The sequence below is a fragment of the Celeribacter arenosi genome (assembly GCF_039539485.1).
GTDB lineage: Bacteria > Pseudomonadota > Alphaproteobacteria > Rhodobacterales > Rhodobacteraceae > Celeribacter > Celeribacter arenosi.
This window is the reverse complement of sequence record NZ_BAABDF010000007.1, coordinates 1,126,996-1,182,347: the sequence shown is the minus strand read 5'-3', so window position 1 is coordinate 1,182,347 and position 55,352 is coordinate 1,126,996. Positions and strand designations below refer to the sequence as shown.

The window sequence follows — 55,352 nt, the reverse complement described above, 5'->3', positions numbered from 1 at the left end:
TGTCTTTGGACAGGCTGGTCTTTTGGCGGGTGCGACGATCAATGGCACAAAGTATTCGCGCATCATTCCCTAAATTGGTCGCAAGGATCACTGACATAACAACGCCGCCCTTTCGGGGCGGCGTTTGTGATTTAGGGAACGGTTTCTTCGAGAACACCGTCTGCGGTCATTTGCGCATAGAGCAACCCTTCGCGCAGACCGCGGTCCGCGACCGATAGCCGGTCGGTCGGCCAAATCCGCAAAAGCGCCTGCAGGATCGCCGCACCCGACATGATCAATTCATGGCGATCGCGGCCGATACGGGGATCACGCCTGCGCCCAACCGGCCCGAGGTCGAGATAGTCGCGAATGACGCGGTCGATCTGTTCAGAGGTCATGCGAAGCCCGTCGACTTTGTTGCGATCATAGCGCCGCAGTCCGAGGTGGGAGGCCGCGACCGTGGTAACGGTTCCCGACGTGCCGATGATCTGAAACCCCTCACGCGCATTTTCGTTGGCGTAGGGCGTGAAATCGGCCAACTTTTCCTCGAAAAACCACGACATCAACGCGAACCGCGCCGAGTCGTCATCCACGTCCGAAAACTGCTCCATCAATGTCGCAACGCCCAAGGGCACCGAAATCCAGTCGACGACCTTGGCGTGGGGAAAACGACTTTCGATGGGTTTGAAACCGGTGTGCAACCTCATGATCGCGCGTGGGCGGTCAATTTTGGGGACCGACGACAGATCGATCCACACCAGTTCGGTCGACCCGCCCCCGATATCAACGACGAGAAGCTGTTCGGTTTTGGTGGACACCAGTGGCGCGCAAGAAATAACTGCCAGCCGCGCCTCTTCTTCCGGTTTGATGATTTCGAGGCGCAATCCGGTTTCACGGCTCACGCGGCGCAAAAAGTCACGAGAATTGTCGGCGCGCCGACAGGCCTCGGTGGCAACCAACCGCATGTTCTTCACATGGTGTTTTTCGAGCTTTTTCTGACAGACTTTTAGCGCCTGCACCGCGCGGCCAACGGACGCGCGCGACAAACGCCCCGAAGCCTCCAATCCCGCGCCGAGTTGCACAGATTTGGAAAAACTGTCGATTACGTGAAACTGACTGCCCTTGGGTTGGGCGATCAGCATCCGACAACTATTGGTGCCGAGATCCAGCGCGGCATAGAGCGCGGCTGGATCGGCGGCGGTATGAGGCACGGCGGGCTCAACCGGTTTCGGGAACGCGCCCGCACCTGTGGGACGCTTGGGCGTCATTTGGAACGCCCTCCATTTCGAGTTGGTCTCACCATATGCCACTCCCGCGCGATCAAGCAAGAGCGCAGGTGCGCGCGACCAGACAATCGGTGGCCCATCGGCTCACAATGATATCGGTGGCCCATCGGCTCACAATGATCATGAGAATTTTTCGCGCTCACGGCCCTTTCGCGCAAGCCCCGTGCGGGGTATCTGTTTGCGCCAGACGAATGAGAGGCCCCGATGAGCGATCTGACGATAATTTTCTGGCGTGATATCCCTGCACAAGTGCGTGTTGGACGGGGCCGCAAAGCCGCGCGCGCGATCCTACCTGAGCGTTTCGAGCAGGCAATTGACCGCGTGGCGATGAAAGTCGGGGCCACCGAAGGGGATGCCTATATGGCAGAATGGCGCGATGTGTCAGAACCATGCCCTGAGGGTGACCCCCAGTCCGCCGCAGATGCCCGCGCGGCAACACTCGACGCAGACTACGACAAATCCCGCCTCTTGGCCCTAATCGCGAATGACGGCTTTGCGCCGCAGACACAGGACAGCTGACATGACCCGCACCGTGATCGAAAGCAAAACTAAAACCGTCATCATGGGGTTTGACGAGCCGTTCTGTGTGATCGGCGAACGCATCAATCCGACGGGGCGCAAAAAGCTCGCGGCGGAGTTGGAGTTGGGGGATTTTTCCACCGTCGAACGCGACGCTTTGGAACAGGTGGCCTGTGGTGCCAATATTTTGGACATCAACTCGGGCGCAGTTTTCTCTAACAAGATGGCCGAAGATCCGCGCTACGCCGACAACAACTTTGTCGAACCGCCGTTGATGCGTGAACTCATAGCGCGCGTTCAGGCGATTGTGGATGTGCCGCTGTGCATCGACAGCTCGGTGCCCGATGCTCTCGAGGCCGGTTTGGAAATGGCCGAAGGTCGCCCGCTGTTGAACTCGGTGACCGGTGAGGAAGAGCGGTTGGAACGCGTCCTGCCGTTGGTGAAGAAATACAACGTGCCCGTGGTGGCCATTGCCAATGACGACACCGGCATTTCCGAAGACCCTGACGTGCGTTTTGCGGTTGCCAAACGGATCGTCGAACGGGCGGCAGATTTTGGCATTCCGGCGCATGACATTGTGGTTGATCCTCTTGTCATGCCGATTGGTGCGATGGCGACGGCAGGTCAGCAGGTGTTCACTCTGGTGCGCCGTCTTCGTGAAGAACTGGGTGTGAACACGACCTGCGGGGCGTCCAACGTGTCCTTCGGTCTGCCCCTGCGCCATGGTATCAACGCAGCCTTCCTGCCGATGGCAATTGGGGCGGGAATGACCTCGGCCATCATGAACCCAGTGCGGGTGCAGGAAATGGAAGCCGTTCGTGCCGCGAACCTGTTGATGAACCACGACCCTGACGGAACAGCTTGGATCGCGTTTTCGCGTGTGGCTGCGGCCGTGGCGGAAGGGGCGAGTTTCGCCGAGGCGGCGACCGCTGCGGGCGCTGACCGGTCTGGTGGTCGACGCGGCCGCGAGGGTGGTCGTCGGCGTCGGGGATAATCCCGCCTGCCGTCGCGCAGAGCATAGGAAAGGGCGGGTGTGACGCGTCTCATTTGCTTGAACAAACCCTTCGATGTGCTGTCTCAGTTCACCGACAAGGGCACAGAAGGATCGCCACGGCGCACCCTTTCCGCGTTTGTGGACGTGCCCGGGGTCTATCCAGCGGGCCGGTTGGACCGCGATAGCGAAGGTTTGCTCCTGTTGACCGACGACGGGGCATTGCAGGCGCGCATTTCCGATCCGAAAAATAAAATGTCCAAGACCTATCTCGCGCAGGTTGAGGGCGAGATCACGCCCGAAGCGATCAAGAAACTCTGCGCCGGTGTCGTCCTGAAGGACGGTCCGACGCGTCCGTCGCGCGCGCGCGCGATTGGCGAACCCGATTGGCTCTGGCCGCGCACGCCTCCGGTGCGGTATCGCAAATCCGTACCCGACAGTTGGCTCGAACTCACAATTACCGAAGGACGCAACCGGCAGGTCCGTCGTATGACGGCCCATGTGGGGTTCCCTACTTTGCGCCTCGTGCGTGTGGCAGTGGGCCCGTGGAAATTGGACGGCTTGGAGAGCGGCGCATGGCGCGACGACGATCCGCGAAAGGCAATGACATGAGCGATACAGACCCACTGGTGATCTTTACCCCGTCGGGCAAACGCGGTCGCGTGGCGCGTGGAACGCCTGTGCTGCAGGCCGCGCGTCAGTTGGGCGTCGATCTGGATTCCGTATGCGGCGGGCGTGGCATCTGTTCGAAATGCCAAGTGCAGCCTTCGTTTGGTCAGCATTCAAAACACGGGATTACCGCGCGCGAAGATGCGCTGAGCGAATTCAATGCCGTCGAAGAGCGATATGACCGCATTCGGGGCCTGAAAATCGGTCGCCGTCTGGGGTGTCAGGCCTGTATCGAGGGCGATATCGTCCTCGACGTGCCGCCTGAAAGTCAGGTCCACAAACAGGTCGTGCGCAAAGCTGCCACCACCCGCGCAATCGATATGGATGCGGCAACGCGGCTCTACTACGTCGAAGTTGAACCGGCCGATATGCACGCTCCGACCGGCGATTGGGAACGGTGTTGCACAGCACTGGCCGCGCAATGGGGGTTGTCGTCCCCTACCCTCAGCACGGCCATGCTGTCACGGGTGCAAAGCGCGCTGATGTCCGGCGATTACAAAATCACGCTGGCCGTCAATGAAGCGCGCGAAGGGGCTCCGCGTATCGTCGGTGTCTGGGCGGGCTTTGCAGAGCCTGCGGTCATGGGGCTCGCGATTGATTTGGGGTCCACGACCATCGCCGCGCATCTCACCGATCTGGTGTCGGGAGAGGTAAAAGCATCCGGCGGTGTGATGAACCCGCAAATCCGGTTTGGTGAAGACCTGATGAGTCGCGTTTCCTACGCCATGATGAACGATGGCGGCGCGGCTGAAATGACGTCTGCGGTGCGTGAGGCGATCAACACATTGGCAGCCGAACTTGCCCTCGAAGCCGGTTTGGCAATCACGGACATCTTTGAAGCCGTCTTCGTGATGAACCCCGTGATGCATCACCTGTTGATGGGGTTTGATCCTGTGCCGCTCGGACAGGCACCCTTTGCTCTGGCGACGTCTTCGGCTCTCGACCTGCCGGCACGCGATATTGGTCTCACACTTGCGCCCGAAGCGCAGGTCTATGTTCTCCCTCTCATCGCGGGACATGTCGGGGCCGATGCCGCCGCTGTCGCGCTCTCCGAGGCGCCGCAGAAATCCGAACCGCTCACTTTGATTGTCGATGTTGGCACGAACGCAGAGATCCTTTTGGGCAATAAGTCGGGTGTTCTGGCCTGTTCGTCGCCGACGGGTCCTGCCTTTGAAGGGGCGCAAATATCTTCGGGACAACGCGCGGCACCGGGTGCCATCGAGCGGGTTGAAATCAATGCCGAAACGAAAGAGCCGCGGTTCAAGGTTATTGGCTGTGACCTCTGGTCGGATGATCCCGAATTCGCCGATCAGGTGCTGGCCACCGGCGTGACCGGCATCTGCGGGTCGGGCATTATCGAAGCGGTCGCGGAAATGCGCATGGCCGGCATTGTGGACGCCAAAGGCCTCGTGGGGTCACCCGATGCGGTGGGAACAACGCGGTGTCGCCCGACGGGGCGGACATTCGAATATCTTCTCTATGACGGGTCCGCAGAGGGCGGATCGGTCATTTCCGTCACCCAAGGCGACATTCGCGCCATTCAACTGGCCAAATCGGCGCTCTATGCCGGCGCGCGATTGCTCATGGATGAGCTCGACGTCGATCAGGTGGATCGCGTCGTTCTCGCCGGGGCGTTCGGGGCGCATATTTCGCCAAAGCACGCGATGGTTTTAGGAATGATCCCTGATTGTGCCTTGGAACATGTGACCTCTGCGGGTAATGCCGCCGGAACGGGCGCGCAAATCGCGCTGATCAATCGTGGCTCACGGCGCGAAGTCGAAGCACTGGTGTCGCAAATCACAAAGATCGAAACCGCACTTGCGCCGCGGTTTCAGGAGCATTTTGTCGCCGCAAATGGCATTCCACATGCGAGCGACCCTTTTGCGGGTCTGCGTGCCGTCGTACCCCTGCCCGATCCACATTTCACAAGTGGCGACAGCGCGTCGCGAGGCCGACGTGGTCGGCGCCGGTAACCCGGATTGATCAGGCCCGTGCCACGCGATCACGCTTGACGCTTTGACGGGCTTTGACTATCTCCATCGCGCATGCGGGTGTAGCTCAATGGTAGAGCAGCAGCTTCCCAAGCTGAATACGAGGGTTCGATTCCCTTCACCCGCTCCACCTCCTCACATGTCCATGGGTTGACTACCGCGGCTCGGACGCGACGTTTTGCTTTCGCTTGGCGTAGCGATGGCCTACCGACAGGTCAAATGAGGAGAGCGAAATGACATTTCTCGAAACAGCATGCGTCGCCCTGAACGAACGCCTCAAGGGTCATACTTTCGAAAAGACCGTGAGCCTGCGGATCAAGGAAGTCGGCAACATTTTCATCAGCGGCAGTGATGCGGTTGTGTCCGATGAGCGCGCCGATAGTGCCGTCATCTCCGATCAGGTAACGCTGCAGAAGATCCTCAATGGTGACCTGCACCCGATGAAGGCGATCCTGTTTGGCAAGATGAAGATCGCGGGCGATGCTAAGACCGCCGCGAAATTCGGATCCCTTTTCGGCTGATCAGCCTTTGAGGTAATCGACGAGGCGACGGGTTGATCCGTCTTTGTCGTCGGCGCTCTGGCTGCCTTCGAGAACGGGTTGCAGGGCGACGGCCAATTCTTTGCCGAGCTCGACACCCCACTGGTCGTAGGAATTGATCCCGAGCACGACGCCTTCCACAAACACGCGGTGTTCATAGAGCGCGATGATCTGGCCCAAAACGTAGGGCGTGAGTTTGTCATAGACCAAGGTTGTCGAAGGGCGGTTGCCGGGAAAGACGCGATGGCGCGCCTGGCGTTCGAGTTCGTCACCCGTCAAACCCTTTTTCGCCATGATCGCGCGGGCCTCATCGAGCGAGCGACCGCGCAACAAGGCCTCCGATTGCGCGAGGCAATTGGCGACCAGCAAAGTGTGCTGATGGGTCAGATCGGGTTCATGGCCGGATTTACCGACCATGAATTCACAGGGAACCACGCGGGTCCCTTGATGGATGAGCTGATAGAACGCGTGTTGCCCGTTGGTGCCCGGCTCGCCCCAAACCACAGGTCCGGACTCAAACGGTAGATCGCTGCCATCCATGGCCACGCGTTTCCCGTTGCTTTCCATTTCCAACTGCTGAAAATACGCAGGCAGTCGCAAAAGGCGTTGTTCATAGGGCAGGACAGCACGCGTGGCGTGGCCACAGACCTGATTGTGCCATAGGCCCACGAGGGCCAGCATGGCGGGCAAATTGTCGGCCCAGTCGCTTTGTTGAAAATGGGTATCCATCGCCTGTGCCCCGCGCAGGAATTCGGCAAAATGGCGCGGGCCGATCGCGAGCATTAGGGACAATCCAATCGGCCCCCAGATGGAATAACGCCCCCCAACCCAATCCTCGAACCCGAAGACGAGATCGGGATCAATGCCGAACGCAGCCGTTTTGTCGCGCGCGGTCGACAGCGCTGCAAAGTGTTTGGAGATGCCCTCTTCACCAACATGCTCCACCAACCAGTCCTTTGCCGTTTGGGCATTGGTCATGGTTTCGATGGTGGTGAAGGTTTTCGAGGCGACAATCAGCAACGTGGTTTGTGGATTAAGGCCATCAAGCACGTCTGCGATATGCGCGCCGTCGACATTGGACACAAAATGGCAACGCGGACCATCGGCGTATGGCGCCAGCGCCAGATAGGCCATGGCCGGACCAAGATCAGAGCCCCCGATCCCGATATTTACGATGTCGGTAAAAGGTGAGCCGGAATGGGAGGTAATGTCGCCGCGGCGAACCCGCGTCGCAAAATCGTCCATCCGTGCGAGGGTTTGTTTCACACCGGGCATCACGTCTTTGCCGTCCACCATCACCGGACCGCCATCGATGTTGCGCAGTGCGGTGTGAAGAACGGACCGTCCCTCTGTGTCGTTGATCTTTTCACCCGAGAACAAATCCGCGCGTTTCTTCGCAACCCCTGCCGTCTCCAACAATCCGATCAACGCATCACGTTCTTCGGTCCCGATGTTGGTTTTGGAGTAATCGAAAAGGAGCCCGTCGGCGGAAACCGAAAACGCTTCGGCACGGTTTTGATCCGAGGCAAACAGATCGAGGATATGGCGGTCGCGCGATTTGTCTTGCAGGGTCTTTAGCGCGGAAAAATCAACGGTCATGGGGCCTCCGATGGAACGTTATGGATTGATCAGGCCGCCCAGTGAACGGAGGCCTCGGGCAGAAACAGCGAGACAGGCGCATCTTGGGCACTCGCACCGCGTGCGGTTTCCAATGCGGCCCGTTTTTCGTCCCCTGTGATGAGGAGATGGGTCGCGATGGCGGACTTCAACGCCTGTGCGGACAATGTGATGCGTGCTTCGGGTGCACCAGGTGCGCGCATGGCCAGCAATTCGGGCGCTTCATCCGAAAGCGCGAGATCGAGCTGATCTGCACCGGGAAACAGACTCGCCGTGTGCATATCCGTGCCCATGCCCAAAAGCAGAACATCGATGGGCAGCGCGTCTTTCACCCCTTTGAGCAAGAGCGGCAGCCCCTCCTCGGGTGTTGGGCGATCGGTGTAGAGCGGGACCATCCGCGCGGCAGCGGCCTGATCTTTGAGCAAGGTTCGTTTGAGCAATGCGGTATTGGAGCGGGGCGATGTTTCATCCACCCAGCGTTCGTCATTGAGCATGACATCAACACGGCTCCAGTCGAGATGAACGGCCGAGAGCGTTTCGAAAACCGGTCCCGGTGTCGACCCGCCGGGCACGCAGAACGTCGCCCGGTCATTATGATTCAACGCGGCACGCAATTCTCCGGCAATCTTGTTGGCCAGACCGAGCATCAGCGCATCGCGATCTGCATATTCGATCAGGTTCATTCTTTTAACTCCCGCCACCGGCGCCCTTCGCGGTGAAGCATCATGGATGAATCCTCAGGACCGCTGGAATAGGCATCATAAGTTTTGGGTACGTCATGGCGCGCTTCCCATCCATGGATCAGCGGGTCGGTCCACGCCCATGCTGCCTCGACCTCATCGCCGCGCATGAACAATGTCTGGTTTCCACGAATGACATCCATAATCAGGCGTTCGTAGGCGTCCGGAATATCCTCGGCCTCTTCGCCGAGCGCCTCGGCAAAGGACATATCTAGAGGCACATCAATCAATCGCATGCCCCCCGGTCCAGGCTCTTTGATCGTCACCTGAAGGGTCATGCCTTCATTCGGCTGGAGGCGGATGACGAGAACATTGGCATGGCGACCGGCATCTTCGGGGAAAATCGAATGCGGGGCGTCTTTGAACACGACGGCGATTTCGGAAGTGCGTGCCTTGAGCTTTTTGCCGGTGCGCAGATAAAACGGTGTGCCCGCCCAACGCCAGTTCGAGATCAGGCAGCGCAGCGCGATATAGCTTTCTGTGCGCGATTTGGGATCGCCTGCATCTTCGCGATAGGAGGCTTCGGTCTTGGTCGCATCATATTGGCCCCGCACGATGTTGTGGTGATCAACGGGCTCTAGCGCGCGAATGACTTTGAGCTTTTCATCGCGCACTGAATCCGGCTCGAAACGGCTCGGCGGTTCCATGGCGATGAGGCACAAAAGCTGCATCAGGTGGTTTTGAACCATGTCGCGCATGGCACCGGATTTATCGTAATACTCGCCGCGCCCACCGACACCGACGGTTTCGGCCACCGTGATCTGGATGTGATCGACGTATTGTGAATTCCACAGAGGTTCGAACAGGATATTACCGAAACGCACGGCCATCAGGTTTTGAACGGTCTCTTTGCCCAGATAATGGTCAATGCGGTAAATCTGGGTTTCCTCAAAATGCTTGGCGAGGTCTGCGTTCAGTTTTTTGGCAGATGCGAGGTCCCGCCCAAACGGCTTTTCAACCACGATCCGCGCGTTTTCGTCCGCAATCCCATGGCTTTGCAGGCGCTCTGCAAGGTCACCAAAAAGGCTCGGCGCGACGGAAAAATAGTAGGCATTTACGACACCGGACCGTACCAACCCTTTGAGGTCGGACCACCCGCCCTCGCCGCGCGCGTCGATTGTCACGTAGTGGATGCGTTCGCAAAACTCGCCGATGCGATCGTCGTCACAGTCATTCTTTTTGGAGAATTCGTTGATCGCCGCCCGAACCACATCGCGGAACTCTGCATCGTCATGCTCTGAACGCGCGGCACCGATAATGCGCGCTGTTTCAGGCATTTGGCCGGAACAGAACCGGCGGTATAGTCCGGGGAGGATTTTGCGGCGCGCAAGGTCGCCGGTCGCTCCAAATATGACGAGGTCGAAATCGTCGACAGGAATGACGCGTGAAACCATAATTCTCTCCTATATCCGGTCTTTACACCGAGCAGACCGATTTGGGGCCGGCTATGTCGTTAGCGCTAACGAGCAAGGTTTACTCCGCGTTTGACAGCGAGTCTAGCACCCCTGTCACGACCCACAAGTGTTTCGCGGCACTGCCGGTGCTATCACGACCTCGTGGGTGACGCCGCGCGGGGCTTTCACCCACCCCACCAGTGCCTTAGCATCCCGACAAACAAACACTGATTGATGGTTTATGAAAGACAGCAGCATCGCCACCCCCGCAAAGTTCACTGATCCCTTCGTGACCGCAAAAGGCGAAACACGGGCGCGTGTCGCCCTGTCCGATCCCCAGACGATTTGGTTCAACACGGGCACGCTTTGCAACATCACCTGCGTGAACTGTTATATTGAAAGCTCACCGACAAACGACGCCCTCGCCTATCTGAGTGTAGAAGATGTCCTGTCCTATCTGGATGAAATGGCCAACCTCGACTGGGCTGTGCGCGAGATCGCATTCACCGGCGGCGAGCCGTTCATGAACCCGCAGATGATCGAAATGGCGCGTGTGTCGCTGGAACGCGGGTATGAAGTGTTGGTTCTGACAAATGCTATGGCACCGATGATGCGCCCCGCGGTTCAGGCCGGCCTTCTCCACCTGCGTGAAAAATTCGGCGATCGCCTCACCCTGCGCGTATCGCTCGATCACCATAGCGGCGAAAACCATGATGCGATGCGTGGCAAAGGCAGCTTTGTGCGCACGTTGCTTGGTATGGATTGGCTTCGGGACAATGGCTTCAACATGGCCGTTGCGGCGCGGTCTTTGTGGGATGAAACCGACGCCGATGCGCGCACCGGATTTGCCGCTCTATTTCAAGACCGGAACTATAAGATCGACGCCCAAGATCCTACAACCACAGTCATTTTTCCAGAAATGGATGAAACTGTTGACGTCCCGGAGATCACCACGGAATGCTGGGGCATCCTGCATAAATCGCCCCGCGATGTGATGTGTTCGTCGAGCCGAATGGTGGTGAAGCGCAAAGGTGAAGCGCCGTCCGTGGTTGCCTGCACCCTGCTTCCCTATGATCGTCAATTCGACCTAGGCCCGACTCTGGAAGGTGCCGCAGGGGAAGTCGCGCTAAATCATCCCCACTGCGCCAAATTCTGCGTATTAGGTGGCGCGTCCTGCTCCGCATAGATTGGATTAATTACAGCTCGTAACTCATTCACTACGCTCGACTATTACTCCCAAACTACGCCTCGAGAACACTGTCCCAATACAGGTAGTCCATCCAGCTTTCATGCAGGTGGTTGGGTGGAAATCTGCGGCCCAGATTGCGCAACTCTTCCGCGGCTGGTGGTCGCGGCGGTTTGCGTAGTGTCATCCCAACCTGCCGGAGTGATTTTGACCCCTTCTTGAGATTGCAGCGCGAGCAGGCCGCCACCACATTTTCCCAAGACGTGATGCCGCCACGCGCGCGCGGGATCACGTGATCAAAGGTCAAATCGCCCTTCGATCCGCAATACTGGCAACAGAATTCGTCCCGTAAAAACAAATTAAAGCGCGTGAAGGCCACGCGCTTTTGAGGTTTCACATAATCTTTCAGGACGACGACCGAGGGGATCCTGATCTTGCAACTCGGACTGTGCACGAAGTCGTCGTATTCAGCGACGATATCCACCCTATCGAGGAACACCGCCTTTATCGCCTCCTGCCAAGGCCACAGCGATAGCGGGTAGTAGGAAAGCGGTCGATAATCCGCATTCAGAACCAACGCCGGATTTGATTTTCCCGCATTCGGTTCACGTACAAAATGAGTTCTAAAATCGCCGTCCATCATCCGCGCGACGCTCCCGCCTTACATACCTCTCGGTCGAAGGACGGGCCAGCCCGCCCTCAGATAGTTCCACTATATATCGGGGCACCAATGTGGCAAGCCCCTGCATCTATGTGTTCTATAGGCAGAGAGTTACACGCGCTCCGTAACATCTCAGTGACGCATTTTTCGGCAAACGCGATACGGTTCAACCGAAATGCGCACAATTCACGAACCCATAGACGGGTCGCACGCTCAATGGAAACTCAGGGGAAATCGCAGCCGCGCTCGCACTGCCATGAATGAAAGCACTGCACAGGAGCAGCCTTAGAACCGGCGCTTGCGGTCCTCAACACGGACGCGGATTGCACGTGGCTGATGCGATAGGGAAAGGACATTTGCAACCACTGCGCCGACTGCAACAAATGCGATCACGGTCATCAAGATGGTGTTCATGAGCTATCTCCCTACTTACACTCTAAGGATGTATCAGTGAAAACGGCAGGGTCAAGGGGAGCCTCGCGGCAGAGCCGCAAAAACCCGCTTTTACGCTACATTCGGGGTAAAAAGCGGCGATTATTCGCCGTTCCGGGTATCGTAGCCCAGCTTTTCACGCAAAAACGCCAAGGCGACCGAGAGGCCATCGGGGGAAATACCGTGGCTGGTATCGCGCATCACATGGGCATAGGTTTCAAAACCGGCTGCTTGGAGCGCCTGCCCTGCTTCCTGTAGCGCTTGGGGCGGAACAACATCGTCGCTGTCACCGTGAACCAGGAGCACAGGCATTTTGACCCGCACTTCGTCTTCCAACATTTCAGGCTCCAAAAGACGTCCCGAAAAGCCCACGACACAGGACACAGGATCTTCGCGGCGCGGGGCAACCTGAAGCGCCATCATGGTGCCTTGGGAAAACCCAAAGAGCGCCAATTGGTCGGGTTCAATACCGTGATCGACCAAAAGTTCGTCGAGATAGTCGTTCAACTCGTCAACGGCGCGCAACATGCCCGCGCGTGATTCTTCCTCCGAGGATTCGTCGATCCAGGGAATCGGGAACCATTGGAACCCCATCGGATTGCCGATGCAGCGCTCTGGCGCATCGGGTGCGCAAAAGACGGTGTCAGGAAGGTGCTCGGCGAGCGGATCGGCCAGCCCCAGCAGGTCTTTGCCGTCCGCGCCGTAACCATGCAGGAAGACAACAATCGAACCGGTGCGTCCCGAAAGACTATCGCGTGTGTGGTTCACCAATTGGCCCATTACCTGATCCCTTCACGTTGTTTCTCGACATGGTAGTAGGCCCATAGCAACCGCGCCGCAACTGCCCGCCATGGCGACCACTCTTGGGACATTTCACGAAGGGCGCGATCCTTTGGTCGTTCCGGCAAATCGAACAGCATGCGTGCCGATTCCTGTAGTGCCAGATCACCCGGTGCAAAGACATCGGCGTGTCCGAGCGAAAACATGGCGTAGATTTCCGCCGTCCAAACCCCGATTCCGGGAACAACCGTCAGGGTGTCTATCACCTCTTGGGTTGATGCCTCGCGCAGAGCGGCAAAATCGATGCGCGCGTCCGCCAATGCCTTGGCGTAACGTATTTTCTGGCGCGACAGCCCGCAGGCGCGCAGGTCCTCTTCGCTGGCCCATTGGACTTTGCGCGGACCTGTCAGTTTGGCCGACTTTAGCCGGTTCCAGATTGCAGATCCGGCGGCCACAGAAACCTGTTGGCTGACAATGGCGGAGAGGAGCTGGTCGAACCCGTCCTTTTTGCGGCGCAGCGGCAAGGGGCCAGTCTGTGCCAGCGCATGCGCAAATCGCGGTTCGATATCCGCGAGGTACTGCGCACCCTCGGCCACACAATCGGGTGTTTCAATGATCCTCAAAGTGCCTCTGCCCATTCCAACGCGTCGAGCACCTGTTCACGACGTTCAATCCCGTCGAGCGGGGCCGGTCGTGCGATCATGGCGACCGATATCCCGAGCGCGCGCGCGGCATCCAGTTTGGCCCGCCCCGATGCGCCGCCGGCGTTTTTGACGACCAGCCAGTCGGGTTTCACCTCTTCGAACAACGCGCGCTCGCTGGCCTCTGTAAAGGGCGGACGTGCCACGATGTAGCCGCCTTGCGGATAGGGGAAGGGTTCAGACGGCGGATCGATCACGCGGCAGAAAAGAGTGCGATCACCCAACAGTGCATAGGCGTCCAAGGTCTGTTTTCCCGTCGCGACAAACGCACGTGCGCCCACTGGGATGATCGCGGCGAGATCCTCAATACTAGCAACTTCGTGCCATGCATCCCCGTGGCGCGACCGCCATTCGGGTCGTTCATAGCGCAGGTAGGGAATGGCGCGCTCGGCGCATAATCTGGCGGTCCGCTCGGTTATCTGCGTTGCGAAAGGGTGCGTGGCGTCAATGACTGCGCTAATTTTTTTCGCGGCTAGAAAGGAGAGAAACCCCTCCTCCCCACCGAACCCGCCCGAGCGGGTTTCGAGGGGGTATTCGTAGGGGGATTGGGTCACGCCCGCCAGAGAGGCGATGCAATCGATCCCCGCCTGAGCCAGATAACCGGCCAGATTTCGGGCTTCTTTCGTGCCCGCAAGCAAAAGGATCATCCCGCTCTCCCGATGACGGTTCCACTGCGGTCAATCACGACGATGTCATAGGCAATCCCGTGCCCACCAAAGCGCGCCTCAACCGTTTCCAGCGCTTTTTGTGCAACCAGAGTGGAAAAGTCAGCCCCCTTTTGTTCGTAGATTTCCAACGCCGTGTTGGATTGCGCAAGGTTCGGGTCCCCGAGTGCGTCTGCCCAGTATCCAAAATCAACCTGAGAGCGTTTGGAATGCAAATCGACTTCGCCTTGCGCGAGCTTTGCAATCTTGCCGATACCGCCCCCGATCGTGACGCGCTCGACGGGGTGTTTGGCGAGGTATTTCAACATCCCCCCCACGAAATCACCCATATCCAACATAGCGCCCTCAGGCAGGTCGTAGCGGGCGCGCACCGCCTTTTCTGACGTCGCGCCCGTGCATCCCGCGACATGGGTCAATCCCTCTGCGCGCGCCACGTCGATACCGCGGTGGATCGAGGCGATCCATGCTGCACAAGAGAACGGACGAACGATGCCAGTTGTGCCGAGGACGGATAGGCCGCCCTTGATCCCCAACCTCGGGTTCCATGTCTTTTGGGCGATCTCTGCGCCACCAGGAATGCTCACCGTGATTTCGATATCGCCAGATTGACCGAGGCGCGCGGCCATTTCTTCGACCTGTGCGATCATCATCTGTCGGGGAACCGGATTGATCGCCGGTTCGCCTACGGGGATCGGTAATCCAGCCTTAGTCACCGTGCCGACACCCTCGCCCGCCTTGAAGGTCACGCCTCCGTGCGAGGCACGCACGCGCACGCGGATTTCGGCGCCATGGGTCACGTCGGGGTCGTCGCCTGCATCCTTGATGATCCCCGCTTCGGCCCATCCTGCGCCCTCGGCGCGATGCGACAGAGAAAACACCGGACGTTCGCCTTTGGGCAGGGTGATGCGCACGGACTGTGGAAACCCCTCACCCCACAGGGCGTGAAGTGCCGCACGGGTCGCAGCGGTTGCGCAGGCGCCGGTTGTCCAGCCGCGTCTGAGTTTCGGGGTCTCTTCCATCGGCGCAACTATAGAAGGCGCGCGACGGAGCGCCACGGGGTTTTTCATCGCTCGTGCCTTCCCCCGCCGCGTTGCATTGGTCATAAATCCGGTATGAGCGAATCGAACCCTTTCTTTCCCGATCACGACTGGCCTTCGATGGAACCCGGATGGGTTTGGCTATGCGGAGCCGGGCCCGGTGATCCGGGCCTATTGACGTTGCATGGATTGAACGCGCTACGTCAGGCTGATGTGATCGTCTATGACGCCCTTGTGGGCGAGGGAATCCTCGACTGGGCACGCGCGGACGCCGAGAAAATCTATGCCGGCAAACGCGGGGGGAAACCCTCGGCCAAGCAGGCCGATATCTCGCTGCGTCTTGTTGATCTGGCCAAGCAGGGCAAACGCGTGTTGCGGCTCAAGGGCGGTGATCCGTTTGTTTTCGGGCGTGGCGGCGAAGAGGCACAGACCCTTATCCAGCACAATATACCGGTCCGCATCGTGCCGGGAATTTCGGCCGGTATCGGCGGCCTCGCCTATGCAGGCATCCCCGTCACCCATCGCGACGTCAACCAAGCCGTGACATTCGTGACCGGCCACGATCAAAAAGGCGAAACACCGACCACTCTGGATTGGGACGCTATTTCAAAGGCTTCGGGAGTGATCGTTATCTATATGGGGATGGCCCACGCCCCCCAGATCCGCGACGCCCTCATGGCAGCTGGCCGACCTGCAGGCGAACCGGTCGCCATCGTCAGCCAAGCCACATTGGCGACCCAAAAGGTCCTCGAAACCACGCTTGGGGAAATGCTTGATGATATTGCGCAGACAGAAATGGGGCCGCCCGCCATTATCTGTGTCGGGCGTGCGGTTCTCATGCGGCAGGTTCTCGATTGGCAGGCGCTGATGCGCGGCGAAGCCCCCCGCAATCTTGATCCCCTCGGCCGCGGTCGCCCTGATGAGGTCACTACGTGACGCGCGGGGTCATTCTTGCGGCGCCCCATTCCGGTTCGGGAAAAACGACGGTCACATTGGGACTTTTGCGCGCCCTGAGCGCAAGAGGCGTTAGGGTTCAGGGGGCCAAATCGGGTCCTGACTATATCGACCCGCGTTTCCATGCCCATTCCTGCGGTCAGCCTTGCGTTAATCTGGACGCATGGGCGATGGGACCTAAACGTCTTAGCGCGCTTTTGCATGGCGCGGATTTGGTCCTGATCGAAGGGGCTATGGGCCTGTTCGACGGTGCCCCGCCAACAGGGAAAGGTGCCGTTGCCGATCTCGCGCGGCTATACGGGATTCCCGTGATCCTCGTGGTGGACGTTAGCCGTATGGCCCAATCTGTGGCCGCGATCGTGGCCGGTTTTGCGCGCCATGACCCCGAGGTTCACATTGGTGGGATCATCCTCAACAAAGTTGGCAGCCCCCGTCACGAGGCGATGTTGCGCGCGGCCTTGGCACCGTTGGACATTCCTGTGCTCGGCGCGCTGCACCGCAATGGCGATCTCTCGCTCCCGTCGCGCCATCTGGGGTTGGTTCAGGCAGAAGAACGCGAAGATCTCGACGTGTTTCTGGATCGTGCGGGCAAAATCGTCGGAGAAACCGTTGATCTCGACGCGGTGGCCATACTGGCCAATGACATCACCACCCTGCCCGCCCATCCGCGCACAGCGCCGCCTGCACAGACGATCGCCGTTGCCGAAGATGCGGCTTTTGCCTTTAGCTACCCGCATCTCCTCGCCGACTGGCGCGCGCAGGGGGCCGAGGTGCGCCTGTTCAGCCCCTTGGCGGGTGACACGACGCCGGTGGCCGATCTGATCTATCTACCCGGTGGCTATCCCGAACTCCATGCGGGCCGGATCGCAAACAACCATCATTTTCTCCAGGCACTGCGCGAAGCGGCCGCGCGGCGGGCGGTCTATGGTGAGTGTGGTGGCTTTATGGTGCTCGGCGACGGGATGGTCGATGGCCAAGGCGTGCGCCACAAAATGGCGGGGCTGCTGCGGCTTGAAACCTCATTTGCCCAACGCAAACTCTCTCTCGGGTATCGCGATGCTCAGGTTGCCGGGGGGCCGTTCCACGGCCGATGGAAGGCGCATGAATTCCATTATGCGACCACCTTGAAATCCGAAGGCCAGCCCTTTGCCGCGTCCCAGGATGCCGAAGGAAGTGACCTGGGACCAACGGGCCTGCGTGCGGGGTCCGTGAGCGGGTCATTTCTCCATTTGATTGATCGCATCTGAGGACTGCGCCCATTTGTCGACTTTCCTCGCCCCATCCCTCACGTCACATGGTGAGCGAAACCTTTAGGAGTTGTCCATGACCGACATCGCTCGCCCCAGCACCACCGCGCGGCGCAACGTGTGGATTCTCGTGGCCGCACAGGCGTTTCTGGGCGCGCAGATGTCGATGATTTTCACCATCGCCGGATTGGCGGGACAATCGCTGGCCAGCAATATCTGCTTTGCGACCCTCCCGATTTCCGCGACGGTTTTGGGCTCGATGCTATCGGCGACTCCGCTTTCGGGCATCATGCAGCGCTATGGACGACGCGCGGGGTTCTTTGTCGGCGCTGGCGCCGGTGCCATTGGCGCCGCTATTGGTGCCATGGCGTTGATCCAACAAAACTTTTGGCTCTTCGTGCTCGGCGGTCTTTTCACGGGCGTTTATCAATCCTCGCAGGGCTTCTTCCGGTTTGCGGCCACGGACACGGCCGATGAGGCGTTTAAGCCCAAGGCGATCTCCTACGTTCTCGCAGGCGGTGTGGTGTCGGCAATCGTGGGCGCACAGCTGGTCAAGCTAACTGCAGATATGCTGGTTATCACCTTTCTCGGGACCTATTTGGCGGTGATCGCGATCAACGTCCTCGGGTCGCTCCTGTTCATCTTTCTCGATATCCCCAAACCACCGGTTGCCAAACCTGGCGAGAGCCTTGGCCGGTCCCGGATGGAGCTTCTCAAAACCCCGCGGATTGCGGTCGCGATCATTGTCGCGATGGTCTCCTATGCGCTGATGAACCTCGTGATGACCTCCACACCCTTGGCGGTTGTCGGGTGCGGTTTTGAGAAAAACACGGCCGCCGACGTGGTCTCTGCGCATGTGCTCGCGATGTTCGTGCCGTCGTTCTTCACCGGTTTCCTGATTTCCAAATTCGGCGTTGAACGGATCATGGGAATAGGTTTGGTCATTCTCGGACTGGCCGGTGTTGTGGGTCTCATGGGGGTTGAATTGGAGAACTTTTTCATCGCCCTCGTGTTGCTCGGGATCGGATGGAATTTTGGCTTCATCGGGGCGACGGCGATGCTGACGTCTGCGCATGAACCCTCCGAGCGGGGACGTGTTCAGGGGTTCAATGACCTGTTGGTGTTTGGTGGCGTGACGGTCGCGTCCTTGGCCTCTGGCGGGTTGATGAACTGCTCCGGCGGATCGGCACAGGAGGGATGGACGGCCGTGAATATCGCGATGATCCCCTTGCTGACGCTCGCGGGGGCGGCCCTCATCTGGCTTATGATGCAGCCAAAGAACCGCTAGGCGCGCAGGCGGTCGCGATGACGCGCCAGCCACAGCGCGGAGAGATAGAGCGGTCCGGTGTCGAGCTGTCCCGCATCGCACATCTCGATCAACGTGTCATAGGTGTAGAGGCTGGCCGCGATATCTTCGTGTTCATCGTCCAGACCACCGGAACCCGCACATCCATCGGGTAAATCACATATCGCGACGTAGCTGGTGATATGTTCGCTCGCGGCCCCCGGAGAGGGGTAGAATTCCGCGATTTGGTGGAGCGCACCGATGGTGAGCCCCGCCTCTTCGCGCGCTTCGCGGGCCGCTGTTTCATTCGGGGTTTCGCCCGGATCAATGCGACCTGCAATGGGTTCTAACATCCACGGGCTGGCTTCGCCGCGCACATAGGTGCCATAGCGGAACTGTTCGACCACCAGCACCCTGTCGCGCACCGGATCATAGGGCAGAACGGTGACCGCATCCGCCATGAGGAAACCCGCCCGATCCATTTCATCGGTGGTGCCCGCGTCGTAGCGGCGATGGGTTAGCGTGCTGTCCTCGACGGCAAAGAAATAGGAATAGGGAATGTCGCGTTTCTGGACAGTGATCTCATCGCGGCTGTGGCGATTGCGTGATCCATGCAGGGGGCGTTTGCGTCCTGCCCTCATGCGCGCCCATGCCCGCGTCAGGATCATCGCGCGGACGGCACGCACCTCATCGACACTCCGCTCGCCATGATAAAGCGCGACTTCCTGCGCGGCCAAGGCGATGAAATCTTCGGTTAAATAGGCCTCATCACCCGCCAATGCGGCGCGTATGAATTCGGCCACCTCACGTCCGTATCGATCCACAAGCGGGTCGGGCGTCTTCATGCCCAACGGTCAGCGGCTTTCTCGGTCAGCCATCCGCCAAACAACCCGCCGATGACCAGCGTGATAGCCACGTCGGGCCGCGCGACGACATAGAGGGCGTATTCCGCCATCGTGTCGATCATCCCCAAGAGTGCTTCGACCGCGCCATTGTAGCGTTTGTCGAGGGCGCGTTTCAGCATGGTCTCGAGAGCAAAATAGCCAATCGTCCAAAAGGACAGGAGCACAGATGAAGACAGGCCATAGGCATAAGCGGCCTGAATGGTGTCACCCGCGCGACGTCCCATAAACACCCATCCGACCAGACCGCCAAATCCGGCTGCAATCAGGGACATGTTTCTGACTTGGGTGCCGTCGGGCAGATAGGGTTTGACCAATTCGGCGGCGAACCACCCCAACAGGGCGAACCAAAGGGCGGCTACGAGTTTAGGGCCTGTTGGCATGTATTATCCGCTCGGTCTGGACATTGTGATCTGTGTTACGTCGCAATTTCCACTGTGAAACGTCGCAGCGCAAGAGGTGAGGTAAAAATTCCACATCCGCCGGAAGCGATCATCAAACCCGAGCGCTTCGACCTGATCCCATTTGCCGTTGAAAGTGTCATGCCATCGGCGCAGCGTTTGAGAGTAGCTTTCCCCGAATTCCTTTGAGCGAACAAAGGACAAATCCGCCTGCGCGATTTGATCCCTCAGAGCGCTGGCAGAGGGTAACATGCCACCCGGAAAGATGTATTTCTGGATGAAATCAACGCTCTTGCGGTAGGTTTCAAAGCGGCGTTCCTGCAGCGTGATAATCTGCAATGTCGCCTGCCTGCCGGGTTTGAGGCAATCGCGGATTTTGCCGAAATAGACCGGCCAGTATTTTTCGCCAACCGCTTCAAACATTTCGATCGAGGCGATGCCGTCATACTGACCGGCCTCATCGCGATAGTCCTGAAGCTTTAGATCAACGCGGTCCGAAAGCCCTGCGCGTTCAATGCGTTCACGGGCATACTTAAACTGCTCCTCGGAAATGGTCAGACCCGTGACACGCAGGCCACGTTCGCTGGCAGCATATTCCGCAAACCCGCCCCAACCGCATCCGATTTCGAGAACATGGTCGCCTTCTTTGACGCCCATTTCGTCAACCATGGACCGGTATTTGGCGATCTGCGCGGCCTCGAGGCTCTCCTGGCCACTCTCAAACAGCGCGGAGGAATAGGTCATCGTATCGTCGAGCCAGAGCCCGTAGAATTCGTTCCCCAAATCATAGTGATGGGAGATATTCTTTTTCGCCTGCCGCTTTGTATTGGAGTTGAGCCAGTGGCGCATGCGTTCATAGGCGCGCACAAAAACCATCCCCGGAAAACCATCATACAGGTCGTCGTTGCCTGCATGAATTAAATCCATGAATGCCTGCAAATCGGGCGTTGACCACCCCTGATCCAGAAAGTCCTCGCAAAATCCGAGGTCCCCTTCGCGGATCAGACGGGCAAAGACGTCATCCGAATGGATTTGAAGCTCCGCCACCGGCCCTGCGTTTTCACCCTCGGCGCGAAACCGACGCCCGTCGGGCAACACGAAGTCGAGCCGACCGGCATGCATGTTTTTGGCGACATCGAACACTTGCACAAAATAGCGCGGGAGATTTTCCTGTCCCCCCGTATCTGTCAGCACCGCCGGTGATTGTTTGTCACGATCTAGCATTTTCCCCGCACTCCCTCTTCGCAACCCACCAATTGCTACGGTTCGTCATTTGAATTTATTGTAACTAAAATTTTCGACAGGTCACCCTCTGAGCGTTTGATAGGCCGAAAGTGCGCGCTCGCGCCCCTGTTTGAGCAGGATAATCCGATCAGGATAGGGTGTCCGCGGCGAAAGATTCCACTGTTTCGGCACGGCGTCGAAAAACGACAGCGCACTCGCGGGCGGCTCGTCCTGCCCTTCGGCAATCCAAGCGTTGAGGTATTTGTGATCGGGATCGAATTTTCCGATTTGGGCCTCCGGATTGAAGATCCTGAAATAGGGCGCGGCGTCGGGCCCGCAACCGGCAACCCACTGCCATCCCAGTGCGTTAGAGGCAGGGTCCCAGTCGATCAGGCATTCTTCAAACCATGCCCGCCCGATACGCCAATCGGTCAAGAGGTGTTTGGTCAAATAGGAGGCCACGATCATGCGCGCGCGATTGTGCATCGTGCCGGTAACATACATTTCGCGCATCGCGGCATCGACAAACGGCTCGCCGGTGCGCCCCTGTTTCCACGCAACCACATCGGGCCGGTTGTCCTCCGTGTTCCACGGAAAATCATCCCACCCTTCTCTGTGGTTTTGCGTGGGCAGGTCGGGTTCGTGGAACAGGAGATGATAGGCAAATTCGCGCCACACGAGTTCTTTGAGGAAATGCTGGGCCCCTTGGGCGCCCTCTTCCATGGCGCGCTGACCTGCGTGCCATATTGTGCGCGGGGAAATCTCGCCGTAGGTGAGGTTTTCGGACAGGCCGGATGTCGCGGCAACTGAGGGGAAATCCCGCCGTTCCTTGTATGCGTTGACGCGCTCGTCGGTGAAACGGTCCAACCGCTCAAGTGCGGCCATTTCCCCAACATGTGCGTGGTTGGCCACCACTTGCGCGCCCCGCTCCATCGCCGCGCCGAGGCGCCATTCTGCGAGGTCCTCGCTCTGCGGCCATTGATCGGGTGCGTCGGCCTGCCATGTCACCTCCGCGCGTTTTTGGGGCGGGGCAACGGCAATCTCGCGCACGGCATTCCAGAACGGCGTGTAGACTTTATACATGCCGCCGGCTTTGGTTTTCACGCTCCAGGGTTCAAACAGCAGGTGCCCATTGTGCGAGGTCGGCGCAAGGCCGCGCGTGGTGAGGGCTTCCTTGATTGCGGTGTCACGCTCGATTGCTCCTCTGTCATAGAGCCTGTTCCAATGAACCTCGCGCGCGCCGGTTTCATCAGCCAAATCGATGAGCACGCTCAGAGCATCACCGCTACGATAGACGACCCTCCCGCCACGTTCAGCGAGCGTTTGGTCGAGCTTTTCAAGGCCCAGCCCCAACCGCCATTTCGGGGCCGCCCCCAAGGCATCGACCAGATCGTCACGGATAAAAACGGGAATGACATTGCCTGCACGCGCGGCCGCCACCAATGCCGGATTGTCCAAGAGCCGGAAATCACGCCGGATCCACCAAATTGCTGCCATGCCCAAAGCCCCTTTGTTTTTAGTTATACGGACACGCACTCCGTCGGGATCAAACAAAAGCGGCGCGTGGCCTTAGGCGGCTTCGCGGTCCTCAGCCTGTGCGGCCCACATCGCGGCGTAGGAGCCGTGCGCATTGAGCAGCTGTTCGTGTGTGCCGCGCTCGACGACCTTACCGGCCTCCAGCACCACGATCTCGTCGGCATCAGCTACCGTGGACAGGCGGTGGGCGATCGTAATGACGGTGCGCCCCTTTCCTGCTTCCTTCAAAGCATCCAAGATGTCACGCTCCGTGCGGGTGTCGAGCGCCGATGTTGCCTCGTCCAGCAACAGAATGGGCGGGTCCTTCAACAAGGTGCGCGCGATCCCGACGCGTTGTTTTTCACCACCCGAGAGCTTCAGCCCGCGTTCACCCACTTGGGTTTCATACCCATCCGGCAGGCTTTGCACGAAATCATGGATACGGGCCTGTTTTGCGGCGGCGACGATTTCTTCAAAACTCGCCCCCTCACGCCCATAGGCGATGTTGTAGCGGATGGTATCGTTGAACAGCACCGTGTCCTGTGGAACGACACCGATGGCACGGTGCAGGCTGTCTTGGGTGATGTCGCGAATGTCCTGACCGTCGATGCGCAGCGCGCCGCCCGTGACGTCGTAAAAACGAAAGAGAAGCCGCCCGATGGTGGATTTCCCCGATCCGGACGGCCCGACAATGGCGAGCGTTTTGCCAGCGGGCACTTCAATATCCAGCCCGTGAAGAATCGGGCGCTCGGGATCATAGGAGAATTGCAGCGCATCAAGCGTCACTGTCCCGCCCCCGACGGCCAAAGCGGACGCATCGGGGCGATCCAAGACCTCTGCCGGTTGGCGTAGGAGATCGAACATCTGCTCCATATCCACAAGGCTCTGACGGATTTCGCGATAAACTGTGCCAAGGAAATTCAAGGGCATGGTGATCTGGATCATGAAGGCATTCACCATCACGAAATCACCCACGGTCATGGTCCCGTTGCCCACACCCACGACCGCCATCACCATCACGGCCACCAACCCAGTCGTAATGATCAGCGACTGCCCGAAGTTCAGAAATGCCAATGAGTTGGCCGTGCGCACCGCAGCGCGTTCGTATTTCGCCATGGCCACATCATAGCGATCCGCCTCCAACCGCTCGGCGGCGAAGTATTTCACGGTCTCGAAATTGAGGAGGCTATCAATCGCCTTCTGGTTTGCATCCGTGTCCTGATCGTTCATCTCTTTGCGCAGCTGCACGCGCCATTCGGTGACCTTAAAGGTGAAGATCACATAGGCGACGATCACCGCGGCCACGACCACCAGAAATTGCGGGCCCACGGCAAAAGCGAGCGCCACAAGGATCATCGCGAGTTCCAGTGCGAGAGGCGCAATCGAGAAGACGAGGAAGCGCAACAGGAACGCGACGCCTTTGACCCCTCTTTCAATGATCCGGCTCAGCCCGCCGGTTTTACGCGTGAGGTGGTAGCGCATCGAAAGCGCGTGGATGTGGTTAAATGTCTCCAACGCCAACTGACGCAGCGCCGACTGTGCAACCGGCGCAAATAGCACATCGCGCAACTGCTGAAAGCCGTTCGACATCAATCGCGCCATGCCATAGGCGACGGTTAGGCCAATCGCCCCGAACCCCAACATCCACCCCGCCTCCACGCCCTCGCCGGCGAGTTGGTCGACCGCGGCCTTGTAGAGGAACGGGGTCATGGTGGTGATGAACTTGGCCAGAAACAGAAATCCCAAAGCCACGGCCACGCGGATTTTGACGTCGGGTTTACCCTTTGGCCAAAAATAAGGGACGACAGCACGGATCACCGCCCATCCGTCATTGGGGCCTTTGGTTGTAGTAAGCTTCTGGCGTCCCCGCATCGGGATCCTTTCGGTGCAATGTCGGCATATGTCACTGCGACTAAAAATGGGCGCGCCATGGTAAGGACGCAAGTCGACCTGCGCGCACAGGTCATTTCAACCGACGCACGGGTCTATTCGGCTGGAACCACGAAAACCTGACCGGGGTAGATCAAATCCGGGTCGCGAATTTGGTCCGCGTTGGCTTCAAACAGGCGGACATAGAGCAACCCGTTGCCATAGCGTCCCGAGGCGATGCCCCAGAGTGTGTTTCCGGGTTGAACGGTGACGGAGACCACGCGCTTGGTCGGCGTGTCATCGGCAACAGTAGGTGCCGCGCCCTGCCCGTTCGCCTCTGTGACAGACGCAGCAACCTCCGCTTCGGCCTCTGTTGCCGGTTCTTGCGTTTCAGGCTGCGTGGGCTCCTCCGGCGCGCCTGCGGTACCGGCGATGCGGGCCAGAACGGCCACATCTTCGCGTTTGAACGGCGTTTGCGCCCGTGCGCTGACTTTTCCGTCTGCGTCCATCTGGTCGGCGCGCAGGGAATAGATGCCCGCGGGCACGTTCTCCAACTCCGCGCGCCATTGGCCCGCAGCATCGATGACGGTCTCAACCAACGGATCATTGTCGAGATACAATCGCACCTCCATTCCGGGCTGCCCACGCCCCGAGGCGAATACAGCGCCCGAGGGGTCATAGGTCACGGCATCGATACGAATGTCGGCCGGAGCCCCGCTTGATTGCAGGACCCGTAATCCGTCGTCATCGGCCAATAGGACGGTGGGTTCTGACACGGGCTGCGACACTGGAGGCGTTTCATCGGCCTGCGCCACCCTAGCAGTTGGCGTTTGATCAGGTTCAATTCCAGGTTCTCGGGCGTCACTTGCGGGTGTTTCCAGAGCTGCGATTTCCGTGTCATTCGCACTTGTCTGGACTACACCCGTTGACACATCCGGTGCCGCAGTGACTTTTGGGGCGTTTTGGGACGCAGATTCCTCCGCCTTAACCATGGTGGTTTCCGGTTTGGTGTCGGAACCCGGCGACACCGGTTCGGCATCAACGGTTTCTGTCATTTCAGGCGCCGCTTCGTCTGCCACCGCCTGCGCCGGTTCTTCAGCGAGCCGTTCTTTGTCGACGGTCGCGGGAGCATCAGGTGTTGGTTGAGCAAGCGCGACGTCACGGGGCGCGGGGGCCACAATAATTGAACTGGACCCTGCAACAGTGATCTCACCATTCTGTCCGAGCAGGGTCATCTCGCGGGGCGCGTCACTCGGAGGAATTTCGAAGAGGGCGACGAAATTGCCCCGATCATCAGCGTCGACTTCGGCGACTTGCTCCCCGTCGATCCGGATTGACACTGTCGACCCGGGCGCGGCCTGCCCTGCTACCGTTGCAAATCCATCGCGCGGGACACGGACAAGATCGAAGCTTGGTGAGATCGGCGCAGGTGTGATTTCCGCCGTGACTGTCTCAGTCACAGCTTCCATCCCGGCCTCTGCCTCGGTTGTGGCTTCCTGCGCGGGCTCGACACTTTGGGTTGGTTCCTGATTTTCGGGCGCCGTTTCGACGTCGGTCACGACAGGGGCAGGTTCCTCGGTCACAGCGACCTGTGGCTCAACGGCTTGTGCGCCGGTCTCGACTGCCGCGGCTTCAGGAACGTCCGCGAGTTGTGTTACCGGAGCGCTTTCACGACCGTCGACGCCCTCTCGATCCGGATAGGCCACGTATAGAACGCCGCCGATCAGTGCGCTCACTACAACCGCTGCGCCACCCGCTAGTGGTGCCGAAAATCCCGTTTTGCCTGCCATATTTGTAGCCCGTCTTCCCCATCCCCGCCCCTTTGCCTTGAAAGGGTTGAGCAAAGCTATCAGCGGGTCTAACAAGGGTCAAAGTTTTCCTGCCATTGGAGTTTGACATGACCGCTGCCCTATCCATTTGCGTTTATTGTGGCTCTCGCGGTGGGGCGCGCCCGATTTACGAGACCTCTGCGACCCATTTGGGCGAACAGATTGCTGCAAAAGGCTGGCGGCTTGTCTACGGCGCGGGGGATGTCGGGCTGATGGGGGCTGTTGCGCGGGCCGCACAATCGGCGGGGGCGCAGACCTTTGGTGTGATCCCGATCCACCTGATGAAACAGGAATCCGGCAAACAGGACCTATCCACATTTGTGGTCACCGAGAACATGCACGAGCGCAAAAAGGTCATGTTCATGAACTCGGATGTTATCGTGGTTCTACCTGGCGGTGCCGGATCGCTCGACGAGTTTTTCGAGGTGTTGACGTGGAAACAGATCGGCCTGCATGACAAGCCGATCTATCTGCTGTCCCAAGACGGCTATTGGGCGCCTCTGGAAGCCCTCATCGATCACGTCGTCGACGAAGGTTTTGCCCCCGCTTCTACGGCAACGTCTTTCGTGACCGTGCCCACCGTCGACGCATTGATCCGCGAAATCGAAGCCACGGTCACGGGCGATAAGGCGCGCTAATCCCGTAGCCTACCGCGTGTGAGTTATAGTGCGTCGACCAACAACTTCTGGATCGCATCCACCGGATGGTTCGTGAAATCCTTGTCGATTTCGGCCACAATTTTGTCAGCGACATCGTTATTCAACTTGGTGCGCAATGCGCCCAAAGTTGACGGCGGCGCGACAATTACCAGCCGTTCGAACCTACCGTCGTGGGCGTAGCGATTTAGAATGGCGGCAGTTTCTTCGGCAAAGCGATCCTTGGACATTTCGTGCCAATCGGTTTGCTCCATGGCCGACATCTGACCCGATGCGCCATCCGGGCGGCGACCGGGCGGGCTTACGGATTGCTCACGATCCGGCGGATTGTCCTGCGTCTCGACGCGCACCACATTCAAATCAGGTGTGCGCACGTTGCCATCATTGCGCAAAAACAACGCCTTGGCGCCATCTGCGACGAGTATCCATGTTCCATGAGCTAAAACAAACATGACCTCTCCTTTCTCGAAAACTCGATCGGGTCCGTCAATCTGGTTCGCGGTTGGGATCCTGATGGGACCACGATCTCTGCACTGCATATTTTAACACAAACGCGACCGCCCCGCCTTTGATTTCGCCCATGTTCAGCGCAAATGATCAGCGTTACGTGCCCAAAAACAGGACGGCCCTAGGTCTCGCCGCAGATTGTAACGACAGTGATTTCGGGTGGCATACCGATACGCACCGGAATTTCGGAACATCCGATACCGCCCGACACAATGAGGACCCGCCCCTGCGCGTCGTAACGGCCATAGGAAAAGGTCTCGTTCTCGGAGGCCATAATCACAGGTGACCTGTTGCCGATGCGAATTTGCCCGCCGTGGGTATGACCCGACAGGGTCAGGATGCATTGTTCGGGCACGTTGGGAAACAAGTCCGGTTCATGCGCCAAAAGGATACAGGGTGCGTCATCAGTGACATCGGCAATCGCAAGATCGATATCATCGAACCCCTCACCGTCGGGTCCCTCGTCTAATGGGCGTTGATCGGCCAGACCGACCACCCAGAAATCACCACCCTCATGCTCGATCCGCGCGGCTTCGTTGTCGAGATGGGGAATCTCGAGTTCGGACAACGCTGTTTGTGCTTCGCACGGGCGGCGACCCTCGGCAGACCCTGGGTCCTGCCACCAGTCGTGGTTTCCCAGAACCGCAAAGGTGCCAAAGCGCCCTTCGAACGGCTTCAACCGCTCAAGGATCGCCCTTTTGGACATTTTCCCGATGGTCCAGCTATGCGCAGCCCCGTAGTCCCCCAGAAGAACCGCGATATCGGGGTTCAGACGGTTGGCCTTTCGCACGATCCGGCTCACCCGCGACAGCGGAATATGGGGAGCACCCGCGTGGAGGTCGGAAATAATGACAATCCGCACAGGCGCGCGATCGCCCCATGCCGGATGCTCGACACGGTAGCGTTTGACCCTGAGCCGCCACGCGGGCTCTACCCACAGGCCATAAAAAAGGGCCAGGAGCAGTGCCCCCAGCCCGATATAGAGGAACGTAGCCAAGGCCGTTACAGACGCGATGCCACGTTTTCCCAGTTCACCAGTTTGTCGAGGAAGTTCGACAGGTAAGCGGGACGTTTGTTGCGGAAATCGATGTAATAGGAGTGTTCCCAAACATCACAGCCCAGAAGCGCCGTTTGGCCAAAGCACAGCGGGTTCACGCCGTTTTCGGTCTTGGTTACTTTGAGGCCACCGTCGGTGTCTTTGACGAGCCATGCCCAACCGGAGCCGAACTGACCAGCACCTGCTGCGGAGAATTGGGATTTGAATTCATCGACGGAGCCAAAGCTGTCGATGATCGCTTTTTCCAACTCACCCGGCATCGTATTGCCGCCCGGCCCCATCATTTCCCAGAACTGGGTGTGGTTCCAATGCTGGGACGCGTTGTTGAAGATGCCGTTTTGAGCCACAGCACCGGCGTCGTAGGTGCCTTTGATGATCTCTTCGACGCTGCGGCTTTCCCACTCGGTGCCCGCGATCAGTTTATTGCCGTTATCCACATAGGCTTTGTGGTGAATATCGTGGTGATATTCAAAGGTTTCGGCCGACATGCCGAGATCGGCAAGGGCATCATGTGCATAGGGGAGATCGGGAAGGTCGAAAGACATCAAAGAGCCTCCTTGAAAAATGTGCGTTTCGTTTGGCCTATACCTGTTGCACGGACCCTCGCGGGTCAAGGGTGCATTGCATCGGAATGTGGAAAATACCTCAACCGCGCTTAAGGTTTGGTCGAATTGACGGCGGGTGATGTGGATCGCGTTTCAACGCTCTGGTGCCATCTCCAAACCAGTGTGGCAACCAGTGCCAGACTGACCCACATGATCAACCCCTCCGGGCGCGGCGCGAATATGAGGGGGGCGTTCACGTCCAGAACAGGATCACTTACGAGCGGTCGGGTTAGGATATTCGCCAGAGCATGGGCGATCACCGCGGGCCAAATGCTACGCGTTCGCTCGCGCAGGACGGCATAGATGACGGCCATGGCGAAAGTGCTCGTGATCATCAGCGGCCAGAAAACCAATTTTGGCAGTGTAGAAAACAAATCAGGATTGGCGTGAATGTAACCGATGTGCCAGAGCACCCACACCATGCCGACAATCCCCGCACGCCCCGGGAGCGAGACACCGAGGTCGGCCAGCTTCGGATCAAGGTACCCACGCCATCCAAATTCCTCACAAAATGCGAAAAGGATAATCGGCACGGCAGTCGCGGCTATCAGGCCAAGATAGGTCGACAAGCCATCGGACGTGACGCTCACCTGACCGCTCATCAGCCCGAAACCAACCGTCGCCGCCAACACGACAGGAAATAACAGGGCGGCAATGGTATATGACGTCTCCACCCGTCCCCGCCCGAGGTTGAGCCCGATTTCGCCCCACCCGTCACCGGCAAAACCGCGCAAGGCGAGTGCCATCACCACAGGCGACAAGATGAACACCAGCCCCCCTAGGCCGTCAGCTGCATGGAAATAGATCCCGGCGAGATTGCCGATGATCAGAACGCCGATGACAAAAATGAAGATGTTGCGCCATTTGCTATGTGAGGTCTGTGCCATGCCACGCTCCCAATCCGTTTAAAACTGTTTTGGCCCAATCAATCTCGGCCTGCCCGTGCGCAATTCCGTTGTCCAAGGTGGCAATCCGTAGGTGCATCGACAGGCTCGTCGGTGTTGATTGCTGTTGGCGGATTGCGCTCAATAGGCTGACCAACTGCGTGGCTTCGTCGATGCGAGCAGTCAGGAGGTGCTCTATGGCCTCGACCTTCAGGCGTCCGCCAAAAAACGTCCGCATGAGGAAGGGTTCGCGAACCGGCACGGGCTCGAGCGGGCTTGCCAGCCATGCGTCCAACGCGTCTTCCCCCGCCGGACAAATCCGGTGCACACGGCGGTTCGGGCGGGTTTCCTGTTCGACCACATCGACCGTCACCAGACCTTCGTCGACGAGACCGGACAGCGTTCGGTAAATCTGGGCCTGATCCGCAGTCCAGAAATGCCCAACGGAGGCTTCCATCGCTTTGCGAAGATCGTAACCCGTCATCGGCTGTTCGACGAGAAACCCGAGGAGTGCGAATTTTAGAGACATGCCATGCTCCCATAATATAGGACACATCCTATATTATATGTGATGTCCTATATCAACCCTCCCCCCATGCCATTCCGTCACAGGCACGTCATTGGGGGTTTCGCCGATGTCTTGCGACCGCTAAACATCCGCCCCAGACATTCCTATTGCCGGGCCCACCCATGACCTTCTGGATTATCGCCATTTTCATCGCAGCCCTAAGTGCCGCTCCTCTGGGCCTGTCACTATGGCGCGCGCGCGGCATCGGGAAACAGGATCAAGGTCAGGCCGATACGGCGTTGCGGGTCTATCGCGATCAGTTGGCCGAAGTGGATCGCGACTTGGCCCGTGGAGTTCTAGGCCAAGCTGACGCGGAACGCGCACGCACTGAAATTTCACGCCGCATTCTCGATGCGGACCGCCAAAAGGGCAAAAGCGACACCGCAATTGCGGCGTTTCCCGTTTGGGGCGCTGCGCTCCTCATGGCTGGCGTGATTGCTGGTGCGGTCGCACTTTACACCTCACTCGGCGTGCCCGGTTACCCCGATCTGCCGCTCACCGAACGTCTGCGCGTTGCAGAGGAATCCCGCAAATCACGCGCGCTACAATCGGAGGCCGAAGAAAGCGCCCCCGTCTTTCAAAACGAGATTGACCCCAACCACCTCGATCTCCTCGAACGGCTGCGCGCCGCGCTCGAAACCCGGACCGGCGATCTGCGGGGACATGAATTGCTGGCGCGCAATGAGGCAGCCGTTGGAAACTTTGTCGAAGCCTATCAGGCACAGAGTAAAATCATCGCCATCAAAGGCGCAGACGCAACATCGCAGGACTACGCCGAACTTGCAGACCTCATGATCCTTGCGGCCGGTGGTTATGTGTCGCCAGAGGCGGAAACGGCGTTGGTGCGCGCCCTCGAACGCGATCCCGACAATGGCACAGCGATTTACTATTCCGGCCTTATGTTCGCGCAAAATGGCCGTCCGGACCGGACTTTCACGCTCTGGCAGGGCCTTTTGAATTCATCGGAGCCAAACGATCTGTGGGTTCCCGCAATTCGTGATCAAATCGAAAGCGTCGCGCAGGCGGCGGGTGTGCGCTACACCCTACCACCCCAAACCGGACTGGCCGGACCCTCTGCCGATGACGTGGCCGCAGCTGCGGATATGAGCGATGACGACCGCCAGTCCATGATCCGTGGCATGGTCAATACTCTCTCTGCGCGCTTGGCCAATGAAGGCGGCACTCCACAGGAATGGGCCCGACTTGTGTCGTCGCTCGGCGTCCTTGGTGATACCGAACGCGCGCGTGCAATCTGGGGTGAAGCGCAGGTTGTTTTTGGCGCAGATCCCGAAGCTTTGGCTACCGTGCGGGCCGCAGCCGAACAGGCCGGGGTTGCGCAATGAGTGCCCTCATCACCGATGACATCGCAGAGTTTCGCGCAGCCCTGCCTGCAATGTCCGCTCTGGCGGGATTGGACTTTGGCGACAAAACCATCGGCATCGCGATTTCGGACCGTTTGTGGTCTGTGGCAACCCCCACCGCGACTATCCGGCGCAAAAAATTCGGCGTGGATGCCGCAGCCCTTTTGGAGGTCTTGGGGGGCCGTGAGGTTTCAGGGATCGTCCTCGGCCTGCCGCGCAATATGGATGGCTCTGAAGGGCCACGATGTCAGAAAACCCGTGCTTTCGCGCGAAATCTGGGGAACCTGACGGAACTGCCGATCACCTTTTGGGACGAACGTCTGTCGACCGTGTCCGCCGAACGCGCCATGTTGGAGGCGGATATGTCGCGCGCGAAACGCGCCGAAAAGATCGATCAGGTTGCGGCCTCGGTGATCCTGCAGGGCGCATTGGACCGGATGGGGAACCTATGAGCGACCCGATCTGGACCCGTGACGAAATCGACAGCCCCTGTACGCAGGTCTGTCAGATCCATCCCGACACCCGTCTTTGCCTCGGGTGCGCGCGCTCCATTGAGGAAATCGGGGACTGGTCCCGCATGACTCCCGAGCAGCGCAAAACCATTATGGCGGAGCTACCTTCCCGCTCCCCTGCTCCGACCACACGGCGCGGCGGTCGCGCAGGACGCCTGTCACGCAGCTAGGCCGCGCGCCAATCCGACCACTCGCTACGACCGCGCCATCGGACCTATGCCCCCATCGCTTTGCGCAGCATGTTGAGCGCGACAAGGATCAGAAACCCGCCGAAAACACGTTTGAGGGGTTTGGGGTCCATGGCATGTGCGATGCGCGCGCCGATGGGTGCTGTCAGCAGTGTCATGGCAATCACCACGAGGAAGGCCGCGATGTTGACCGCACCGATGGTGAAAGGTGGTGTGACCTCGGGTGGAATGGAGACGAACAGAAATCCGATAACAGAGGGGACTGCGATGATGGCCCCGAAACCGGCCGCCGTTGCAACAGCACGATGGATCGGAACGCCGTAGAGGGTCATGGTCGGAACCCCGAAAGAGCCGCCGCCAATGCCCATCAGAACCGACAGAAACCCGATCATCGGTGAGATAATCGCGCGGGCAATCCCTTTGGGCATTTTGTCGCCCAGACGCCACGCGCTATTGCCGAAGATCATGTAGAGACCGATCAGGATCGCCATGCCCCCGAATATCGCCTGCAGCGTCGAAGAGCGCAGCGCAGTAGCGACGAGGACACCGACGATGGCGCCGACCACAATCCCGGGTGCAAAGCTCTTGAGGATCGGCCATTCGACCGCCCCTTTTCGATGGTGGGACATGACCGAACGGGCGGAGGTCACGATGATCGTCGCCAGAGACGTGGCAAGACATATCTGCATCAAGTAGGGCGAGCCATATCCGAGCCCTGAAAAGGCGTAATAGAATGCCGGCACCAAAACGATCCCGCCCCCGACCCCGAGCAATCCCGCCAGCACACCCGCAAATGCGCCGATGACCGCGATCAAAAGGCCAAAAGGAAGAAGTGTCGCAAATTCAGGCATTTCGAACTCCGGTCAGGTCGCTTGCAATTTTCCACACCCTACTCTCCGCCGGTTGGTCTTGACCAGTGAGATCGCGCCGAGCATGGTTTGCGAAAAATTGGCAGCGCCAGTCGCTGCGCACCCACGCATATCTCATAGTAAACAGTCGCCACGGGTCTGCCCGTTCCGGTTGGGAAAGGCATTCGTCATGACACTTACCCCCCTGATGCGCTCGGCGTTGGTTCTGGGTCTCATGTCGGCGGTTGGACCGTTTGCAATCGACATGTTCCTGCCCGCCCTTCCCAACATCGCCGCAAGCCTAGATGCCACCGTGGCGGCGACCCAAGGGACGATCACCTTCTACTTCCTCGCCTTCGGCCTCGCGCAATTGATCTATGGCCCTTGGGCCGATCAGGCCGGTCGCAAACTGCCGATCTATGTCGGGCTGGTGCTGTTTCTTGCCGGGTCCATTGCCGCGTCGCTCGCGCCGACGATCACCATGCTGGTCTGGGCGCGGGTACTACAGGGCGCGGGTGCGGCAGCTCTGATGGTTGTGCCGCGCGCGATCATTCGAGACCAATACACCGGCTATGAGGCTACACGCCTTATGGCGCTCATTATGCTGGTGTTTTCTGTATCGCCAATGTTCGCACCTCTTGCGGGTGCGGGATTGATTGCCGTGACAGGGTGGCGCGCAATCTTTGGCTCCATGGCCATCGCGGCCATTGCGGCCATAGTCATCACCGCGACGCTGCAGCCAGAAACACTGCCCAAAGAGCACCGTGTGGCGATCAATTTACGCACCATCGGGCGCGGTATCGCAACGCTTTTGCGTGATCCTGTGTTTCTCGGGCTGACGTTCGTCGGCGGGTTCGGAATGGCGGCGTTTTTCGTCTTTATCGCCTCGGCCTCTTTTGTCTATGTCGAAACCTTTGGTCTCACCCCGACGCAGTTTTCACTGGCGTTCACGGTGAACGCGATGGGGTTCATCGGGGCCTCCCAAATGGCCGCGCCGCTTATGCAACGTCACGGCGCATTGAAGATTATTCTGGTGGGCGTAAGTGGCTTTTTCACCGCCATGGTCTTTCTGTTCGCTCTGGCCCTCATGGGGTTTGCGAGCCTCGGGGTCATCATCGCGGGATTGATCATCGGGTTCGCGGCCATGGGGCTCGTGATCCCCACGACCATGGTCAGCGCTCTGGACCCGCATGGAGACATTGCGGGGCTGGCATCGTCACTCGGAGGCACACTACAGATGGTGGCAGGTGGGGCCATGGTTGCCCTGACGGGGCCGTTTTTTGACAGCACGCCCACACCGATGATCGGTGCCATGGCTCTATGTGCCAGTATCACGATGGGGCTGTTGTTGTTTGTCCTGCCACGCGCCCGCCGGGTGATCGGCGCGCCGCAGGTCTAGTGGTGTCAGAGCCTCACGCGTTGACGTCGACGACGACCCTGCCTTTTACCTGGCCCTTCAAAATCGCGGCCCCGAGTTCGGGCAGGTCATTGAGGGTCGCGGTCTGAACCATGTCTTCGAGTTTGCCCATGGGCAGATCGGTCGCCAGACGGTTCCATGCGCGCACGCGGGCCTCATAGGGCATCGTCACGCTGTCGATCCCGAAGAGTTTCACGCCACGCAACAGGAACGGCACCACAGTGGACGAAAAGGCTGCGCCGCCGGCGAGGCCGACCAACGCCACTGAACTATTGACGTCCATCTGACCGAGCAAACGCCCCAACATGTCCCCACCAACGGCATCGATACATCCAGCCCACGTTGCCTTTTCCAGCGGACGCGCAACGGGTTGGTTGATGTCTTCGCGTGGAACGATGATGGAGGCCCCCAAAGCGCGCAGATAAGGCTCCTGCTCAACGCGCCCTGTAACAGCTGCGACCTCGTAGCCGAGATTGGCCAGCAGCGCGACAGCAACAGACCCCACGCCCCCCGTCGCGCCGGTTACCAGTACCGGTCCCTTATCAGGGGTCAGGCCCGCATCCTCCAGCGCCTGCAGGGCGAGCATAGCGGTAAACCCGGCGGTCCCGACAGCCATCGCTTGTCGAGTGCTGATGGCGTCCGGGAGTTTGACGAGCCAATCGGCCTTTACACGCGCCTTTTGCGCGTAACCGCCCCAATGGATTTCCCCGACACGCCAGCCGGTCAGAACGACGCGGTCACCGGGTGCATAACGGGGGTCATCGGACGCCTCCACGACGCCGGAAAAATCGATGCCCGGAACATGCGGATAGGTTTTAACGAGACCGCCCCCCTTAGGGGACAGGCACAATCCGTCTTTATAGTTCAATGTCGAGAATTCGACCCGTACGGTGACATCTCCCTCTGGCAAATGTCCCTCGTCGATGTCTTTGATTTCAGGTTTTGCGAGGCCGTCTGTGCCCTGCTCCATTACTAGTGCGCGCATCTCGATCCCTTTCATAGGTGTCACCGCGACACTTGGGCTGCGCGACGTAAATGTCAAACCGAACGCCTGCGCAATTTCGCGCCAAGTGATTGCCAAATAGCCAACATCTGGGTTGAGAGAGCTTGCACGTTCCAAAACCCGTGATAGCGTCTTTTCCCAGATTAACACGCACAGGGAGTTATGCGGAATGATCACCCTCAAAAGCCTACTCGGCGCAACAGCACTGACGGGACTGGCCGCTGCTGCCGGAGCACAGGACAGCGATCTGCTGGTCTTTGACTATTCCGGTTTCGAAGACCCGGCATTTCACACTAACTACAATGCCAAAAACGGTGCCGATCCCTCTTTCGCCTTTTTCGGCGAGGAAGATGAAGCGCTGCAAAAACTTCTGTCCGGTTTCAAAGCCGACGTGAGCCACGTATGCGCGGGTTCTGTGACCAAATGGGTGGAAAGCGGCATTCTGGAGGCGTGGGATACGTCGAAAATCCCCGACTTTGATAAACTCGACGGCAATCTGCTCGGCGAAGATGTGGCAGCTGACAATGCCTATTTCATTCCGACCGATTTCGGATCGACTGCAACCGCTTACAACACCGAAGAAGTGCCTGTGGAAGCTGTAAAAACGCTTCAGGTCTATACCGATCCTGCTTATGCGGGACGTATCACCCTGCCCGATAACGTCGATGACGCCTATGCGCTGGCCTATCTGGCGACCGGTGTTACGAACTGGCAAAATGCAACAGACGAGGAATTCATGGCGGCGTCCGATTGGCTGCGCGCGGTGCACCCGAACCTGCGCACCTATTGGACCGATACCGCGGAGTTGGCACAGCTCTTGGCGACGGGTGAAATCCTTGTCGCTTGGGCATGGAACGAAACCTACCCGACAATGGTCGACGAAGGATATCCGATCGGTTTCGAACGCGAAGCGACCGAGGGATCGTCGCTTTGGCTGTGTGGTTATGTGAACCTGAAAGATGGACCGGGCTCCGAAGACAAAGCCTACGATTACATCAACAGCTTCCTGAACGCATCCAATGCCGCAACGCTCATGGACGCAGGCTACGGCATTTCAAATACCGAAGGCCTGGCCACGCTGGGTGAGCAGGCTTTGATCGACGCCGGTCTGGAACCGATCGATGCGCCTGTTCTCGCGCAGTTGCCGATGTCTGTGGAACTTCGCGAAAAGCAGTCCGAGGAATTTGAAAAGATCAAAGCCGGATTCTGATAGAACAGACGGTTAAAACATGAAAAACGCCGCTCTTTCGAGCGGCGTTTTTTTGTTTGAGACAGGTCGAAACTACTGCTTCAGGGTCGCCTTGCGCACCACATATTCGACTGTTTCGGTAGAGGTGCTGGGTCCACCGGCGCTGGTGAGTTCCCAATGACTGTTCATCGGTCCCTCGTAGCCATTCGCACAGCCCCACACAGAGAAGTCACCACCGATGTTAAAGTTCTGTGTGCTCTCGAAATAGACGTGTGTCGCGGTCATGGAGCCACCCGGACGAATGGAGGGGGCCGCCACAACGACGCCGTCCATCGGGACCGGTGCGGCCCAACCACCCAGGCTCACGTAGTTCTTCGCGAACAGGTAGACGGAGTAGCGGTGATCGTCACAGGTGATGGAGGGATCGCCCCACTGCACGCTGCCTGCGAGGTTCACGTCCGTGCCGAAGAAGTACACGTCCTTGAAGTGGAGTGACCCGCCGCCGCCAACACCGAAGTAGCCGTTAACCATGAACATCACGTTCTGGGCGTCGATTCCGCCACTGAACTGGGCGCCGCCATTCACCACATAGATGGTGTAGGGCTGAACCTGGCTCGGTTGAATGGACCACCAGCCGTCGTACTGTACGATTTTGGCCGTTCCTGTTGCCGGATCCTTGATGAAGTCGGGGACGAGGTCGCCACCATAGTTTTGACCGTGTTTCCCGTAGAATGCATTCCAGCGTTCGCTGAACATCCAGTCGAGGTTGGGCACAATGGCCGCTTCCAGATAGCCTTCGGACGCGATTTCGGGAACCGTGGCCGAACCGCTTGCGACATGGGAGTCACGGATCGTGGCGATGTCATTGGCCATCAGGCGAACGGTATCGTCAAAGTAGTCGTTGCCACCGAATGCGACACTGCCTGCACCGTAGATACACACACCATCATGGAAATCGTTGCCACCACCGGCGCTTACCGAATGCGTGGAGATGAATGTCGCAGCGCTACAATGCGCTGAGGTGCCGCCACCGCTGATCTCAATTGTCTCGGTTCCGGTCTGAATGTCGGACCGTGCGATGGAATAGGCCGCGACTTCGAACGAATCGATCCCGATGAGGCGCATGAGATAGGTGCCCACCGAGTTGGAGCGCTCATTACTACGCTGCGTTTGAACGACAACTGCGTCATAAGCGTCTTCGGCCGATTCATCCTCTGCGAGCGCAAAGTCACCGCTTGCCGCGTCCCAGACACCAAAGGTGATGTCTTCGGATGTCAGCGCGTTGGTATCCCCGCCAAGGTTGCGCCGCACCACTTCCATGGCGATTTCGCGCGCCGCGGTCGGGTTATCGATATGCGCCGCCGCCGCGAGAGCCGCCGCATCGGCTGCAACCTGCAACTGGAAACGGGCCCGCCAGGCGTTGGCGCCATCGAGTGCGATCCCGCCGATGATTGCGATAAGTACCAAAAAGAACAGAGACGAAACCGTCCCGATACCGTCCTCTTGTTTGCGGTACTGTTGAACTTTCTTCAAGACGAGGTCGATCATGTCGTTTCCTCCGGATCAGTTTCATCGGAGCCAACGCCCTCGATCCACATAGTTACACCACCATTGAGTTTCGCGTTCCCCACGAAGGGACCGTTAAACAGAATAATATCTTCGAAAGGCACATCGATTGAGGCGACCACGTATTCTTCGTTGATCACCACATTCACTTCGTAACCCGCACCGCTACCCAGGCGGGTTTCGGTTGCGATTTTGGCTTCTTCTACCGTTTTTTGTCCGACGGAGACCATTCGTGCGGCGTCGCGGGACAATTCATACAGGTAGGTCTGTTCGTGCAGAAGCAGTGTAGCATCGGTCGACAACATCACGAGCCCGCCGAGGACCGGGATCCAAAGCACGTGCTCAATAGTTGCTGACCCGTCGTCGCCTTTGAAAAAGGTGCGCACTGTCCGCTTTAATTTGCCCAAACGATTAAACATCGTCGTACTCCATCGACACAACCGTCACCCAGACCGAATGTGCACCTACCCCGACCGTTGAAGTACCGCTCCGCATTTTTGGTCCCGAATTCTGGGATGCGCTTGGCGAGACTCCACAGGCCTTTGGAGATTTATGAACCCTTAACGTGGCCAAATGTGGCTGTGGTTGTGGCGCGATTGGGGCAAATTTCCATTGTTTTCAGCGTTCCCGGCAACAATCCCGCGTTTTGGGGAGAAATTGTTCACTGTTGTTTTGTGATGAATTGCCTGTGGGTCGCGCTTGAAACTCCACTCGGTCCGACATATCTTCTAAAGCGTCGGGGCAACCCGACTATGGGCATAAACGCGCATGTAATAAGCGGATCGGACCCGGGGGCGGTACCCGGCGTCTCCACCAAACATCCCTCATTTGGGGACCATGGGGACGAAATAGGATCGACGGACGTCTAAAGATGTAGCTTTGTTTCGGTGAGTTACCACCGTTATCGGTACACTAAAGCTAGTTGCAAATGACAACAAAGCTCCGATGGCTCTCGCAGCGTAAGCTGTGCGAAATATCGAAACATAAGTCCTTAGGTTTAGCGACTTAAGGCGGGGTTCGCAGGCACCTGGCAACAGAAGCCTGCACTTTTCCCCACTCTCTTCGCTCAATCTTCGTGCCGGTAAGACATTCTTGATTGTTTTGCCGTTTAGTGGCGTTTCCACGTGAAAGTCGAAGGGAACACGACATGACGGGCGTCGAATTGCTCGAAAAATGGTATCAACATGTATGGGTAGAGGGCGATCTCGAAGCCGTGCAACGATACTTCGATACAGAGGCGCTGGCCGGTGGTTTGCTGCCCGACCTCGCCGTCCAGATAGAAGACTTTCAGGCCATTGTTCCCGCGGTCTTACGCCTTGTCACGAAAGTGCAATGCGAAATCGTGGACTCGATGGAAGTAGATGATTGCGCATGGGCTCTGGTGCGCCTGAATGCCCTGAACCGTGAGAACCTGCGTCCCATTTCAATTACCGGTCAGGTGATGATCCGCCACAAGAATGGCAAAGTCGTGCATGCGCAAAACCATTTCGACTACGTCGGTTTTTTTGAGCAATTGGGCAACCTTCCCCGCGATACGATGGCCCTTTGCCTTGCGGGTGAGGTTTTGTCCTAACCTCACCGGCGACAGGGTTGACCGACTCTGGCCACTGGTGGACAAGGAGCGTGATTTCCGCGGAGATGCGCCCGATGACCCCGCCGCCCAGTGACAACCGTGCGCAGCCGGCGCTACCGGACTTCTTGCGCAGCTGCCTACGGGTGGGCCTATTGTCCTTCGGTGGGCCCGCCGCTCAGATTGCGGTGATGCATCGCGAGTTCGTTGAAGATCGCGCGTGGATGGAGGAGGAAGACTTTCTATCCGCCCTTTCCTTTTGCATGATGCTCCCCGGTCCGGAAGCAATGCAGCTCGCGACCTTCAGCGGATGGCGTCTACGCGGGACGTTTGGCGGCATCATCTCGGGGCTTTTTTTCGTGCTTCCCGGCGCGTTGGTCATGTTGGCACTGGCGGCAGTCTACGCCGCCTACGGCCACCTGCCCGCCACATCCGCCCTTTTCCTCGGCGTGAAAGCCACGGTTGTGCTCGTGGTATTGCAGGCGCTGGTTCGGTTGGGGCGCAAAGCATTGGGGACACGCGACCGCTGGTTCCTCGCCATCCTATCCTTCATCGCGATCTTCTTTATAGGCATCCCCTTCCCCGCAATAGTGATTTGCGCGGCGGTTTTCGGATGGCTCACATGGCGTGGCGTTCGGGGTCCCGAGGTCTCGGTGCCAAGCGCGGGTCACCTTCCGCGCACCATCGCCATTTGGGGTGGGTTGTGGGGGGCGCCGTTACTCTTCCTTGCGGGGACAGGTCAGTCGAGACTTTTGGAGATCGGCGTATTTTTCTCCAAACTGGCGGTCGTCACATTCGGCGGAGCCTACGCGGTGTTGGCATATATGAGCCAACAAGTGGTTCGCGACAAAGCGTGGCTTTCCGCCGACGCGATGCTCGATGGGTTGGGACTTGCCGAGACGACCCCCGGCCCCCTCATCCTAGTCACTGAATTCGTCGGCTACATGGCGGCGACGCCACTTGGACTTTGGGGCGGCGTTGCGGGCGCTGCGATCACGCTATGGGTGACCTTCGTGCCCTGCTTTTTGTGGATTTTCGCAGGCGCCCCCTACATCGACTGGATCGCCACCCAGCCGCGCCTGTCGGCGGCCCTGAAAGCGATCACAGCCAGTGTTGTCGGCGTCATTGCATCCCTTTCCCTATGGTTTGCAGTGCACGTCTTCTTTGCAACCGTCGACACCGCAAACTTCGGCCCTCTTCACTTCCTTTTCCCGACCTTTTCGAGTGTGGATTGGAACGCGGTCGCGTTGGCCGTAATCGCGGCCGCTCTCCTGTTCATTTTGCGTCAGGGATTAATCGTTACAATCGCCACTATGGCAATCGCAGGACTTGTGGTGGGATCCATTTTCTAGCCCCCCTTTCCAATCCCCAAGAATCCCTTATGCTGATTTGCATCGCTTCCTTGAAAGGTTCTCTGATGGCCAAATCCATCGACTACGGAAATCTGATGCATGACGCCATGCGCCGGCTGATCCGTAAAGTTCTGGCCGGAGTAAAGGCCGATGGTTTGCCCGGTGATCACCACTTTTTCATCACCTTCGACACGATGCATCCCGATGTCGAAATCGCGGATTGGTTGTCCGATCGTTACCCTGAAGAAATGACCATTGTTGTTCAACACTGGTTCGACAATCTCGAAGTCGGGCCTGAGGGATTTGCGATCACACTCAATTTCGGGGATAGCCCTGAGCCGTTGTTCATCCCCTATGACGCGATCCGCACCTTTGTGGACCCCTCTGTCGAATTCGGCCTGCGGTTCGAGACACAGGAAAGCGATGTCGAGGAACTGGATGAGGACGAGATTTCCCATGACCTCGCCGAATACGAAGCCCCGACCGAAGGCGATAGCAGCTCTCCAAAAGAGAATTCGGCGCATGAGGCGGAAATCGTCTCGCTCGACAAGTTTCGCAAATAATCAACGCTCGGCCGCTGCGATCCGTCTGTGAATTTTTGGTAAACTCGTCGACGCCCCTCTTGCTTCCTGTCTCGGTTCACTGGCTATTCTTTCGGGAACACTCCGGAAAGACAGGAAAATGGCGCGCGAATTTGCTACATTCTTAGGTGAAATGATCCGCAACCCCGGAGAGGTGCGCGCAATTGCCCCCTCTTCGCGCGCCTGTGCGCGGTTGATGACAAAAGGGGTGGAAAGCACCACGGGGCCGATCGTCGAAATCGGTCCCGGCACCGGTTCCTTCACACGCGCCCTACTCGACAGAGGCGTAGATCCCGAACGGCTCACCCTCCTCGAACTCAATCCGCGGTTTTGTGACGAATTGCGCCATCGATTTCCCGGTGTGCGGATCCTCAACCGTTCCGCCGAAGAGATCGTCGATATTGGCCTGCGCGATGTTGGGGCCGTTATTTCCGGGGTCCCGCTGCTCGCGAGACCGGATTTGCAGCGAAGGGTCGTTGGGCGGGCCTTTGAGGTCATCGCCCACGACGGGTTTTTCACACAGATATCCTACGCGAGCACCTCTCCCCTCAATGCGAAGATGCGCGCAGACCTCGGCATCACAGCCACCAAGCGCGGCAGGATCTGGGCCAATCTTCCCCCGGCATGGGTCTACGAATACCGGCGACATGCGACATAGATTCCATCTCGCATACCGTCGTATACATTGCGTCACGCGGTGTGACCGCGTATAGCCATTCGCGAGTCCCAAGCAAGCGAGAGAGCCCCGATGACGCAGACCCGCACAGAGACCGACAGCTTTGGCCCGCTGGAAGTACCCGCAGACAAATATTGGGGCGCACAAACGCAGCGCTCGATCCTGAATTTCCCCATCGGCTGGGAACGCCAACCCGTGCCGATCATCCGCGCGCTCGGCGTGATCAAAAAGGCCTGCGCACAGGCCAACAAAACGCTCGGCACAATGGACGCGACAGTGGCAGACGCCATTATTGCTGCCGCCGGCGAAGTCATTGACGGAAAATTCGACGACAACTTCCCTCTCGTCGTGTGGCAGACAGGTTCGGGCACACAGTCCAACATGAATGCCAACGAAGTGATCTCCAATCGCGCGATCGAAATGCTCGGCGGTGAAATGGGATCGAAAAAACCGGTCCATCCGAATGACCACTGCAACATGGGGCAATCGTCCAATGACACCTTCCCCACCGCGATGCATGTCGGCATTGCCATGCAGGCCCGCGACGTTTTGTTGCCGGGTTTGGAAAAACTTGCCGCCGCGTTGGAAGCGAAGGCAGAGGCCTTCAAAGACATCATCAAGATCGGGCGCACCCATACGCAGGACGCGACCCCGCTGACACTCGGTCAGGAATTTGGGGGCTACGCACATCAGGTGCGCAAAGGGATCGAACGTGTCGAGGCCTGTCTGGGCGACATCTACGAACTCGCGCAGGGCGGCACGGCTGTCGGCACAGGACTGAACACCCAAAAAGGCTGGGCCGAAATGGTCGCCGCCAATATGGCCGAAATCACCGACCTGCCCTTTGTCACCGCGCCGAATAAATTCGAAGCGCTCGCCGCCCATGACGCGATGGTCATGTTCTCGGGCGCCCTCAAAACGGTCGCCGGATCGCTGTTCAAGATTGCCAACGACATTCGTCTGCTCGGATCCGGTCCGCGTTGTGGTCTGGGCGAGTTGATCCTGCCGGAAAATGAACCGGGTTCTTCGATCATGCCGGGTAAGGTGAATCCGACACAGGCCGAAGCGCTCACCATGGTCTGCGCGCATGTGATGGGCAATGACGCCGCCGTCGGTTTCGCCGGCTCTCAGGGCCATTTCGAGTTGAACGTCTACAACCCGATGATGTCGTACAATGTGCTGCAATCCATGCAGTTGCTGGGCGACAGCGCCTCTGCGTTCACCGACAACATGGTCGCGGGGATCGAGGCCAACGAGCCACGTATCGAAAAGCTTTTGCATGAATCCCTCATGCTCGTGACCGCTCTGGCCCCGACGATCGGCTATGACAACGCGACTAAAGTGGCAAAGACGGCGCATAAAAACGGCACCACTTTGAAGCAGGAGGCCATTGCTTTGGGCTTTGTGGATGAGAAAACCTTTGACGAGGTTGTGCGTCCGGAAATGATGATCGGTCCCAAAGACTGAGCCAGCTAGGCACGTCGAAAGCGATACGGAAGGCGGCCCTTGGGTCGCCTTTTGTATGTCTGGAACCCGTCGACATTTGTCTTTCTAAGCGGTGAATGGCATTCTCGCCCAACCATCCACCTCTCCAACCACCTGGCGCGCGCGCGAGAGCGCTTTTCGGGCTCTTGAATAGAGAGTACAATCGCCCCATGAGCAACGTGACCAACCTAAACCAGTTCCGGAAGGCCAAAACGCGCAACCAGAAACGCGCGCAGGCAGATGCGAACGCTTCAGCCTTTGGACGCACGAAAGCCCAAAAAGAACTGGAAGCCGCCAAGAAGGAAAAAGTCAAAGCTCTGCTCGACGCGCACAAGAAAGACGAGCCATGAGCGCGCGCCCTATCAAACGATCGCTGACCCTCAAAGGGCATCGAACGTCCGTGTCTCTCGAAGATCCCTTTTGGCGGGCGTTTCGCGAAATTGCTCAAGCACAGGGAAAGGCCATCAACGAACTGGCCGCCGAAATTGACGCATCCCGTGGTGTCGAGAGTGGATTGGCCTCCGCCATTCGCCTCTACGTGCTCGACTTTTACCGCACGCGAGACCAGGACCGCGCCTGAGAGACACGCGCCAATCGCAGCGCCTGCCAAACCGGACCCTGACGCAAACGCCCATCGAGAACCGCATCGGGATTGCGTGCAGCCTGTCGCAGGATAGGCAAATGCATCATCGCATCCATGAGAGGCGCGCGGGCGATCTTGTCCAACTTGAGGTCCTGTGCCCCCAACCGCGCCTGCGCGTACACATCGGCGGCGAAGGTTCGAATGGAATCGGGACGGCCATCCACCAGAGGAATGCGACCTGCCGCCTCCAGCGCCGGCAGTGCCATCAGATACCGCGCGAGGGCGCCACCCAAAAGCACCCTGTTCAGTGACTTTGCCGACTCCGCGGGCGCCCCGAGGATACGGGCGGCCACATGGAGCGGAATCGCATAACTGGCATGAAGATAGCTGTGCAGCGCGGCCTGATCCTCATGCGGATCGCGGTAAATGTCCCATTGGCGCGCCGTAACCGCCCCATCGAGCGCTTCTGCCGCCGGACCGTCCAACACCGCATGCAAGGGCGCGGCCACTTCATGTGCGCGTGGCGGTTTACCGTCCGCCTTTTCCTGCAACACGTCACGCCAGAATTGCAGCCGCATTTCGGCAATCATCGCCTCCTGCGTGATCCAGGGTGCCTTTGCGACCTCTAGGCAAAAGGCATGGATCGGGAACAAAACCTCGCGCGCGGCGAGTGGCGCGACCATGGTGGTGCGAAATCGCAGCGGATCACCCGCCTCCACCAGCTCTGCACAGGCCTGAACGCTCATTGCGCCCCCAGCGCGTGCGCGCCATCACGGACAAGCTTCCACAGGATCGCATCCAGAAGCGCCTCAAAACTCGCGTCGATGATGTTGGACGATACGCCGACCGTTGACCAACGCCGACCCTGCCCGTCTTCGTGATCGATAATGACCCGTGTGCGCGCCTCTGTGCCGCCTTGGGTGATGCGGACTTTGTAGTCCACCAGTTCCATGTCCTCGATCAGCCCCTGATAGGGTCCGAGATCCTTGGCCAGTGCTTTGGAAAGCGCGTTCACCGGCCCCCCGTCAGCACCATCCTCCAACATGCCCTCGGAGACCGACAAGTGCCGCTCGCCACCGATGTTGACCACCACGGTTGCCTCGGACAGGTGGCTCATCCGGCCACGGCTATCGCGGCGGCGCTCCACAGTTGCGCGGTAGCGTTCGACATCAAAAAATGACGGCATCTGACCGACTTCACGGCGCGCTTCCAATTCAAAGGAGGCCTGCGCACTGTCATAGGAATAGCCTTCGGCCTCGCGCAGTTTAATCCGGTCGAGAACGCGCGAAAGTGCGGATGTATCCTCAACATCCATCCCCATATCCGAAAGACGCGAGCGCAGGTTCGAGGTGCCCGCCTGGTTCGACATCGGCACGATGCGCGCGTTGCCGACAATTTCGGGGACAATATGTTCGTAGGTCGTGGGATCTTTGAGAATTGCCGAGGCGTGCAGGCCGGCCTTATGCGCAAAAGCGGAAGCCCCGACATAGGGCGCTGCACGCTGCGGCACGCGGTTGAGGATGTCGTCGAGCATCCGGCTCACTTTGACCATCCCCTTCAACGCGTCTTGCGTCACGCCGGTGTCAAATTTGCTTGCGTAGGGTTCTTTGAGAAGGAACGTCGGGATCAAGGTGGTCAGGTTTGCGTTGCCACAGCGTTCGCCCAAACCGTTCAATGTCCCCTGCACCTGACGCGCACCCGCATTCACGGCGGCAAGCGAATTTGCCACCGCGTTGCCCGTATCGTCGTGGGTGTGGATGCCCAGATGGGAACCCGGAATGCCGCTCTCGATCACTTTCAACGTGATCTGATAGACCTCACCGGGCAGCGTTCCGCCATTCGTGTCACAAAGCACAATCCATCGCGCCCCTGCTGTGTAAGCCGCGTGGAGGCATTCGAGCGCGTAGTCCGGATTGGATTTATACCCGTCAAAGAAGTGCTCCGCATCGAACAGTGCCTCGCGGCCCTGCGCCACGATATGGGCAAAACTCTGCGCGATGTTGGTGACGTTTTCTTCGAGCGTCACACCCAATGCGGTCGTGACATGGAAGTCGTGCGTCTTGCCCACGAGGCAGACGGATTTTGTCCCTGCGTTCAGAACGGTCGCGAGGACATCATCGTTTTCTGCCGAACGACCCGACCGTTTGGTCATTCCAAAGGCGGTAAACGTGGCGCGGGTTTTGGGCGGTGCGTCGAAGAACTCACTGTCCGTCGGGTTCGCCCCGGGCCATCCGCCTTCGATATAATCGACCCCGAGATCATCCAGCGCCGCCGCAATGCGATGTTTTTCGGGCGCGGAGAATTGCACGCCCTGCGTTTGCTGGCCGTCACGTAGCGTTGTGTCAAAGAGGTAGAGGCGTTCGCGGCTCATTTGAGGCCCTCCAGTTTGGCGGGGTCAAAATTCGCCCCGGCCTCTAGTTCGACCCCCGCCTTGGACATGCGCACCTCAACCCCTGCTTCGAGAAGCGCAGTTTTCATCGCATCAACTGCCGAGAAGTCCTTGGTCTCCATGGCCGCGGCCCGCAAATCCGACAGGTGGTCGGCAAATGTTGAAAGATCGACACCTGTTTTGTCCCAACCAGAGAGTTCGGGCGTCAACAGACCCAAGAGCTGCGCGGAGGCGAGCATGGTGCCCATGGCCTCTTCGTCTGTCTCAGCCGGATTGGCCGTCAGATCCTTGGCCATACGGTGCAGTTCGGAAATGGCACCGGCCGTATTCAGATCATCGCATAGTTTGGATACCACCGTCGCATCGGGTTCACCGGCCTGCGCCGAACCGAGCAATCTGCGCCAAGATACCAGCGTCGCTTTCGCCTGTTCGGCCTTCTCGGCCGTCCAATCCATCGGCTTGCGATAATGCGTGCTCAGAAACACAAACCTGATCACTTCTCCGGGCACGCCCTGATCAAGCAGGTCGCGCACCGTAAAGAAATTGCCCAGAGATTTGGACATCTTCTTGCCTTCGACCTGCAACATCTCATTGTGCAGCCAGACATTGGCAAAACCCGCGCCTTCATGGGCGCAGCAGCTTTGCGCGATCTCGTTTTCATGGTGCGGGAACATCAAATCATTGCCGCCGCCGTGGATGTCAAAACTCTCGCCGAGCAATTCAAAAGACATCGCCGAGCATTCGATATGCCATCCCGGACGCCCACGCCCCCACGGGCTATCCCAGCCGGGCAGCTCGTCTGGAGACGGTTTCCAGAGCACAAAATCCATCGGATTACGTTTGTACGGGGCGACTTCGACACGCGCGCCGGCGATCATGTCGTCCACGGTCCGTCCCGAGAGAGCGCCGTATTCTGCGTAGCTTTCAACCGCGAAGAGGACGTGCCCCTCGGCCTCGTAGGCGTGGCCTTTCGCGATCAGGTCCGCGATCATCGTGATCATCTGGGCAATATATTGGGTCGCGCGCGGTTCGTAATCGGGGCGCAGGGCGCCGAGCGCGTCCATGTCATCGTGATACCATGCGATGGTCTCGTTCGAGCGTTCGTGGATCAACTCCTCCAAGGTACCCTTAGCACCCGCCGCTTTGCGTTTCTGGGCGGTCTCGTTGATGCGGTCATCCACGTCGGTGAAGTTGCGCACGTAGGTCACGTGGTCGTCGCCATATACATGACGCAGCAGCCGGTTGAGCACATCGAACACGACCACAGGGCGTGCGTTGCCCAGGTGCGCACGGTCATAAACTGTTGGCCCACAGACATACATCCGCACGTTTGTCGGATCGATGGGGACAAAGCCGTCCTTGTGGCGCGTCTTTGTATTCGTCAGCCGGATTTGCGTCATCTCAAAGCCTCTCCTCGGGCATTCCCCGCGGGCTTTAGCAGCTTCATCTTGTGGATAAAAGGTAACCGGCCCGCGCAACTGTCGTTAGCGGATAATGCAGCAAATAATCAGGGTGCCACGGTTACTCATGGCGCCCTGTGTAGCGGGCCTGTTTCCTCTTGCAAAGAGTTTTGTGGACCCTACCCTGCCCCCATGACCACAGATCCGATCCACGAGGTGCCCGAAGGCATCGAACAGCTTCTCGAAATCATGCGGCGACTGCGCGATCCGGTCGGTGGCTGCCCGTGGGACATCGAACAGGATTTTTCGACGATTTCTCCCTACACCATCGAAGAGGCCTATGAGGTCGACGATGCGATTGCGCGCGGCGACATGGCCGACCTGAAATCGGAACTGGGCGATCTGTTGTTCCAGTCGGTGTTTCAGGCGCAAATCGCCGCCGACAAAGGGCTGTTTAATTTCCAAGATGTGGCAAAGGCGATCTCCGAGAAGATGATCGACCGCCATCCCCATGTGTTCGCAGATGAATCAAACGAGAAATCCGCCGATCAACAGACTCGGGACTGGGAAAAAGTGAAGGCGGCCGAACGCGAAAGGCGCGGAGAAACCCGTGTGCTTGACGGCGTGGCTATGGGGTTGCCCGCGCTGATGCGGGCGCAAAAACTGCAAAAGCGGGCCGCACGAGTCGGGTTTGATTGGCCCGATGCCTCTCATGTCCTCGACAAAATCCGCGAAGAAGCCGCCGAATTGGAGGAAGCCCGTGACACGTTAAGCCAGGCGGAAGTCTTCGAAGAATTCGGTGATCTGTTGTTTGTGGTGGTCAATCTGGGGCGCCATTTGGGTGTCGACGCCGAGGAGGCTCTGCGCGCCTGCAATGCGAAATTTACACGCCGTTTCAATTCGGTAGAAGACGCACTGAAAGCACGAGGCAAAACACCGGACCAAAGCGATCTCGCGGAAATGGACGCGCTTTGGAATGAGGTGCGGGCCGCCGACAAGGTTGCAAAGTGACGGCACGACAATAACCTGATTTTTTCGGTCAGCTATTGACCCTACCAAAACAGTCAGATTAAAAGCAGCTCAAACAACGGAGCTGAAAATGACACTTACCCGATCCCTCTTTGTGACAACCACACTCGCCCTCGCCACCACAGCAGCCACCGCGGACGTGAACGTTTACTCGTACCGACAGCCTGAGCTCCTCGCACCTCTGACAGAGGCGTTCACCGCCGAGACCGGCATCGCCGTGAATGTTGCCTACCTCGAGAGCGGCATCACCGAGCGCCTCGTGGCCGAGGGTGATCGTTCCCCTGCCGACGTCATTTTGACCGTTGATATTGCACGCCTCGCAGAAGCGAAGGCAGCCGGTGTCACCCAGCCTGTCCATAGCGACGTCCTGAGCGCACAAGTGCCCGCAGACTTTCGCGATCCCGAAGGGGATTGGTGGGGCCTAACCACCCGTGCACGTGTTGTCTACGCCTCCAAAGAGCGCGTCGCAGAGGGCGAAATCCAGAATTACGAAGACCTCGCGGATCCCAAATGGGCCGGTCGCATCTGCACCCGCTCGGGCACCCACGACTACATGATCGGCCTGACATCCGCCTATCTCGAGCACCACGGTGCAGAAGCTACGAAAGAATGGCTGAGCGGCCTCAAATCCAACCTTGCGCGCAAACCACAGGGCAATGACCGCGCACAGGTCAAGGCCATCTGGGCCGGTGAATGCGATCTTTCAATCGGTAACACCTACTACATGGGCGCCATGCTCGCCGACGAAGAGCAGAGCGAATGGGCCAATAGCGTTCGCCTCGAGTTCCCCGTTTTTGAAGGTGGCGGAACGCACGTGAACATCTCCGGCGTTGCCTTGACGAAAGCGTCTAAAAACAAAGAAGAAGCTATCCAGTTCATCGAATTCCTGACATCGCCCAACGCACAGGAAATCTACGCAGAAGCCAACAACGAATACCCGATCGCACCGGGAACGGCTCCGTCCGACCTCGTCGCGAGCTGGGGCACATTTGAAGCAGACGCTGTGAACCTGATGGATATCGCGGGCCACCGTGCAGAGGCGCTGCGCCTGACAGAAGAAGTCGACTACGACGGCTAATCGGACCCACTCCGACACCGCCGAATATTGGCCCATCCTGTGTCTCGCAGGGTGGGCCTTTTCATATCCGTTTGTGATGCATTCAGAGACGGCGCAAAAATTCACGTTGACAGAATCTTTCGCGGCGGTCACCAATGGCGGCATGAAACAAGCAATCGCCATCAACTTCTTTTATTGGACCGATCCTTCATAGGCGCGGCCAAGTAGTGATGGAAAACGAAAGGCCGCCGCAGGGCGGCTTTTTTGATTTCATGTTGTCTCCTTGCGGTGGAAAACCCGGAGATAAACGAGATGAAACACGCAAAACTGACCGCCCCACCAGCCCTCACTATCCGCCCCGCGGAATGGAGGGATAAAGCCGTCCTGCTGGACATGATCCGAACCCTCGCGCGCCATCACGGCGACGCGGCAACGATCACGCTGCCCGTTCTCGTTGACCTGTTGAAATCCGATTTACCGTGGTTGCGCCTGATCGTGGCGGAACGTGATGGCATGGTTGTCGGTTACGCGGGTCTGACCGGCGGGATGCGTTTGCATTTCGGGGAACGTGTCATGACACTGGATCATCTGTTCATCGATGAAAACCACCGGGGTCAAGGCATCGGACGCGCGCTAATCGCGCACGCGCGCCAGACGGCTGTGGACCACGGATGCGCGCGCCTGACCGTGGGCACCCGTGAGAGCAATACCCACGCGCAGGCCGCCTACCTCGCCTGCGGCTTTTCAGAGGTCCCGCAAACCGGCAAACGGTTCGTGATGCAATTGGCATGAGCGCAATTGGAGGGGTCAGAGGGCGATAACGCCAACCTTCTGACCCTTCACCGCGAGGCCGACTTCGCCACGACACAGGCGCAACGCGTCGTCACCGAAGACTTCGGCACGCCAGCCTTTGAACATCGGCAAATCACGGTCTCCCGCCGCAATCCGGTCGAGATCAGATGCAGAAGCGATCATTTTCGCGGCCACATTGAAGGTATCCGACTTCGCCTTGAGCAGTACGCGCAGCATGTCCGCGAGGGCCGGATTGACCTGCAATTTGTCATTGTTGGTGTCAGGGCGCGGCATATCCGCAGGATCGTAGTTCGCGGCCTTTTCAATGGCGGCCAGAATACCGTCGGCGATATCGCCGCGCCGTGCTTCGCGCAGCAGGAGCCGTGAACGCGACAGATCCTGTGGTGTCTTGGGCTTGGTCGAGGCCAATTCCAACAGCGCATCGTCTTTGTAGACGCGGTTACGAGGGATGTCGCGTGACTGCGCATATGTCTCACGAAACGCTGCCAACTCTTTGACCGCCGCAAGGAATTTACCCGAGTTCGTCCGCGTTTTGACGCGCAACCACGCCTCGTCCGGGTGAACCACATAGGTATCGGGGGTCAGGAGGACTTCCATCTCCTCGGCAACCCATTTTTCACGCTCTTCCCGCTTGATCTCATCGCGCAGGAATTCATAAATCACGCGCAAATGGGTCACATCTGCCAGAGCATAGGTCTCCTGCGCCGTGGTCAGGGGACGGCGCGACCAATCGGTGAAACGCGACGTCTTATCGAGGCTTTCGCGCGCAATCTTGCGCACGAGGGTCTCATATCCGACCTGTTCACCAAAGCCGCAGACCATTGCCGCGACCTGTGTGTCGAACAAAGGTTCGGGGATCACCTTACCCTGAATGTAAAAAATCTCGAGATCCTGACGCGCGGCGTGAAAGACTTTTACAACGCTTTTGTCGCGGAAAAGATCGTAGAGCGGCGCGAGATCGATCCCGTTTGCGAGCGGATCGACAAGAACGGCATCTTCTTTGGCATCGCTCGGCAGCGCGAGCTGAACCAGACAAAGCTTTGAATAATACGTGCGTTCTCTGAGGAATTCGGTGTCGACCGTGACATAATCATGTGACTTGGCGCGGTCGCAGAAGGCTCTGAGGCCCTCGGTCGTGGTAAGTGTGATCATTTATCTCTTTTGTGCATTGGTGCGGGGTCATCCCGCAGGTTGGATCCAGTAGCCTCGTGTAAAATGTTTAAGACGTTTTGCCTGTGCAGGGAAGCCTTTAACCACGGGCCCAATTTTGCGCTCGTTCCGGGCGGTGCGGTTGGGATGCAATACGCACCTCACCCCCCATCAGTAAACGCGAAAACTCCGGTCGCCTTCCATGAAACGGCGAAGGGTTTCGGGGTAAATCAAATGCTCCTTGGGGAGCACTCGCGCGGCCAGTGTGTCGGCGGTGTCCGAGGGCAGGATCGGCACACGCGCCTGGGCGAGGATCGGACCGCCATCAAGTTCGGCCGTCACTTCATGCACCGAACACCCCGCCTCGGTGTCTGCGGCATCGATCGCACGTTGGTGGGTGTGCAGGCCTTTGTATTTGGGCAAAAGCGAAGGGTGGATATTGAGCATCCGACCCGCGTAATGGTCGATAAACTCAGGCGTCAAAATGCGCATGAACCCAGCGAGGCAGATGATGTCGGGGCGGGCATCGTCAATCGCGGCTATCAGAGCGGCGTCAAAGGCGGCACGGTCCCCTTTGAAGGGTTTGTGATCAACGACAGCGGTCGGGATCCCCATATCGGCGGCTTTTTGCAGCCCTCCGGCGCTCGGCACGTTGGACAGGACGAGGCACGGGCGCGCGGGGTGATCGCCGGTCATGCTCTCGGCCAATGACATCATATTGGAGCCACCGCCGGAAATCAGGATCGCGACGCGCTTCAAGCCAGCGTGCCCTCGTAGGTGACTGACCCGCCTGTCGTGACGCGACCGATGTTATAGACCGTCTCTCCCTCGGCGCTCAGCACGGAGATGAGGTCATCAGCGCGCTCGGCATCCACAACGACGATCATCCCGATGCCAGCGTTAAAGGTTTTGAGCAATTCGGATTGCTGCAAACCTGCGGCTTCGGTGAGCCATGCGAAGACGGGCGGCAACGTCCAGGTGGTCAAATCGATGTCCGCCCCCAATCCATCGGGCAGAACGCGCGGCAGGTTTTCGGTAATCCCCCCGCCGGTGATATGGGCGAGTGCATTCACCCCGCCCGCACGGATCGCCGCGAGCACGGGTTTGACATAGAGCCGCGTTGGTTTCAGCAATTCGTTGCCAAGCGTGTCATCGGAGAACGGCGCGATATCGTTCCAGCGGAAACCAGTGACCTCAACCGTTTTGCGCACCAAAGAGTAGCCATTGGAATGAACACCGTTCGAGGCGAGGCCCAACAGGACGTCACCGGCCTTCACGCCCGCGGGCAAATGTGCGCCCCGCTCCATCGCGCCAACCGCGAAACCGGCCAGATCAAAATCACCCGCTTCATACATCCCCGGCATTTCGGCCGTTTCACCACCAATCAGGGCACATCCGGCCTGCGCGCAGCCTTCCGCGATGCCTTCTACAACGGCGGCCGCGGAGTCTACGTCGAGCTTTCCGGTCGCAAAATAGTCGAGGAAAAACAGAGGCTCTGCACCCTGGCAGACGAGGTCATTCACGCACATCGCCACGAGATCGATGCCCACCGTGCCAACATGGTCAGTATCAATCGCGATCCGCAGTTTGGTGCCCACGCCATCGGTCGCCGCCACGAGGATCGGATCACTATAACCGGCGGCTTTAAGATCGAAGAGCGCGCCAAACCCGCCTAGGCTCGACATCACGCCGGAGCGGGCGGTTTTCTGGGCGGCCGGTTTGATCCGTTCGACCAAGGCATTGCCCGCATCGATATCGACGCCGGAATCCGCATAAGTCAGACCGTTTTTACCATATGTGTGGCCGATGGAATCATTGCCCATGTCCCGCGTACTCCGCTTTCGGTGGCGGCGCGCGCCACTATCCAATTTATGCGACCGAATACGCGGTTTGTGACGCAAAGAAAACCCCGCGCTGTGCGTCCAAAACCAGAACGGGGCGAAAATCGAAACGGGGCGTAAAGTGGCGCGCGATTTCTGTAACACTGCGTGCAGGCCCAAAGCGAGCCGTCGAAGGGGCTTGACCCTCTGAGACCCTCGATTTACGCAGTGCGTCAGGCGGGCCTGTAGCTCAACTGGTTAGAGCAGAGCGCTCATAACGCTTTGGTTGCGGGTTCAAGTCCTGCCGGGCCTACCACCCCTCCCTGCCTTTTGTGATCGCGCCACTATCCGCGCGGCAAAACGATGTCGGCCTGAAGGCCGCCCAGTCGGGCACTTTCACCCAGTCGCAGCGTACCACCATGGCGGCGCGCGACGTCGGTCGCGATCGCCAGACCGAGCCCGACCCCCGATCCCTTGTTTTGGTTGCGCGCCGCGTCGAGGCGCACGAACGGCATCTGGGCACGATCACGCATATCCGACACGATACCCGGACCATCGTCCTCGACAGAGATGACCACGGAGCGATCAAGTTCCTTCACCGAAACGCGCGCGTGGTGTGCATACCGGCGCGTATTCGAGAGCAGGTTGTCCACAGCGCGCGCCAAAGCTTCGGG

General features: G+C 58.7%; 58 protein-coding genes, 2 tRNA genes and 1 other RNA gene (2 of these 61 only partly in view). 29 read left to right on the top strand and 32 right to left on the bottom strand.

The annotated features are described in order from the left end of the window. Positions 1 to 73, top strand: the end of a protein-coding gene (locus tag ABD815_RS13410; protein ID WP_344847837.1) for a lipid-binding SYLF domain-containing protein. 485 nt of this gene lie to the left of the window's left edge; the window shows 73 of its 558 coding nt (coding positions 486-558); the start codon falls outside the window, past its left edge; the stop codon is at positions 71 to 73. A 58-nt stretch (positions 74 to 131) separates the two neighbouring features. Here the strand turns inward: ABD815_RS13410 and ABD815_RS13405 are convergent, their stop codons facing one another. Then, the gene (locus ABD815_RS13405) at positions 132 to 1,247 is read right to left on the bottom strand and encodes a Ppx/GppA phosphatase family protein (protein WP_344847835.1); all 1,116 of its coding nucleotides are present in this window, start codon (positions 1,245 to 1,247) and stop codon (positions 132 to 134) included. A 222-nt stretch (positions 1,248 to 1,469) separates the two neighbouring features. On the opposite strand from ABD815_RS13405, the gene ABD815_RS13400 reads away from it, so the two are divergent. From ABD815_RS13400 to ABD815_RS13375, 6 genes are all read left to right on the top strand, one after another. Continuing rightward, positions 1,470 to 1,784, top strand: coding sequence for a virulence factor (locus tag ABD815_RS13400; RefSeq protein ID WP_344847834.1), 315 nt, complete (start codon positions 1,470 to 1,472; stop codon positions 1,782 to 1,784). A gap of 1 nt (position 1,785) precedes the next feature. Beyond that, positions 1,786 to 2,778, top strand: coding sequence for a methyltetrahydrofolate cobalamin methyltransferase (locus tag ABD815_RS13395; RefSeq protein WP_344847833.1), 993 nt, complete (start codon positions 1,786 to 1,788; stop codon positions 2,776 to 2,778). 39 nt (positions 2,779 to 2,817) lie between these two features. After that, positions 2,818 to 3,387, top strand: a complete 570-nt coding sequence (locus ABD815_RS13390) for a pseudouridine synthase (RefSeq protein WP_344847831.1) — start codon at positions 2,818 to 2,820, stop codon at positions 3,385 to 3,387. Next, positions 3,384 to 5,417, top strand: a complete 2,034-nt coding sequence (locus ABD815_RS13385) for an ASKHA domain-containing protein (RefSeq protein ID WP_344847829.1) — start codon at positions 3,384 to 3,386, stop codon at positions 5,415 to 5,417. Before ABD815_RS13390 ends, ABD815_RS13385 begins: the two co-directional genes overlap by 4 nt. A gap of 74 nt (positions 5,418 to 5,491) precedes the next feature. Next, positions 5,492 to 5,565: transfer RNA gene (locus ABD815_RS13380), tRNA-Gly, on the top strand. Between the two features lie 103 nt (positions 5,566 to 5,668). Further along, complete coding sequence (locus ABD815_RS13375) at positions 5,669 to 5,956, top strand: SCP2 sterol-binding domain-containing protein (RefSeq protein WP_344847828.1); 288 nt, start codon at positions 5,669 to 5,671, stop codon at positions 5,954 to 5,956. Here the strand turns inward: ABD815_RS13375 and pgi are convergent, their stop codons facing one another. From pgi to zwf, 3 genes are read right to left on the bottom strand one after another with little or no spacing between them, the layout of a single operon-like run. After that, a complete protein-coding gene (gene pgi / locus ABD815_RS13370) occupies positions 5,957 to 7,573 on the bottom strand; it encodes a glucose-6-phosphate isomerase (protein WP_344847826.1) in 1,617 nt (538 codons plus the stop codon). It abuts the gene before it with no gap. 29 nt (positions 7,574 to 7,602) lie between these two features. Then, positions 7,603 to 8,274, bottom strand: a complete 672-nt coding sequence (gene pgl, locus ABD815_RS13365; RefSeq protein ID WP_344847824.1) for a 6-phosphogluconolactonase — start codon at positions 8,272 to 8,274, stop codon at positions 7,603 to 7,605. Next, on the bottom strand, positions 8,271 to 9,725 hold the full coding sequence (zwf, locus tag ABD815_RS13360) for a glucose-6-phosphate dehydrogenase (protein ID WP_344847822.1): 1,455 nt from the start codon (positions 9,723 to 9,725) through the stop codon (positions 8,271 to 8,273). The genes pgl and zwf overlap by 4 nt, the downstream gene beginning before the upstream one ends. A 241-nt stretch (positions 9,726 to 9,966) precedes the next feature. On the opposite strand from zwf, the gene ABD815_RS13355 reads away from it, so the two are divergent. After that, positions 9,967 to 10,911: a radical SAM protein gene (locus tag ABD815_RS13355; protein WP_344847820.1), complete on the top strand. Its 945-nt coding sequence runs from the start codon at positions 9,967 to 9,969 to the stop codon at positions 10,909 to 10,911. 55 nt (positions 10,912 to 10,966) lie between these two features. Here the strand turns inward: ABD815_RS13355 and ABD815_RS13350 are convergent, their stop codons facing one another. The 6 genes from ABD815_RS13350 to ABD815_RS13325 all read right to left on the bottom strand — a co-directional run bounded on the left by ABD815_RS13350 (position 10,967) and on the right by ABD815_RS13325 (position 15,169). Then, on the bottom strand, positions 10,967 to 11,551 hold the full coding sequence (locus ABD815_RS13350; RefSeq protein WP_344848652.1) for an HNH endonuclease: 585 nt from the start codon (positions 11,549 to 11,551) through the stop codon (positions 10,967 to 10,969). Positions 11,552 to 11,857: 306 nt separating this feature from the next. Beyond that, a complete protein-coding gene (locus ABD815_RS13345) occupies positions 11,858 to 11,986 on the bottom strand; it encodes a hypothetical protein (protein WP_344847819.1) in 129 nt (42 codons plus the stop codon). 120 nt (positions 11,987 to 12,106) lie between these two features. Next, on the bottom strand, positions 12,107 to 12,784 hold the full coding sequence (locus ABD815_RS13340) for an alpha/beta hydrolase (protein WP_344847817.1): 678 nt from the start codon (positions 12,782 to 12,784) through the stop codon (positions 12,107 to 12,109). Beyond that, positions 12,784 to 13,422, bottom strand: coding sequence for a DNA-3-methyladenine glycosylase family protein (locus ABD815_RS13335; protein ID WP_344847815.1), 639 nt, complete (start codon positions 13,420 to 13,422; stop codon positions 12,784 to 12,786). Before ABD815_RS13335 ends, ABD815_RS13340 begins: the two co-directional genes overlap by 1 nt. After that, the gene (locus tag ABD815_RS13330) at positions 13,404 to 14,132 is read right to left on the bottom strand and encodes a cobalt-precorrin-6A reductase (protein ID WP_344847813.1); all 729 of its coding nucleotides are present in this window, start codon (positions 14,130 to 14,132) and stop codon (positions 13,404 to 13,406) included. Before ABD815_RS13330 ends, ABD815_RS13335 begins: the two co-directional genes overlap by 19 nt. Continuing rightward, on the bottom strand, positions 14,129 to 15,169 hold the full coding sequence (locus tag ABD815_RS13325; RefSeq protein WP_344848650.1) for a cobalt-precorrin-5B (C(1))-methyltransferase: 1,041 nt from the start codon (positions 15,167 to 15,169) through the stop codon (positions 14,129 to 14,131). Before ABD815_RS13325 ends, ABD815_RS13330 begins: the two co-directional genes overlap by 4 nt. 93 nt (positions 15,170 to 15,262) lie before the next feature. On the opposite strand from ABD815_RS13325, the gene cobA reads away from it, so the two are divergent. The 3 genes from cobA (at position 15,263) to ABD815_RS13310 (ending at position 18,676) form a co-directional block, all read left to right on the top strand. Further along, positions 15,263 to 16,123, top strand: coding sequence for a uroporphyrinogen-III C-methyltransferase (gene cobA / locus ABD815_RS13320; RefSeq protein ID WP_344847811.1), 861 nt, complete (start codon positions 15,263 to 15,265; stop codon positions 16,121 to 16,123). Beyond that, on the top strand, positions 16,120 to 17,388 hold the full coding sequence (locus tag ABD815_RS13315; RefSeq protein ID WP_344847809.1) for a cobyrinic acid a,c-diamide synthase CobB: 1,269 nt from the start codon (positions 16,120 to 16,122) through the stop codon (positions 17,386 to 17,388). The genes cobA and ABD815_RS13315 overlap by 4 nt, the downstream gene beginning before the upstream one ends. A gap of 76 nt (positions 17,389 to 17,464) precedes the next feature. After that, entirely contained in the window at positions 17,465 to 18,676 is a 1,212-nt protein-coding gene (locus ABD815_RS13310; RefSeq protein WP_344847807.1) for an MFS transporter, read from the top strand. On the opposite strand, the gene ABD815_RS13305 is transcribed toward ABD815_RS13310, so the two are convergent. From ABD815_RS13305 to ABD815_RS13280, 6 genes are all read right to left on the bottom strand, one after another. Beyond that, a complete protein-coding gene (locus ABD815_RS13305; protein WP_344847805.1) occupies positions 18,673 to 19,518 on the bottom strand; it encodes an NUDIX domain-containing protein in 846 nt (281 codons plus the stop codon). The genes ABD815_RS13310 and ABD815_RS13305 overlap by 4 nt on opposite strands. Further along, entirely contained in the window at positions 19,515 to 19,958 is a 444-nt protein-coding gene (locus tag ABD815_RS13300) for a TrgA family protein (RefSeq protein ID WP_344847803.1), read from the bottom strand. Before ABD815_RS13300 ends, ABD815_RS13305 begins: the two co-directional genes overlap by 4 nt. A gap of 3 nt (positions 19,959 to 19,961) precedes the next feature. Continuing rightward, the gene (locus ABD815_RS13295; RefSeq protein WP_344847801.1) at positions 19,962 to 21,200 is read right to left on the bottom strand and encodes a class I SAM-dependent methyltransferase; all 1,239 of its coding nucleotides are present in this window, start codon (positions 21,198 to 21,200) and stop codon (positions 19,962 to 19,964) included. A gap of 81 nt (positions 21,201 to 21,281) precedes the next feature. After that, a complete protein-coding gene (locus ABD815_RS13290) occupies positions 21,282 to 22,697 on the bottom strand; it encodes a cryptochrome/photolyase family protein (protein WP_344847800.1) in 1,416 nt (471 codons plus the stop codon). A gap of 72 nt (positions 22,698 to 22,769) precedes the next feature. Next, positions 22,770 to 24,587: an ABCB family ABC transporter ATP-binding protein/permease gene (locus ABD815_RS13285; protein ID WP_344847798.1), complete on the bottom strand. Its 1,818-nt coding sequence runs from the start codon at positions 24,585 to 24,587 to the stop codon at positions 22,770 to 22,772. A 113-nt stretch (positions 24,588 to 24,700) separates the two neighbouring features. Then, positions 24,701 to 26,374 carry a LysM peptidoglycan-binding domain-containing protein gene (locus ABD815_RS13280; RefSeq protein ID WP_344847796.1) on the bottom strand — a complete coding sequence of 558 codons (1,674 nt, stop codon included), beginning with the start codon at positions 26,372 to 26,374 and terminating at the stop codon, positions 24,701 to 24,703. Between the two features lie 107 nt (positions 26,375 to 26,481). Here ABD815_RS13280 and ABD815_RS13275 point away from each other — a divergent pair, with 107 nt between their 5' ends. Then, positions 26,482 to 27,051, top strand: coding sequence for an LOG family protein (locus ABD815_RS13275; RefSeq protein WP_344847795.1), 570 nt, complete (start codon positions 26,482 to 26,484; stop codon positions 27,049 to 27,051). A gap of 23 nt (positions 27,052 to 27,074) precedes the next feature. Here the strand turns inward: ABD815_RS13275 and ABD815_RS13270 are convergent, their stop codons facing one another. From ABD815_RS13270 to ABD815_RS13250, 5 genes are all read right to left on the bottom strand, one after another. Further along, the gene (locus ABD815_RS13270; protein WP_344847793.1) at positions 27,075 to 27,521 is read right to left on the bottom strand and encodes a host attachment family protein; all 447 of its coding nucleotides are present in this window, start codon (positions 27,519 to 27,521) and stop codon (positions 27,075 to 27,077) included. A 176-nt stretch (positions 27,522 to 27,697) separates the two neighbouring features. After that, complete coding sequence (locus tag ABD815_RS13265; protein ID WP_344847791.1) at positions 27,698 to 28,573, bottom strand: metallophosphoesterase; 876 nt, start codon at positions 28,571 to 28,573, stop codon at positions 27,698 to 27,700. Positions 28,574 to 28,578: 5 nt separating this feature from the next. Continuing rightward, positions 28,579 to 29,178, bottom strand: coding sequence for a superoxide dismutase (locus ABD815_RS13260; RefSeq protein WP_344847789.1), 600 nt, complete (start codon positions 29,176 to 29,178; stop codon positions 28,579 to 28,581). A gap of 110 nt (positions 29,179 to 29,288) precedes the next feature. Next, a complete protein-coding gene (locus ABD815_RS13255; protein ID WP_344847788.1) occupies positions 29,289 to 30,125 on the bottom strand; it encodes a CPBP family glutamic-type intramembrane protease in 837 nt (278 codons plus the stop codon). Next, the gene (locus ABD815_RS13250; protein WP_344847786.1) at positions 30,106 to 30,651 is read right to left on the bottom strand and encodes a PadR family transcriptional regulator; all 546 of its coding nucleotides are present in this window, start codon (positions 30,649 to 30,651) and stop codon (positions 30,106 to 30,108) included. Before ABD815_RS13250 ends, ABD815_RS13255 begins: the two co-directional genes overlap by 20 nt. 161 nt (positions 30,652 to 30,812) lie before the next feature. Between ABD815_RS13250 and ccmI the strand changes: the two genes are divergently transcribed. The 3 genes from ccmI to ABD815_RS13235 are packed head-to-tail and all read left to right on the top strand — an operon-like array spanning position 30,813 to position 32,733. Then, a complete protein-coding gene (ccmI, locus tag ABD815_RS13245) occupies positions 30,813 to 32,033 on the top strand; it encodes a c-type cytochrome biogenesis protein CcmI (protein ID WP_344847784.1) in 1,221 nt (406 codons plus the stop codon). After that, on the top strand, positions 32,030 to 32,503 hold the full coding sequence (gene ruvX / locus ABD815_RS13240) for a Holliday junction resolvase RuvX (RefSeq protein WP_344847782.1): 474 nt from the start codon (positions 32,030 to 32,032) through the stop codon (positions 32,501 to 32,503). Before ccmI ends, ruvX begins: the two co-directional genes overlap by 4 nt. After that, a complete protein-coding gene (locus tag ABD815_RS13235; RefSeq protein ID WP_344847780.1) occupies positions 32,500 to 32,733 on the top strand; it encodes a DUF1289 domain-containing protein in 234 nt (77 codons plus the stop codon). The genes ruvX and ABD815_RS13235 overlap by 4 nt, the downstream gene beginning before the upstream one ends. A 44-nt stretch (positions 32,734 to 32,777) precedes the next feature. Here the strand turns inward: ABD815_RS13235 and ABD815_RS13230 are convergent, their stop codons facing one another. Next, positions 32,778 to 33,602: a sulfite exporter TauE/SafE family protein gene (locus ABD815_RS13230; RefSeq protein ID WP_344847778.1), complete on the bottom strand. Its 825-nt coding sequence runs from the start codon at positions 33,600 to 33,602 to the stop codon at positions 32,778 to 32,780. A 187-nt stretch (positions 33,603 to 33,789) separates the two neighbouring features. Here ABD815_RS13230 and ABD815_RS13225 point away from each other — a divergent pair, with 187 nt between their 5' ends. Continuing rightward, positions 33,790 to 34,998, top strand: coding sequence for a multidrug effflux MFS transporter (locus ABD815_RS13225; protein ID WP_344847776.1), 1,209 nt, complete (start codon positions 33,790 to 33,792; stop codon positions 34,996 to 34,998). A 13-nt stretch (positions 34,999 to 35,011) separates the two neighbouring features. On the opposite strand, the gene ABD815_RS13220 is transcribed toward ABD815_RS13225, so the two are convergent. Then, positions 35,012 to 36,001: an oxidoreductase gene (locus ABD815_RS13220; RefSeq protein WP_344847774.1), complete on the bottom strand. Its 990-nt coding sequence runs from the start codon at positions 35,999 to 36,001 to the stop codon at positions 35,012 to 35,014. A gap of 187 nt (positions 36,002 to 36,188) precedes the next feature. Here ABD815_RS13220 and ABD815_RS13215 point away from each other — a divergent pair, with 187 nt between their 5' ends. After that, positions 36,189 to 37,229, top strand: coding sequence for an ABC transporter substrate-binding protein (locus ABD815_RS13215; RefSeq protein ID WP_344847773.1), 1,041 nt, complete (start codon positions 36,189 to 36,191; stop codon positions 37,227 to 37,229). Between the two features lie 72 nt (positions 37,230 to 37,301). Here ABD815_RS13215 and ABD815_RS13210 read toward each other — a convergent pair whose 3' ends face one another. Both ABD815_RS13210 and ABD815_RS13205 read right to left on the bottom strand, forming a co-directional pair. Next, positions 37,302 to 38,756: a pilus assembly protein TadG-related protein gene (locus tag ABD815_RS13210; RefSeq protein ID WP_344847771.1), complete on the bottom strand. Its 1,455-nt coding sequence runs from the start codon at positions 38,754 to 38,756 to the stop codon at positions 37,302 to 37,304. Continuing rightward, the gene (locus tag ABD815_RS13205; protein ID WP_344847769.1) at positions 38,753 to 39,193 is read right to left on the bottom strand and encodes a TadE/TadG family type IV pilus assembly protein; all 441 of its coding nucleotides are present in this window, start codon (positions 39,191 to 39,193) and stop codon (positions 38,753 to 38,755) included. Before ABD815_RS13205 ends, ABD815_RS13210 begins: the two co-directional genes overlap by 4 nt. 276 nt (positions 39,194 to 39,469) lie before the next feature. Between ABD815_RS13205 and ssrA the strand changes: the two genes are divergently transcribed. From ssrA to ABD815_RS13165, 8 genes are all read left to right on the top strand, one after another. Continuing rightward, positions 39,470 to 39,822: a transfer-messenger RNA gene (gene ssrA, locus ABD815_RS13200) on the top strand. Positions 39,823 to 39,921: 99 nt separating this feature from the next. Continuing rightward, positions 39,922 to 40,347, top strand: coding sequence for an ester cyclase (locus ABD815_RS13195; protein ID WP_344847767.1), 426 nt, complete (start codon positions 39,922 to 39,924; stop codon positions 40,345 to 40,347). 74 nt (positions 40,348 to 40,421) lie between these two features. Next, on the top strand, positions 40,422 to 41,696 hold the full coding sequence (chrA, locus tag ABD815_RS13190; RefSeq protein WP_344847765.1) for a chromate efflux transporter: 1,275 nt from the start codon (positions 40,422 to 40,424) through the stop codon (positions 41,694 to 41,696). Positions 41,697 to 41,761: 65 nt separating this feature from the next. After that, a complete protein-coding gene (locus ABD815_RS13185) occupies positions 41,762 to 42,259 on the top strand; it encodes an SspB family protein (RefSeq protein ID WP_344847763.1) in 498 nt (165 codons plus the stop codon). A gap of 118 nt (positions 42,260 to 42,377) precedes the next feature. Further along, entirely contained in the window at positions 42,378 to 42,935 is a 558-nt protein-coding gene (locus tag ABD815_RS13180) for a class I SAM-dependent methyltransferase (protein WP_344847761.1), read from the top strand. Positions 42,936 to 43,025: 90 nt separating this feature from the next. Further along, positions 43,026 to 44,420 (top strand): class II fumarate hydratase, encoded by a 1,395-nt coding sequence (gene fumC / locus ABD815_RS13175; protein ID WP_344847760.1) that lies wholly within the window; start codon positions 43,026 to 43,028, stop codon positions 44,418 to 44,420. 188 nt (positions 44,421 to 44,608) lie between these two features. Then, positions 44,609 to 44,788, top strand: coding sequence for a DUF4169 family protein (locus tag ABD815_RS13170; RefSeq protein ID WP_344847758.1), 180 nt, complete (start codon positions 44,609 to 44,611; stop codon positions 44,786 to 44,788). Beyond that, on the top strand, positions 44,785 to 45,018 hold the full coding sequence (locus tag ABD815_RS13165; RefSeq protein WP_344847756.1) for a ribbon-helix-helix domain-containing protein: 234 nt from the start codon (positions 44,785 to 44,787) through the stop codon (positions 45,016 to 45,018). Before ABD815_RS13170 ends, ABD815_RS13165 begins: the two co-directional genes overlap by 4 nt. Here the strand turns inward: ABD815_RS13165 and ABD815_RS13160 are convergent. The 3 genes from ABD815_RS13160 to cysS are packed head-to-tail and all read right to left on the bottom strand — an operon-like array spanning position 44,988 to position 48,810. Beyond that, positions 44,988 to 45,767 carry a squalene/phytoene synthase family protein gene (locus tag ABD815_RS13160; protein ID WP_344847754.1) on the bottom strand — a complete coding sequence of 260 codons (780 nt, stop codon included), beginning with the start codon at positions 45,765 to 45,767 and terminating at the stop codon, positions 44,988 to 44,990. The genes ABD815_RS13165 and ABD815_RS13160 overlap by 31 nt on opposite strands. Beyond that, positions 45,764 to 47,392: a citramalate synthase gene (cimA, locus tag ABD815_RS13155; protein WP_344847752.1), complete on the bottom strand. Its 1,629-nt coding sequence runs from the start codon at positions 47,390 to 47,392 to the stop codon at positions 45,764 to 45,766. Before cimA ends, ABD815_RS13160 begins: the two co-directional genes overlap by 4 nt. Further along, positions 47,389 to 48,810, bottom strand: coding sequence for a cysteine--tRNA ligase (cysS, locus tag ABD815_RS13150; protein ID WP_344847750.1), 1,422 nt, complete (start codon positions 48,808 to 48,810; stop codon positions 47,389 to 47,391). The genes cimA and cysS overlap by 4 nt, the downstream gene beginning before the upstream one ends. 192 nt (positions 48,811 to 49,002) lie before the next feature. Between cysS and mazG the strand changes: the two genes are divergently transcribed. The 3 genes from mazG (at position 49,003) to ABD815_RS13135 (ending at position 51,688) form a co-directional block, all read left to right on the top strand. Then, positions 49,003 to 49,821, top strand: coding sequence for a nucleoside triphosphate pyrophosphohydrolase (mazG, locus tag ABD815_RS13145; protein ID WP_344847748.1), 819 nt, complete (start codon positions 49,003 to 49,005; stop codon positions 49,819 to 49,821). An 88-nt stretch (positions 49,822 to 49,909) separates the two neighbouring features. Beyond that, the gene (locus ABD815_RS13140) at positions 49,910 to 50,917 is read left to right on the top strand and encodes a Fe(3+) ABC transporter substrate-binding protein (protein WP_344847747.1); all 1,008 of its coding nucleotides are present in this window, start codon (positions 49,910 to 49,912) and stop codon (positions 50,915 to 50,917) included. 291 nt (positions 50,918 to 51,208) lie between these two features. Further along, positions 51,209 to 51,688, top strand: a complete 480-nt coding sequence (locus ABD815_RS13135; protein WP_344847745.1) for a GNAT family N-acetyltransferase — start codon at positions 51,209 to 51,211, stop codon at positions 51,686 to 51,688. Positions 51,689 to 51,703: 15 nt separating this feature from the next. Here ABD815_RS13135 and rnd read toward each other — a convergent pair whose 3' ends face one another. The 3 genes from rnd to purM all read right to left on the bottom strand — a co-directional run bounded on the left by rnd (position 51,704) and on the right by purM (position 54,681). Next, the gene (gene rnd / locus ABD815_RS13130) at positions 51,704 to 52,861 is read right to left on the bottom strand and encodes a ribonuclease D (protein ID WP_344847744.1); all 1,158 of its coding nucleotides are present in this window, start codon (positions 52,859 to 52,861) and stop codon (positions 51,704 to 51,706) included. A 168-nt stretch (positions 52,862 to 53,029) separates the two neighbouring features. Then, on the bottom strand, positions 53,030 to 53,617 hold the full coding sequence (purN, locus tag ABD815_RS13125) for a phosphoribosylglycinamide formyltransferase (protein WP_344847742.1): 588 nt from the start codon (positions 53,615 to 53,617) through the stop codon (positions 53,030 to 53,032). After that, positions 53,614 to 54,681 (bottom strand): phosphoribosylformylglycinamidine cyclo-ligase, encoded by a 1,068-nt coding sequence (purM, locus tag ABD815_RS13120; protein WP_344847740.1) that lies wholly within the window; start codon positions 54,679 to 54,681, stop codon positions 53,614 to 53,616. The genes purN and purM overlap by 4 nt, the downstream gene beginning before the upstream one ends. A gap of 236 nt (positions 54,682 to 54,917) precedes the next feature. Here purM and ABD815_RS13115 point away from each other — a divergent pair. Further along, positions 54,918 to 54,994: transfer RNA gene (locus ABD815_RS13115), tRNA-Ile, on the top strand. Between the two features lie 28 nt (positions 54,995 to 55,022). Here ABD815_RS13115 and ABD815_RS13110 read toward each other — a convergent pair. Further along, positions 55,023 to 55,352, bottom strand: the 3' end of a protein-coding gene (locus ABD815_RS13110; RefSeq protein WP_344847738.1) for an ATP-binding protein. It continues 993 nt past the right edge of the window; the window shows 330 of its 1,323 coding nt (coding positions 994-1,323); its start codon lies beyond the right edge, outside the window — the gene reads right to left on this strand; it ends in the stop codon at positions 55,023 to 55,025.

Coding starts and splice junctions, on each gene's coding strand:
- ABD815_RS13220 (WP_344847774.1), bottom strand. CDS start 36,001: ATGCGCGCACTAGTAATGGAGCAGGGCACAGACGGCCTCGCAAAACCT.
- ABD815_RS13300 (WP_344847803.1), bottom strand. CDS start 19,958: ATGCCAACAGGCCCTAAACTCGTAGCCGCCCTTTGGTTCGCCCTGTTG.
- ruvX (WP_344847782.1), top strand. CDS start 32,030: ATGAGTGCCCTCATCACCGATGACATCGCAGAGTTTCGCGCAGCCCTG.
- ccmI (WP_344847784.1), top strand. CDS start 30,813: ATGACCTTCTGGATTATCGCCATTTTCATCGCAGCCCTAAGTGCCGCT.
- ABD815_RS13235 (WP_344847780.1), top strand. CDS start 32,500: ATGAGCGACCCGATCTGGACCCGTGACGAAATCGACAGCCCCTGTACG.
- ABD815_RS13400 (WP_344847834.1), top strand. CDS start 1,470: ATGAGCGATCTGACGATAATTTTCTGGCGTGATATCCCTGCACAAGTG.
- ABD815_RS13395 (WP_344847833.1), top strand. CDS start 1,786: ATGACCCGCACCGTGATCGAAAGCAAAACTAAAACCGTCATCATGGGG.
- ABD815_RS13285 (WP_344847798.1), bottom strand. CDS start 24,587: ATGCGGGGACGCCAGAAGCTTACTACAACCAAAGGCCCCAATGACGGA.
- purM (WP_344847740.1), bottom strand. CDS start 54,681: ATGGGCAATGATTCCATCGGCCACACATATGGTAAAAACGGTCTGACT.
- mazG (WP_344847748.1), top strand. CDS start 49,003: ATGACCACAGATCCGATCCACGAGGTGCCCGAAGGCATCGAACAGCTT.
- cobA (WP_344847811.1), top strand. CDS start 15,263: ATGAGCGAATCGAACCCTTTCTTTCCCGATCACGACTGGCCTTCGATG.
- cimA (WP_344847752.1), bottom strand. CDS start 47,392: ATGAGCCGCGAACGCCTCTACCTCTTTGACACAACGCTACGTGACGGC.
- ABD815_RS13165 (WP_344847756.1), top strand. CDS start 44,785: ATGAGCGCGCGCCCTATCAAACGATCGCTGACCCTCAAAGGGCATCGA.
- ABD815_RS13160 (WP_344847754.1), bottom strand. CDS start 45,767: ATGAGCGTTCAGGCCTGTGCAGAGCTGGTGGAGGCGGGTGATCCGCTG.
- pgl (WP_344847824.1), bottom strand. CDS start 8,274: ATGAACCTGATCGAATATGCAGATCGCGATGCGCTGATGCTCGGTCTG.
- chrA (WP_344847765.1), top strand. CDS start 40,422: ATGACCCCGCCGCCCAGTGACAACCGTGCGCAGCCGGCGCTACCGGAC.
- ABD815_RS13350 (WP_344848652.1), bottom strand. CDS start 11,551: ATGGACGGCGATTTTAGAACTCATTTTGTACGTGAACCGAATGCGGGA.
- ABD815_RS13170 (WP_344847758.1), top strand. CDS start 44,609: ATGAGCAACGTGACCAACCTAAACCAGTTCCGGAAGGCCAAAACGCGC.
- ABD815_RS13385 (WP_344847829.1), top strand. CDS start 3,384: ATGAGCGATACAGACCCACTGGTGATCTTTACCCCGTCGGGCAAACGC.
- ABD815_RS13290 (WP_344847800.1), bottom strand. CDS start 22,697: ATGGCAGCAATTTGGTGGATCCGGCGTGATTTCCGGCTCTTGGACAAT.
- ABD815_RS13185 (WP_344847763.1), top strand. CDS start 41,762: ATGGCCAAATCCATCGACTACGGAAATCTGATGCATGACGCCATGCGC.
- pgi (WP_344847826.1), bottom strand. CDS start 7,573: ATGACCGTTGATTTTTCCGCGCTAAAGACCCTGCAAGACAAATCGCGC.
- fumC (WP_344847760.1), top strand. CDS start 43,026: ATGACGCAGACCCGCACAGAGACCGACAGCTTTGGCCCGCTGGAAGTA.
- ABD815_RS13325 (WP_344848650.1), bottom strand. CDS start 15,169: ATGGAAGAGACCCCGAAACTCAGACGCGGCTGGACAACCGGCGCCTGC.
- ABD815_RS13225 (WP_344847776.1), top strand. CDS start 33,790: ATGACACTTACCCCCCTGATGCGCTCGGCGTTGGTTCTGGGTCTCATG.
- ABD815_RS13195 (WP_344847767.1), top strand. CDS start 39,922: ATGACGGGCGTCGAATTGCTCGAAAAATGGTATCAACATGTATGGGTA.
- zwf (WP_344847822.1), bottom strand. CDS start 9,725: ATGGTTTCACGCGTCATTCCTGTCGACGATTTCGACCTCGTCATATTT.
- ABD815_RS13205 (WP_344847769.1), bottom strand. CDS start 39,193: ATGTTTAATCGTTTGGGCAAATTAAAGCGGACAGTGCGCACCTTTTTC.
- cysS (WP_344847750.1), bottom strand. CDS start 48,810: ATGACGCAAATCCGGCTGACGAATACAAAGACGCGCCACAAGGACGGC.
- ABD815_RS13255 (WP_344847788.1), bottom strand. CDS start 30,125: ATGGCACAGACCTCACATAGCAAATGGCGCAACATCTTCATTTTTGTC.
- ABD815_RS13355 (WP_344847820.1), top strand. CDS start 9,967: ATGAAAGACAGCAGCATCGCCACCCCCGCAAAGTTCACTGATCCCTTC.
- ABD815_RS13215 (WP_344847773.1), top strand. CDS start 36,189: ATGATCACCCTCAAAAGCCTACTCGGCGCAACAGCACTGACGGGACTG.
- ABD815_RS13280 (WP_344847796.1), bottom strand. CDS start 26,374: ATGGCAGGCAAAACGGGATTTTCGGCACCACTAGCGGGTGGCGCAGCG.
- ABD815_RS13260 (WP_344847789.1), bottom strand. CDS start 29,178: ATGTCTTTCGACCTTCCCGATCTCCCCTATGCACATGATGCCCTTGCC.
- ABD815_RS13275 (WP_344847795.1), top strand. CDS start 26,482: ATGACCGCTGCCCTATCCATTTGCGTTTATTGTGGCTCTCGCGGTGGG.
- ABD815_RS13295 (WP_344847801.1), bottom strand. CDS start 21,200: ATGCTAGATCGTGACAAACAATCACCGGCGGTGCTGACAGATACGGGG.
- ABD815_RS13345 (WP_344847819.1), bottom strand. CDS start 11,986: ATGAACACCATCTTGATGACCGTGATCGCATTTGTTGCAGTCGGCGCA.
- ABD815_RS13210 (WP_344847771.1), bottom strand. CDS start 38,756: ATGATCGACCTCGTCTTGAAGAAAGTTCAACAGTACCGCAAACAAGAG.
- ABD815_RS13305 (WP_344847805.1), bottom strand. CDS start 19,518: ATGAAGACGCCCGACCCGCTTGTGGATCGATACGGACGTGAGGTGGCC.
- ABD815_RS13375 (WP_344847828.1), top strand. CDS start 5,669: ATGACATTTCTCGAAACAGCATGCGTCGCCCTGAACGAACGCCTCAAG.
- ABD815_RS13330 (WP_344847813.1), bottom strand. CDS start 14,132: ATGATCCTTTTGCTTGCGGGCACGAAAGAAGCCCGAAATCTGGCCGGT.
- ABD815_RS13310 (WP_344847807.1), top strand. CDS start 17,465: ATGACCGACATCGCTCGCCCCAGCACCACCGCGCGGCGCAACGTGTGG.
- ABD815_RS13405 (WP_344847835.1), bottom strand. CDS start 1,247: ATGACGCCCAAGCGTCCCACAGGTGCGGGCGCGTTCCCGAAACCGGTT.
- ABD815_RS13230 (WP_344847778.1), bottom strand. CDS start 33,602: ATGCCTGAATTTGCGACACTTCTTCCTTTTGGCCTTTTGATCGCGGTC.
- ABD815_RS13270 (WP_344847793.1), bottom strand. CDS start 27,521: ATGTTTGTTTTAGCTCATGGAACATGGATACTCGTCGCAGATGGCGCC.
- ABD815_RS13340 (WP_344847817.1), bottom strand. CDS start 12,784: ATGGGCCAATTGGTGAACCACACACGCGATAGTCTTTCGGGACGCACC.
- ABD815_RS13135 (WP_344847745.1), top strand. CDS start 51,209: ATGAAACACGCAAAACTGACCGCCCCACCAGCCCTCACTATCCGCCCC.
- ABD815_RS13140 (WP_344847747.1), top strand. CDS start 49,910: ATGACACTTACCCGATCCCTCTTTGTGACAACCACACTCGCCCTCGCC.
- ABD815_RS13180 (WP_344847761.1), top strand. CDS start 42,378: ATGGCGCGCGAATTTGCTACATTCTTAGGTGAAATGATCCGCAACCCC.
- rnd (WP_344847744.1), bottom strand. CDS start 52,861: ATGATCACACTTACCACGACCGAGGGCCTCAGAGCCTTCTGCGACCGC.
- ABD815_RS13250 (WP_344847786.1), bottom strand. CDS start 30,651: ATGTCTCTAAAATTCGCACTCCTCGGGTTTCTCGTCGAACAGCCGATG.
- ABD815_RS13335 (WP_344847815.1), bottom strand. CDS start 13,422: ATGGGCAGAGGCACTTTGAGGATCATTGAAACACCCGATTGTGTGGCC.